Here is a 55,875-nt window from a genome sequence, read left to right on the forward strand (position 1 = left end):
GTTGAGGTCGTTGCCGAGTGCCAGCTGGTGGCCGAAGGCGAGGAAGACGGCCGCGTAGGCGAGGAGGTGGACGTAGTACCAGAACTCGTAGCTGGTACGACGGCGCACCGCCCGCGCGGAGGTGATGCCGACCGCGAAGAGGATCACCGTGCCGGCGGTGGCCTTGAGCATCTCCGGGTAGTGGAGGACGACGTCCACCGCCTCGTGGACGAGCGAGGCGTGGTCCTGGGCCGCGTACCCGCTGAGGATCAGCGCGACGTGCGCGACCAGCAGACAGACCGTGTACCGCCCGGCCATCGCATGCCACCGCGCCACCCGGTCGGAGCCGACCCGGACCTCCAGCAGCGGTACCCGGGCCATCAGACCGACGAGCACCGCACAGGAGTACCCGCACAGCAGCCCCGCTATCCGCCCCGCCCCGGTCAGCCAGCCGGCCGCGCCGACGACCGAACCGGTGTCGTACCACCACAGCCCCACCACGGCCGCCGCCCCGGCCCACAGCACGGCGAGCACGGCGCCCGCGGGGGAGCGGCGCGTGGCCACGGGCACGGCCGGGGCCGTACGCCGTTCGTCCACGGTCGTCATGAGTCGCGTCCTTTCTCCGGGTCAGGACGCCCACTGTGCAGCGCGAACTTCTGAGCGCCCTCTGAGCGGGCCCGGCTCAGCCCACTCAGAGGAAACTCAGAGCACCGGAGGTCACCTCTCGCCGCCCGCAGGAGCGATGCTGGTAAACGCGATGAACATGACCCGCTCCGGCCGCCCGGCCCTCACCCGCCCCGACGGCACCCCGCTCCGCGTCCTCGTCGTCGACGACGACCCCGACCTCGCGGAGGTGCTCACGGGTGCCCTGCGCTACGAGGGCTGGGAGGTCCGCGAGGCCGGCGACGGCGCGAGTGCGCTGGTCGCCGCCCGTGAGCTGCTGCCGGACGCGGTGGTCCTCGACGTGATGCTCCCGGACACCGACGGCTTCGCCGTGCTGCGCTCCCTGCACCAGGTCAAGCCGGACGTCTGTGTGCTCTTCCTCACGGCCCGGGACGCCGTCGAGGACCGGATCGCCGGCATCACCGCGGGCGGTGACGACTACGTGACCAAGCCCTTCAGCCTGGAGGAGGTCGTCGCCCGGCTGCGCGGACTGCTGCGCCGCGCCGGCATGGCCCGCCAGCAGGAGGACGGCCCCCGGCTGGTCGTCGGCGACCTGTCCATGGACGAGGAGGCCCGCGAGGTCACCCGGGCCGGCGAGCTGATCGAGCTCTCCCCGACCGAGTTCGAACTCCTCCGCTTCCTGATGCGCAACCCCCGCCGCGTCCTCAGCAAGGCACAGATCCTCGACCGGGTCTGGTCGTACGACTTCGGCGGCCGCGCCCATGTCGTCGAGCTGTACATCTCCTACCTGCGCAAGAAGGTGGACGCGGGCCGCGAACCCATGATCCACACGGTGCGCGGCGCGGGATACGTCCTCAAGCCGGTGACCAGGTGAATCTCCTACGACGACGCTGGCCACGGCTGCGGACCGGGCTACGGCACCTGCCCCGCCCCCGCACCCTGCGCGCCCGCCTCACCGCGGGCCTGGTCGTGCTGCTGGCGGTGAGCTGCGCGGCCGTGGGCGTCGCCGCGGTCGTCGAGCTGAACGGCTTCCTCACTGGCCGCCTCGACCAGCAGCTCCAGCAGAGCGGCCCGAGCTTTCCGCAGTCCCTCGAACACGGCAAGTACAAGCCCAGCGACCGGGACGGCGACGAGCACGGCGACACCCGCCGCCAGGCCTCCGGCACCTTCGGCGCGCGCCTCCTTAAGGGCCGGATCACCAACGCGGCCCTGATCCCGGCCAACGACGATCCGGACCTGACCGTCGGCCTCACCGCACACGACCGCGCGCTCCTGGCCGGGGTCCCGGTGGACGGCAGGGGACACACGGTCCACCTCCGGTCGATCGGCGCCTACCGGCTCATGGCCTGGACCGGCCTGGACGGCGACGTCCTGATGACCGGTCTGCCCCTGGAGCCGGTCCGGGCCACCGTGCACCGCCTGGAACTGGTCGCCGCCGCGGTCTTCGGCCTCGCCCTGGCCGTGGCCGGGGTGGCCGGCGCCTTCTGGGTCCGCTGGTCCCTGCGCCCGCTGAGCCGGGTGGCGGCGACGGCGACCAGGGTCAGCGAGCTCCCGCTCGCCAGCGGCGAGGTGGCCCTGCCGCCCCGCGCCCCCGAGACGGACCCCCGCGGCGAGGTCGGCCAGGTGGCCACCGCCTTCAACCGCATGCTGGGCCACGTCGAGGACGCCCTCACCAAACGCCACGCCAGCGAGGAACGCCTGCGCACCTTCGCGGCCGACGCCAGCCACGAACTGCGCACCCCGGTCGCCTCGGTCCGCGGCCACGCGGAACTGGCGCTGCTGCACCCCGGCCCGGTACCGCCCGAGGTCACCCGGGCCCTGGACCGCATCGCCGCCGAGTCCTCCCGCATGGGCGAGATGGTCGACGACCTCCTCCTGCTGGCCCGCCTGGACGCGGGCCGCCCCCTGGAACGCGAGCCGGTCGACCTCACCCACCTGATCCTGGACGCGGTCACGGACGCGCGGGCCGCGGGCCCCGACCACCGCTGGACCCTGGACCTCCCCGAGGACCCGGTGACGGTCCCGGGCGACACCCACCGCCTCCAACAGGTACTGGCCAACCTCCTGGCCAACGCCCGTCTGCACACCCCCGCGGGCACGAAGGTGACGGTGCTGCTGGAGCAGGAGGACGGGGCGGCGCTCCTCCGCGTCCACGACGACGGCCCCGGCATCCCGAAGGACATCCAGCCGGGCGTCTTCGAACGCTTCACGAGGGCGGAACACCGCCGCCGCCAGGACGCGACAGGGGCGGGCGCGGGCCTGGGCCTGTCGATCGTGGCGGCGGTGGTGGAGGCACACGGGGGGACGGTGACGTTGGAAAGCGCCCCAGGATCGACGACGTTCACGGTCCGGCTTGCGGCCGGTAGAGATACCTAGGGGCGCGGGGAACTGCGCGACCAGCCCAGGACGGCCCGCACCCGCCGTCACTGCGCACCTCCACGGCGAAGCAGCGATCTCAATACCGGGTAAGAGCCGTATCCCCGCTCACCGTCCCGATGGCAATGTGCGGTCCCTTCCCCGGATCCGCCCACTGCAGAATCCGCCGCATCGCATCCACCGGCACCGACACACACCCGGCCGTAGCCCCCGCCCCGTTGACATGCAGAAAGATCCCGGCCCCCCGCCCCCGCACGGGCTGCTGGTAGTTGAACCCGATCACCAGGGCATACGCATACTGCGTCGTGTACGACGCCAGCTTCTCCGACTCCGAGGCCCGGCAGTCGCCCGGCAAGGGCTCGACCCAGCGGTTGTAGGCGCCGGAGTCGTTGTCCTGGCACCACCACGAATTCGCGGTCACCGCCCGGTACTCGACGGCGGTCCCCGCCGGCGCCGCCTGGAGACCGAACCCGAACGGAAGGTCGTACAACCCCGTAGGGGTCGTGTTCGTGCCCTGTTGCCGCTTGACCCCCTCGACCAGCCCCTTCGCCCCGAAGCGGGCGTCGGCGGACCCCACCTTCACCCACGCCCCGTCCCGCCGCTCCCACCACGTGAGCGTCCCCGACGTCGAGCTCGGCGCCTCCGCCTCCGCGGTGATGAGCTGGCTGCCGCCCCCCGTGTCGGCCATCCGCACGGGCAGCGGTGACGAGTCCCCGTCCCCCGGTGCCGCACCGAGCAGGAGCAGGGACGCGGACACCAGGGTGACGACGACACGTGGACGCATGGCTCAGACGGTAGACGGGGGAAGCGGCAACGGCAGCCCGGGTAGGCCGTCCAGGCTCACCGCGATGTGGTCCTTGCGCTCGAAGTACGCGCTCAGCGAGGCGTCGTCCTCGCGCGCGAAGCGCTTCCCGTGCAGCTCGCGGTCGGCCTCGTACGCCATGTAGGGGACCGCGTATCCGCAGCTGTCCCGGATGAGTTCGGCGTGGACGACGATGACGGCGCGCAGGCCGTGCTGGGCCAGGTCGATGTCGGGGAAACGGGTGAGGAGTTCCTTGAAGCGGGGGTCGTCCCGGAAGACCGCCTCGCCGCGCCCGTGCACCCGCACGATGTTCGGCGGGCCCTGGAACGCGCACCACATCAGGGTGATGCGGCCGTTCTCCCGCAGATGGGCGATGGTCTCGGCGTTGGAGCCGGCGAAGTCCAGATACGCCAGGGTGAGTTCGTCGAGGACCACGAAGGAGCCCTTGAGGCCCTTGGGGGAGAGGTTGACCGTGCCGTCGCCCGCGAGCGGGGCGGTGGCGGTGAAGAACAGGGGCTGTTCCTCGATGAACGTGCGGAGCCTGCCGTCGATGCGCTCATAGGTCTTTCCCATACCTCGGGATTATCGACGCGGCTACTTCGCTTGTCTAAGTAATTGCCGTGGGAAGTTTCGGGTTCCGGACAGGCTCCACTGTGGCCGCCCCGGCCGGCGCTGAACACGGGGCGGCCACAGCTGCCTGTCACGTCACTTGGTGAGCGTGCAGGCGGCCAGGGAGTCGAGGCCGGTCGGCTTGGTCGACGTACGGCCGATCGCGATGGCGATCCGGTCGATCGTCGACTTCCGCTTGTCCGCCAGCGGGCCGAGGATCGCGTTCTGCACGAAGTTCGGGCCGCCCTGGCCGACCGTGGTCTGGAGCCGGTTGTTGGCCTCGTCGATCTGGGTCTGCAGCAGGGTGAGGTTGCGGGTGACCTCGGCCTGCGCGGACGCGGGGATCGCCGGGAGCTGCGAGGCGACGTCGGGGCAGGTGATCGTGCCCACCGCGCTGTTGGTGGTGCCCGTGCCGGTGCTGCCGGTCGACTGCTGCTGGGTCGCCGCCGTGCTCGGCGTGGCCGAGGCCGCGGTCGAGCCCGTCGCCGTACCGCTGCCCGTGTTCGTGCTGGTCCCGCTCGCGTTCAGGGTGCACGGCGCGAGCGCGTCCAGGCCGGTCGGCTTGGCGGCCGTACGGCCGATCGCCGTCGCGATCCGGTTGACGGTGGCGACGCGCTTGTCCTTCAGGGGGCCGAGGATCGCGTTGTTGACGAAGTTCGGTCCGCCCTGGCCCACCGTGTCGACCAGCCGCTTGTTGGCCTCCTGGATCTGCGTCTGGAGCAGAGTGAGGTTGCGGGTGACCTCGGCCTGAGCGGACGCGGGGATCGCCGGCAGCTTGGAGGCGACGTCCGGGCAGGTGATCGTGCCGGGACTGGAGAGGGTGCGGGCGTTCGTGGTGTCGCTGCTCTTGTCCGGGGTCCCGGCGAGGGCCGAACCGGCGATGACCGCCCCGGACAGCACCACCGCGGCAGCGCCGCCGATGAGCGCGACGCGACGCTTGTTGTACTTCGGAAGAGCCCTGGACATACGGATGCCTCACTTGGGTCAGAGGTGGGTTTACAAACGCGGCGCCTGCGTTCAGGCATGGGTACGGGAAAGCGATTTCGTTTGTTCAAACCTCTTTCACATCTCTTCCGCTCTCTTCCGCGGGAGGTCCCGGGGAGGGCTGGATTGACGAATCATGCAGAGCTCTGCATACTCATGCATAGCAAGCGGATGTACGTGAGGAGGGACCCATGACCGAGCGCGTCGTACTCGCCTACTCGGGCGGACTGGACACCTCCGTCGCCATCGGCTGGATCGCCGAGGAGACGGGCGCCGAGGTCATCGCCGTCGCGGTGGACGTCGGCCAGGGCGGTGAGGACCTGGACGTCATCCGCAAGCGCGCCCTCGCCTGCGGTGCGGTCGAGGCCGAGGTCGCCGACGCCAGGGACGAGTTCGCCGAGGAGTACTGTCTCCCGGCGATCAGGGCCAACGCCCTCTACATGGACCGCTACCCGCTGGTCTCCGCCCTCTCCCGGCCGACGATCGTCAAGCACCTGGTCGCCGCCGCCCGCAAGCACGGCGCCGGCACGGTCGCCCACGGCTGCACCGGCAAGGGCAACGACCAGGTCCGCTTCGAGGCCGGCATCGTCGCCCTCGCCCCCGACCTCACCTGCATCGCCCCGGTCCGCGACTACGCGATGACCCGGGACAAGGCCATCGCCTTCTGCGAGGCGAAGAACCTCCCGATCGCGACCACCAAGAAGTCCCCGTACTCCATCGACCAGAACGTCTTCGGCCGCGCCGTCGAGACCGGCTTCCTGGAAGACATCTGGAACGGCCCGATCGAGGACATCTACGAGTACACGCAGAACCCGGCCACCCCGCGCGAGGCCGACGAGGTGATCGTCACCTTCGAGCAGGGCGCCCCGGTCGCGATCGACGGCAGGCCCGTCACCGTCCTCCAGGCGATCCAGGAGCTCAACGAGCGCGCCGGCGCCCAGGGCGTCGGCCGGATCGACATGGTCGAGGACCGCCTGGTGGGCATCAAGTCCCGCGAGGTGTACGAGGCGCCGGGCGCGATCGCGCTCATCACGGCCCACCAGGAACTGGAGAACGTCACCGTCGAGCGCGAACTCGCCCGCTACAAGCGGCAGGTGGAGCAGCGCTGGGGCGAACTCGTCTACGACGGCCAGTGGTTCTCCCCGCTCAAGCGCGCCCTGGACGGCTTCGTCAACGAGGCGAACCAGCATGTCACCGGCGACATCCGGATGACCCTGCACGGCGGCCGCGCGGTCGTCACCGGCCGCCGCTCCGGGTCCTCCCTCTACGACTTCAACCTCGCCACGTACGACACCGGCGACACCTTCGACCAGGCGGCGGCCAAGGGCTTCATCGACCTCTACAGCCTGTCGTCGAAGATCGCCGCCAAGCGTGACCTCGCGTAACCAGTAGCGTGACCACCGCCTCCCCGTTCATGGCCGGGGAGGCGGTGCCACATCCGTATCTCTCTAGGAGCGACGCAAGTGAGCAGCAACAGCGGTGACGTACGGCTCTGGGGCGGACGTTTCGCCGACGGTCCCGCCGAGGCCCTGGCGAAACTGTCCGCGTCCGTCCACTTCGACTGGCGGCTCGCGCCCTACGACATCGCCGGTTCGCGTGCCCACGCGCGCGTGCTGCACAAGGCGGGCCTGCTCACCGAGGACGAACTCCAGCGCATGATCGCCGGTCTCGACCAGCTGGAGGCCGACGTCGCCGACGGCTCCTTCGTCGGCACGATCGCCGACGAGGACGTCCACACCGCCCTGGAGCGCGGCCTCCTGGAGCGCCTCGGCCCCGACCTCGGCGGCAAGCTGCGGGCCGGCCGCTCCCGCAACGACCAGGTCGCGACCCTCTTCCGGATGTACCTCCGCGACCACGCCCGCACCATCGGCGGCCTGATCGCCGACCTCCAGGACGCCCTGATCGGCCTCGCGGAGGCCCACCCGGGCGTGGCGATGCCCGGCCGCACCCACCTCCAGCACGCCCAGCCGGTCCTCTTCGCCCATCACGTCCTGGCCCACGTCCAGTCCCTGTCCCGGGACGCGGAGCGGCTGCGCCAGTGGGACGACCGCACGGCCGTCTCCCCGTACGGCTCCGGCGCGCTCGCCGGCTCCTCCCTGGGCCTGGACCCGGAGGCGGTGGCGGCCGACCTCGGCTTCGAGCACGGCAGCGTCGGCAACTCCATCGACGGCACGGCCTCCCGCGACTTCGTGGCGGAGTTCGCCTTCATCACGGCGATGATCGGCGTGAACCTCTCCCGGATCGCCGAGGAGATCATCATCTGGAACACGAAGGAGTTCTCCTTCGTGACCCTGCACGACGCGTTCTCCACGGGCTCGTCGATCATGCCCCAGAAGAAGAACCCGGACATCGCGGAGCTGGCGCGCGGCAAGTCGGGACGCCTGATCGGCAACCTCACCGGTCTCATGGCCACCCTGAAGGCCCTGCCCCTCGCCTACAACCGCGACCTCCAGGAGGACAAGGAGCCGGTCTTCGACTCCTGCGACCAGCTGGAGGTGTTGCTCCCCGCGTTCACCGGGATGATGGCCACCCTCACGGTCAACCGCGACCGCATGGAGGAACTGGCCCCGGCCGGCTTCTCCCTGGCCACCGACATCGCCGAGTGGCTGGTCAAGCAGGGCGTGCCCTTCCGGGTCGCCCACGAGGTCGCCGGCGAGTGCGTCAAGGCGGCGGAGGCCGAGAACAAGGAACTCGACGAACTGACGGACGACCAGTTCGGGAAGATCTCCGCCCACCTGACCCCCGAGGTCCGCTCGGTCCTCAACGTCCCGGGGGCGCTGGCTTCGCGTGATGGCCGAGGCGGCACGGCTCCCAGCGCGGTCGCGATCCAGCTGACGGAGGTCAAGGCGAACGTGGCGCAGCAGCACGAGTGGGCAGAAGCCAAGAAGCAGGCCTGAGGGAAGCGCCCCGTCAGGGGCGCGGGGCGTAGTCGATATGCGGCTCCGCCGCGTGGGCGCGAGAAACCACGACGCACCCGCACCCGCCGACGCACCGAACCCCCCGAGCTGAACGCCGAACCGAAGGTCATCGCGGGTTACGTTGGTCAACAGCCCGACGCAGCCGACCGAAACGGACCCCGCGATGCCCTTCGCCCGACTGGCAACAGCAACGACCCCGACCTGCCACATCGGCCTCGGCCTCGCCGCAGTCGGCCGCCCCGGCTACATCAACCTCAACCGCGACGAGGACCTCGGAGAGAACCGCACCGTAGAAGCCCTCCGCACCCGCACCCACGAACTCCTCGACGCCGCCTACGCCCAGGGCGTCCGCTACTTCGACGTGGCCCGCTCCTACGGCCGCTCCGAGGAGTTCCTCGCCGACTGGCTCACCGCCCACCCCGGCATCGACGACGTGGTCGTCGGCAGCAAGTGGGGCTACACCTACACCGCCGACTGGACCACGGACGCCGAGAAGCACGAGGTCAAGGACCACAGCGTCCGGACCTACGACCGCCAGCGCGCCGAGACCGCCGAACTCCTCGGCGACCGCCTCGACCTCTACCAGATCCACTCGGTGACCCCGGACAGCCCCGCCCTCACCGACAGGGAACTCCACGCCAAGCTGGCGGAAGCCGCCGCCCAAGGCCTCACCGTCGGGTTCTCCACCAGCGGCCCGGCCCAGGCCGACGCGATCCGCGCCGCCCTCGCCGTCACGGTCGGCGGCGAGCCCCTCTTCCGTACCGTCCAGTCGACGTACAACGCCCTGGAGACCTCGGCCGGCCCCGCCCTCGCCGAGGCGCACGACGCCGGACTGACGGTGATCGTGAAGGAGGGCATGGCCAACGGCCGCCTGGCCGCCCCGCACGCCCCCGACGCCCTAAAGGCCGTGGCCGAGCAGACCGGCCTCGGCTGCGACGCCGTCGCCCTCGCGGTCGTACTGCGTCAGCCCTGGGCCGGAGTCGTCCTCTCCGGCGCGGCGACCCTCACCCAGCTCGCCTCCAACCTGCACGCGGCCGCGGTCGACCTCGAAACGGACCAGCTGACCCGCCTGGCCACGCTCGCCGAGGACCCGCACGTCTACTGGGAGCGCCGCGGCAGCCTGCCCTGGCACTGACCCGAAAACACGGCTGACCTGCGCCGACTGAGTCATGCATGCCTATGGTGAGACAATTGTGTCTCACATGGGCTACTCTTGTCTCATGGCCCTCGATCGTGACCATGTCCTGCGCAGTGCAGCCGCCCTGCTGACCCGTAAATCGACCGCGACCATGGACGAGGTCGCCAAGGCCGCCGGGATCAGCCGCGCCACCCTGCACCGGCACTTCGCCGGGCGGGACGCGCTCGTGCGCGCGCTGGAGGCGCTCGGCATCGAGGAGTGCGAGGCGGCCCTGGACGCGGCCCGCCTGGACGAGGGCCCGGCGGCCGACGCCGTGCACCGCCTGGTCCGCGAGATCGAACCGGCCGCCGCCCTGCTGGCCTTCCTCTACACCGAGAACCAGCTGTTCGAGGGTGAGGGACAGAACCAGGGCTGGGCCCGGATCGACGACCGCATCGCGACCCTCTTCAGACGTGGCCAGCGAAGCGGCGAGTTCCGTATCGACCTCACGCCCGCCTGGCTCACCGAAGCGCTGTACGGCCTGCTGGCCTCCGCCGCCTGGGCGGTCTCCGAAGGCCGCGTCGCCCCCAAGGACTTCACCCACATGATCGTCGAGCTGTTGCTCGGCGGCGCACGACGAAGAGAGGAATCATGACCAGCACCGTGCGGCCGACGCGGATCACGGAGACGGAAGAGGAGCGCCCGGGCCGCTGGCTCGCGCTCGCCGTCCTCGTGCTCGCCGTGCTGCTGGTAGCCGTGGACGCGACCGTCCTCGGCCTCGCGACCCCCTACATCAGCGAAGACCTCAACCCCTCCGGCACCCAGCTGCTCTGGATCGGCGACGTCTACTCGTTCGTCATCGCCGGTCTGCTCGTGTCCATGGGCAGCCTCGGCGACCGCATCGGCCGCAAGCGGATCCTGCTCGGCGGCGCGACGGCGTTCGGTGCGATATCCGTCCTGAACGCCTATGCGACGACCCCGGGGATGATGATCGCGGCCCGCGCCCTGCTGGGCGTCGCGGGCGCGACCCTGATGCCCGCCACCCTCGCCCTGATCCGCAACCTCTTCCACGACCCGCGCGAGCGCAGCCTCGCCGTCGGCATCTGGGGCGCCGCCGCCTCCGCCGGTACGGCCGTCGGCCCGATCGTGGGCGGCTTCCTGCTCGAACACTTCTGGTGGGGTTCGGTCTTCCTCATCAACCTGCCGGTGATGGCGGTCCTGGTCCTCGTCGGCATCAGGACGCTCCCCGAGTCCCGCAACCCCGACCCCGGCCCCTGGGACCTGATCAGCGTCGTGCTCTCGCTGGTCGGCATGATCGCGGTCGTGTACGCGGTGAAGGAGGCCGCTACCCACGGTCTCACCGGAGTGACCGCGGGCGCCGCCCTCCTCGGCGCCGCCGCCCTCTACGGCTTCGTCCATCGCCAGCTCACCATGCCCAAGCCCCTGTTGGACATGCGGCTGTTCCGCGGGCGCGGCTTCAGCGGTGCGGTCCTCGCCGACCTGCTCACCGTGCTCGGCATGTCGGGCCTGGTGTTCTTCCTCTCCCAGTACCTGCAACTGGTCCAGGGCAGGCGCCCGTTCGAGGCCGGTCTGGCCGAACTCCCCGCGGCGGTCGGCGCGGTGGCGGCGGGCCTGGTGGCCGGCCGGGCCGCCCGCCGCTACTCGGTACGGCTGGTGGTCTCCGGCGGCCTGGCGGCCGTCGGCGTGGCCCTCGCGGTGCTGACCACCCTCTCCCGGTCCACCGGCTACCCGATCCTCGGCGCCGCCCTCCTGGTGGTCGGCATCGGCGCGGGCTTCTCCTTCACGGTCACGGCGGACGTCATCCTCTCCAGCGTCCCCAAGGACCAGGCGGGCGCCGCCTCGGCGGTCTCCGAGACGGCGTACGAACTGGGCGCGGCCCTGGGCATCGCCCTGCTGGGGTCGATCGTGATGGGCGTCTACCGGGACTTCGCGGGCCCGACGGGCACCCCGGCCGCCGCCCGCGAGTCCCTCGGGGCGGCGGTGGAGGCGTCGAAGACCATGCCGGCCCATACGGCGACGGAGATGCTGACAGCGGCCCGCGACTCCTTCACCCACGGCCTGCACCTGGCATCGGGCGCGGGCGCGGCAGTCCTCCTGGCAACGGCGGCGGCAGCCTGGTTCCTGCTACGGAATCAACGGCTGGAGAGCGCCCCGTAAGGGGCGCGGGGCCGTATCCGATATGCGGCTACCGCCGCGTGGGCGCGACCAGCCCCCACCCACCCGCGCCCGGCGAACGACCGAAGTCCCCCGAACCTCACTTCTTGTAACCGAGCACCGTCATCATCCCGCTCTCCGAGTGGTACTGGTTGTGACAGTGCAGCATCCACAACCCGGGGTTGTCCGCATCGAAGTCGAGCACCAGCTTCCGGTGCGGCAGCACGATCGTCGTGTCCTTGCGCGCCCCCGCCGAGCTGATCCCGGTGACGGAGAACGTGTGCCCGTGCAGATGCATCGGATGCCACATGTCCGTCGCGTTGACGAGCGTCAGCCGTACCCGCTCACCGGCCCGCACGGCATGCCGCTGCCGCACGTCGTACGCCTTGTGGTCGAACCCCCAGTTGTACCGCTGCATCGTGCCCGTGATCCTGATCAGCAGGTCGCGGTCGGGCACCCGGTCGTCCATGGCGACGGAGTCGGCCGGCAGCAGGCGGCGCGCCGGGACGCACTCACGGTCCAGTTCGGCGGGGCGGACATCCGGCGCCGGAAGGTTTCTTCCCTTGTCGGTGCGGAGAATCGCGAGCGCCTTGCCCGGCTTGCCCTCGGCGAGTGCGACCAGGGGGAAGACGCCGTCCTTGACGGTGACGAGGACGTCGTAGCGCTCGGCCATGCCGATCAGCAGGGCGTCCGTCCGCTGGTGCTTCACGGGATAGCCGTCGGTGTGGGTGATGGTCATGGCGTGGCCGCCGAGCGCGACCCGGAAGGCCGTTTCGGAGCCCGCGTTGATGATGCGGATCCGGACCCGGTCGCCGGGCTTGCAGCGGAAGACGGAGGGGTCGGTGCGCAGGCGCCCGTTGGCCAGGTAGTGCGGGTAGGCGACGTTGCCGCCCTCGCCGTGGAGCATGGCGCTGTGGGAGTTCCGCAGCACCCGGTCGGGACCCGTCGACTTGGACTTGGACGTGGACTTGGACGTGGACTTGGACGGCGACGCGGACGCATGCGCGTGCGCCGACCCGCGGGGGCTCGGGCTGTCGCGGCCGGGGCCCATGCCCATGCCCATTCCCATGGATCCGCCCGGCTTGAGCTGGGCGATCACCTGGTCGGGGGTGGAGCCGTCGATGCCGTCGACCCAGTCGTCCAGGACGACGATCCACTCCTTGTCGTAGGCGAGGGGCTCGCGCGGGTCGTCGACGATGAACGGCGCGTACAGGGCGCGGTCGGGCTGCATGCCGACGTGGGAGTGGAGCAGATACGTGCCGGGGTGCTTGGCCACGAAGCGGTAGATGAAGTCCGTCCCCGCCTCGATGGGCGCCTGGGTCAGGTCCGGAGCGCCGTCCATGTCGTTGCGCAGGCGCACCCCGTGGGCATGCAGTGTGGTCTTCTCGGCCAGATGGTTGGCCAGGGTCAGGCTGAGGACGTCACCGGCGGTGACACGCACCAGCGGACCCGGGACCGACTCGTTGTACGCCCAGCTGTGGACGGACTTCCCGCCCAGATCCAGCATGCTCTCGGCGGCCGTGAACCTGACCATCCGGACGGGCCCTGCCCCGCGCTTCCGCTCGGCCGCCAGCACCTCCGGGTCCGACGGGTTGACGTACCCCTTGGGCCCCTGGGGCACGAACGCTCCGGTGCCGGCCATGTGTTGCGGGCCGGAGCGGGGTTCGGAGCCGGAGTCGGAACATGACGCGAGGAGCCCCGCGCCTGCGACAGCGAACGGAGCACGGAGCAGGGTACGCCGAGAAGGTTTCTGCATGTCTGAATAAGACATGCTGTGTGACCATATGGCCGGTAAATACGAAGGAATGACCGAAGTGTCGGGCCAGATTCAACCGGCAGGCGGACGGCGGACGGACGGCGGACGAAGGTCAGGCGGACGGCAGACAGAGGGGCACGGACCGTCGGTCCGTGCCCCTCCGCCGAAAGAGTGTCAGACGCCCTCGGTCGTCAGGCGGCCTTCGCCTTCGTGGCGTACATGTCCACGTACTCCTGCCCCGACAGCCGCATGACCTCGGCCATCACCGAGTCCGTCACGGCCCGCAGCACATAGCGGTCCCGGTCCATCCCCTCGTACCGCGAGAACTCCATGGCCTCGCCGAACCGGACGGTGACCCGGCCCGGCCGCGGCAGGCCCGAGCCGCCCGGCTGCAGCTTGTCGGTGCCGATCATCGCGAACGGCACCACCGGCGCGCCGGTCATCAGCGTCAGCCGCGCGATACCGGTACGGCCCCGGTACAGCCGGCCGTCGGGGGAGCGGGTGCCCTCCGGGTAGATCCCGAAGACCCGGCCCTCGTCCAGGACCCGCTTGCCGGTCATCAGCGCGGCGACACCGCCGCTCGCGCCGTCCCGGTCCACCGGGATCATGCCGACGCCGGTGAAGAACCAGGCCATCAGCCGGCCCTTGAGACCCTTCCCGGTGACGTACTCGTCCTTGCCGATGAAGAACACCTGCCGCTTGCTGACCAGCGGCAGGATCATCGAGTCGATGAAGGTCAGATGGTTGCCGGCGAGGATGACCGGACCGTCCCCCGGGATGTGCTCCACGCCTTCCACCCGGGGGCGGAACATCAGGCGCATGATCGGTCCGAGCACTGCCTTGATGAGCGCGAAGCGGGACAACGGGTCCTCCGATGTCGAGGGGCGGGATGAGTCTGTGCAGGTGAGGACATTACTCGCGGCTGTGTGGGAAGCGCACATCGGGTACGGCCGGTTCACCGAGGTCTTACGTACTGTTGACGCTGGTTTACCTGCGGTGGCGTTCAGGAGACGGGCCGTAACCAGTTCGCGACGATGTGACGGAAGTCGCCGACGGACCGTCATGGGTCGCCGTGCATCAGCCATACGGCGTCACCCGACCGTTGGGTCGGTGGTCTCCCTTCGGTCACATCCGGACCCCTACGATCAGCCGGCATCGAAGGGCGAAGGTCAGGAGAGCGCTCATGGACACCCACGACTCGAACGAGCGGACGCAGGTGAACGGCACGACCGGACGGCGCGCGCTGCTCGGTGCCGCGGTCCTCGGCGCCGGCGGCGCGGTCCTCGGACTGCCCGGCACCGCCCGTGCGGCCGAGGCCAGACAGGCCGGCTACGGCAACGGCGGCCTGAAGAGCCTGCCGAAACCGGCGATCATCGGCCACCGGGGCGCCAGCGGCTACCGCCCGGAGCACACCTTCGGCTCCTACAACCTGGCCCTCGACCTCGGCGCCGACATCGTCGAGGCCGGCGACCTGGTCCCCACCAAGGACGGCCACCTGGTCTGCCGCCACGAGCCGGAGATCGGCGGCACCACGAACGTCGCCGACCACCCCGAGTTCGCCGACCGCAAGACCACCAAGACGCTGGACGGCGTCCCCACCACCGGCTGGTTCACCGAGGACTTCACGCTCGCCGAGCTGAAGACGCTCCGCGCGATCGAGCGCATCCCGGCCAACCGCCCGCACAACACGCTCTACAACGGCCGCTGGGAGATCCCCACCTTCGAGGAAGTCCTCAAGTGGCAGGACGAGCAGACCCGCAAGCGCGGCAAGCAGGTCTGGATCTACCCCGAGACCAAGCACCCCACCTACTTCCGCAAGCTGGGCCTCGGCCTTGAGGAGCGGGTCGCCAAGCTGCTGCGCAAGTACGGCAAGGACAAGCGGAACTCGCCGGTCATCCTGCAGTCCTTCGAGCCCACCAGCATCCAGCGACTGAACACGCTGGTCGACAACCCGCTGGTGGTCCTGCTCTCCGGTGCGACCACCCGGCCCTACGACTTCGTCGCTACGGGCGACCCGCGCACCGTCGCCGACCTGATCACCCCCAAGGGGCTCCGTGAGATCGCCGGCTACGCGCAGGGCATCGGCCCGACCCTGGACCTGATCATCCCGAAGGACGCGAACGGCAACTTCACCACGCCCAGCACGCTGGTCGCGGACGCGCACAAGGTGGGCCTGATCCTGCACCCCTACACCATGCGCAACGAGAACCCCTTCCTGCCGCCGGCCTTCCGCAAGGGCACCGGCGTGGACGCCTACGGCGATGTCTTCAGCGTTTTCAAGACATACTTCGCGACCGGTATCGACGGTGTCTTCTCGGACAACGCCGACACCGCCGTCCTGGCCCGCGCCGACTTCGTCAACGGCTGAGCCCCCGCACCCCGTTCGGGGTATCTCCCGGCCGCCCCGGCAACCTGCCCCGGGGCGGCCGCGTCGTTCCGCACATGACCCACGACCTGCTGACCGCCCTGCGCCCCCTGCTCAGCGCCGAGGCCTCGGCCGAGGCGCACGCCTCGGGAAGCGACCCCGGCGACCTGGAACAGACGGTCTGGCTCCGCCTCCTGGAGCGCCTGGAGACCCACGGCCCACCACGCGCCCCCGCGGACTGGCTGCGCCGGGCCGTCCGCGCCGAGTCCCGCCGCACCCGCCGTACGACACGCCATGAGCGCCCGTACGACAGCGATCCCGCCGACCCCGGCGCCCCCACCCCCGAACAACTCGCCCTGACCGCGGCCCGCCACCGCGCCCTGCGCGACGCGGTCGCCCGCCTCCCCGGCCGCTGCCCCCGCCTCCTCCAGGCCCTGCTCTCCCCGAAGGACCCGACCTACCGGGAGATCGCCCGGGAGTTGGGTATCTCACAGGGCAGTCTGGGACCGGAACGTTCCAGATGTCTGGGATGTCTGCGCCGATTGTTGACGCCGGAGGTTGCGGCCCGCGAAGTGCGGGGATAGGAGTGGGAACAACAGGCGATCAGGTGAGCGGGAGGCGTGCGCACATGGGCATGAGCGTGACCATCTCGGTGGCGACCGAGCAGGATGCAGAGCAGATCTTCAGGCTCCAGTACCTGTGCTTCCAGAGCGAGGCGGCGCTGTACGGCAACTACCGCATCGACCCGCTCGTCCAGAGCCTCGACTCGGTCCGCCAGGAGGTCACCTCCGACTGCGTCTTCGTGGCGCGCCTCGGCGAGGAGGTCGTCGGCTCGGTCCGCGGCTCGGTCACGGAGGACGGCGCCGCCGCCATCGGCAAGCTCTGCGTCCACCCCCGCCTCCAGGGCCACGGCATCGGCGCGCGGCTGCTGCGCGCGGCGGAAGGGGCCCTGGCCGAGGAACGCGGAGCCAAGAAGTTCCGCCTGTTCACGGGCCACCGCAGCGAGGGCAACCTCCGCCTGTACCGCCGAGTCGGCTACGAGACGGTAGGCACGTCAAAGGGCGCGGACGGAGTCCCGATGATCGTCCTGGAGAAGCCGGCCAGTACGTATGCAACCACGGCTTGATGCAGCGCCCCTTTAGGGGCGCGGGGAACTGCGCGACCAGCCACAACGCACCGGCAGTCGCGCACCTTCCTCAGCCCGCGTCCCCCTTGGCGCCCTTCCGCAGCCAGTACAGGGCGGAGAGCGGCAACAGCACGGGAATGAACACGTACCCCATCCCGAAGTCCGACCACACCGTGGCGTCCGGGAACGCAGAAGGCTCGACAAGGGTCCACGTACCCACGATCAACACGCCCGCAAGCTCGGCGGCGCAGCACACCTGCGCCACCTTGCGAGCCGTCTCGCCGCCCCGCACCAACGTGTACGTGATGAACCCGTACACCACCCCCGCGACCGCCGACAGCGAGTACGCGAGCGGCGCCCGGTCGAACTCGGTCGCGATCTGGTACGCGGATCGCGACACCGCCCCGACGACCATCACCCCGTAGAACCACACAAGCAGCGTGCCCGGCCCGCTGGTCAGCCGCTTCGGCCTCTCTTCCACGGCCGTCATCTCACCCTCCCCAGATGTCATAGAGCCGCACTTCCAGCACGGCCAGCACCACGCCGCCCGCCGCGACCGTCACGGAACCCCACCGCGTGCGCTCGGCGAGCGACATGAACCCCGCGGCCGGGACGCACGCGAACGCCCCCAGCAGATAGGCGACGAAGATCGTCGTCCCCTGGTCCGGCTTCTCGCCCCGCGCCAGCAGCACGATCCCGGCCACCAGCTGGACCAGCGCCAGCACCGACACCACGGCCATCCCGATGAAGTGCCAGTCCTTCGTCGGCTGGTCCCGGTACGCGGCCCACCCGCACCACGCGGCGAGCAACAGCGCGGCGACTCCCGTCACCAGCAGCAGGGCATTGAGCATGCCGCGACCTTATTACGGCCGAAACGGCCCGATGCCGCCGCCCCTGTGCCGCCGGGACCGCCACCGTGGCGTTGGCCACAGCCCGTCGCGCCGAGGAGCCGCGCGCGGATCTCCTGGTGAAGGACCTGTCGGCCTTGTCGGTGCTGGTCGGCGGCCACACCGTCGACATCTCCGGGCACGGCTGACGCGTGTCCGCCGCTGTCCGGCATGCGGACAGCGGCGGCCTGTCAGGACCGTAGGTCTGGTTTACTGATCGCATGACCACGACGAGCGACCGCACCCCTGCGACCGAGGCGACCATGACGCCCGGTGCTCGTTGTATGTGTCGAATGTGCGCCTTCTAGAGGGCCCCCGCACCACCCAGAGCCTCGCGCCCCGAAGCGAGACCGGTGGCATGTCCGTACGACGCGACAACGCTTGTACGTGACGTAAGCCGCCCCCCCCGCGCACATGTTCTCCCCGGTTCAGCGCTCCAGCGAGAACCGTGCCGCGTCCCTGCACGAACGCATCCGTGCGCCCGGGCACACCCACGCCCGCGCACTCGACAGTGACGGAAACCCACGTGATCACCACAACGGGCCTCACCAAGGTCTACCGCTCGCGCGGCCGCGAGGTCACCGCCCTCGACGGCGTCGATCTGCACGTCCGCGAAGGCGAGGTGTACGGCGTCATCGGCCAGTCCGGCGCCGGCAAGTCCTCGCTCATCCGCTGCGTCAACCTGCTGGAACGCCCCACCGCCGGCACCGTGACGGTCGACGGACGGGACCTCACCGCCCTCGCCGGGCGCGGTCCCCGGGCCGGCCGGGAACTGCGCCAGGCGCGCAGCCGTATCGGCATGGTCTTCCAGCACTTCAACCTGCTGTCCACCCGGACCGTCCAGGACAACGTCGAGCTGCCGCTCGAGATCCTCGGCACATCGGGGAAGGAACGTTCCCGCAAGGCCCTGGAGCTGCTCGACCTCGTCGGACTCGCCGACAAGGCGAAGGCCTACCCCGCCCAGCTCTCCGGCGGCCAGAAGCAGCGCGTCGGCATCGCCCGCGCCCTGGCCGGCGACCCCAAGGTGCTGCTCTCCGACGAGGCCACCAGCGCCCTCGACCCCGAGACCACCCGCTCCATCCTCCAGCTGCTGCGCGACCTGAACCGGCAGCTGGGCCTGACCGTCCTGCTCATCACGCACGAGATGGACGTCGTCAAGACGATCTGCGACTCCGCCGCCCTCATGGAGAAGGGACGGATCGTCGAGTCCGGCACCGTCAGCGAACTGCTCGCCACCCCGGGCTCCGAGCTGGCCGCCGCGCTCTTCCCGGTCGGCGGCGAGGCCTCCGGCGCGGACCGCACGGTCCTCGACGTCACCTTCCACGGCGAGGCCGCCACCCAGCCGGTCATCTCCCAGCTCTCCCGCACCTACAACATCGACATATCGATCCTCGGCGCGGCCATCGACACCGTCGGCGGCCTCCAGATCGGCCGGATGCGCATCGAACTGCCCGGCCGCTACGAGGAGAACGTGGTGCCCATCGGCTTCCTGCGCGAACAGGGCCTGCAGATCGACGTGGTGGGCCAGGAGCCCGCGCTGGTGAAGGAAGGTGCCAAGTGAGCTGGTCCGAGATGCAGCCGCTGCTGTCCCAGGCGTGTTGGGACACCCTCTACATGGTCGGCTGGTCCACGGTGATCGCCGTCGTCGGCGGCCTCCCGCTCGGCATCCTGCTCGTCCTCACCGACCGGGGCGGCCTGCTGCAGAACGTGGTCGCCAACAAGGTCATCGGGCAGATCGTGAACGTCGCCCGCTCGATGCCGTTCATCATCCTGATGGTCGCGCTGATGACCTTCACCCGCTGGATCACCGGCACGACCATCGGCCGCGAGGCCGCCATCGTGCCGCTCGCCATCGGCGCCATCCCCTTCTTCGCCCGCCTCGTCGAGACGGCTGTCCGCGAAGTGGACGGCGGGCTGGTCGAGGCCGTGCAGTCGATGGGCGGCAACACCTGGACCGTCGTACGCAAGGTCCTCGTACCGGAGTCGCTGCCCTCCCTCATCTCCTCCACCACGACCACGATCGTCGCGCTCATCGGCTACTCCGCCATGGCCGGCACGGTCGGCGCCGGCGGCCTCGGCGACATCGCCATCCGCTACGGCTACCAGCGGTTCGAGACCGAGCTGATGTGGATCACCGTCGCGATCCTCGCCGTGGTCATCTCGGTCATCCAGTTCGCCGGCGACTACGCGGCCCGCTCCCTGCACCGCCGCGGCGGCCGGTCCGGCCCCGCGCCCAGGCTGCGCCTGCTGAAGGCCTCGACGGCCGCCACCGGCGAGACCGGCTGAGCCTCCCGGCGCCCCACAGATTTCCCCGCACCACCAATCGCGGGGTCGCTCCACCCATAAGGAAAGGCACTTTTCGTGCGTAACACCGCCAAGCTCACCACCGCCGTCCTCGCCGCCGGAGCCCTCACCTTCGGGCTCACCGCCTGCGGCTCGGGCAAGGACTCCGGCTCCGGCTCCTCCGACTACAGCGGACCGCTGGTCGTCGCCGCGAGCCCGACCCCGCACGCCGAGATCCTGGACTTCGTCAAGAAGAACCTGGCCACGAAGGCCGGACTCGATCTCGAGGTCAAGGAGTTCACCGACTACATCACGCCCAACACGGCGACCGAGGACGGCTCGGTGGACGCCAACTACTTCCAGAACAAGCCGTACCTCGACGACTTCAACACGAAGCGCGGCACCCACATCGTGCCCGTCGTCACGGTGCACCTGGAGCCGCTCGGCCTCTACTCCCACAAGGTCAAGAGCGTCGACGCGCTGAAGAGCGGTGCGACCGTCGCCGTCCCGAACGACGCCGTGAACGAGGCGCGGGCCCTCAAGCTGCTCGCCGCCAACGGACTCATCACCCTCAAGGACGGCGCCGGCAGCGAGGCGACCCCGCAGGACATCGCCAAGAACCCGAAGAACCTCCAGTTCAAGGAGGTCGAGGCGGCCCAGACCGCGCGTTCCCTGGACGACGTGGACGCCGCGGTGATCAACGGCAACTACGCCATCTCGGCCGGTATCAAGCCCGCCAAGGACGCCCTCGTCCTGGAGTCCGCGAAGAACAGCCCGTACGGCAACTTCCTCGCGGTGAAGAAGGGCAACGAGAAGGACCCGCGGGTGAAGAAGCTCGCGAAGCTCCTCACGTCGCCCGAGGTCAAGAAGTTCATCGAGGACAAGTACCAGGGCTCGGTCATCCCGTCCTTCTGACCTTCCCGCCGACCTTCCCGCCGTCGGCACGTATACGGCGTATCGCCACGCACGGGGTCCACTCGCTCACCGGGGGTGGACCCCGTCGTGCGGTTCGGTGGTTTCATGCTGCATGCTGGGCAGTTCGCAGGCCCCGAAGGTTTGGGCCTGAAGGATTTACGAAGGCTACGGAGCGGCGCATGACTGGCACCTTCCCCAACATCTCCATCAGCACGGAGCGGTTGGTGCTGCGTCCCCTCGACGAGGACGACGTGCCCGCACTGGCCGAGATGATGAACGACGAGCAGGTCGGGGCCTGGACGTCCGTGCCGCAGCCCTACACCGAGAGGGACGCCCGCGCCTGGATCACCGGGACCGCCCCCGCCGAGCGCGCCGAGGGCCGTGGCATCGTCCTAGCCGTCACCGAGTTCCTCACCCAGCGCCTTGTCGGAATGGTGCATCTGCGGAACACCGATTGGCGTGTCCGCGCCAGCGAGATCACGTACATCGTCGCCCCCTGGGCCCGCGGTGAGGGCTACGCCACCGAGGCGGCCCTCGCCACCGCGCAGTGGCTGTTCCACGATCAGAAGTTCGAGCGGATGGAACTGCGCACCGCCGCCGACAACACCGCCTCCCAGCAGGTGGCCCAGAAGATCGGGTGCATCAGCGAGGGCGTGCTCCGCAACGCCTGGATAGCCCGGACCCGGACGGAGAACGGGCGGTGGGCCGATGTGCGCACCGACGTCATCGTCTGGAGCCTGCTGCCGGAGGACCTCGCCGGAGTCAGCGAACAACTGGCCGACACCGGTGGTTTCACGTCCCTCAACGACTGGAACTGACACCTGGGGGCCCGATGCGGGACCGACCGCCGACACGACGGCGGAACCTTCCACCAGGTAACCTCACGGAGCCCGACCTGCGTAAACCCCCTGGAGACCGACGACTATGGCCGACCGCGTCACAGTGATCGGCTGGGACGGCTCGCCGCTGACCGCCGCGGCACGCTCCGCCCTGGGCGCCGCCACCCTCGTCGCGGGCGCGGCCCACCATCTGGCCCTGCCCGAGGTGCCGCCCGGCGCCGAACGCATCCGCCTCGGCAGCGTCGCCCTCGCCGCCCGCCGGATCGCCGGCCATCGCGGCACCGCCGTGGTGCTCGCCGACGGCGACCCCGGCTTCTTCGGCGTCGTACGGACCCTGCGCGCGCCCGAGTTCGGCCTGGAGGTCGAGGTCGTGCCCGCCGTCTCCTCCGTCGCCGCCGCCTTCGCCCGCGCCGGAATGCCCTGGGACGACGCACAGGTGGTCGTCGCACACCGGCGCACCCTGCGACGCGCGGTGAATGTGTGCCGAGCCCATACCAAGGTCGCCGTCCTCACCTCGCCCGGCGCCGGACCCGCCGAACTCGGGCTGCTCATGGAGGGCGTCCACCGCACCTTCGTCATCTGCGAGGAACTCGGCACCGAACGCGAGCAGGTCTCCGTCGTCACCTCGGACAAGGCCGCCGACCACAGCTGGCGCGACCCCAACGTCGTCATCGTCATCGGCGGCCCGGCCGGACCGGTGGGGGCCGGCGAGGGCGGCGGCTGGATCGCCGGGCGGGATCCGGCCACCGGACCGCGTGGCTGGGTGCAGCCCGACAGGGAGTACGGCGAGGGAGCCGCCCTCGGCGAAGGGGAAACGGATCTGCTCCGGGCCGCCCAACTCGCCCGCCTCGGACCCCGGGTGGGGGACCTCGTCTGGGACATCGGCTGCGGCAGCGGGGCGTTCGCCACCGAGGCCGCGCGCGCCGGGGCCGCCGTCATCGCCGTCGACCGGGACCTGGCGGCCTGCGTGCGCAGCGAGTCGGCCGCCCGCAGGTTCGGGGTCCAGCTCCAGATCGTGCACGGCAGCGCGCCCCATGTGCTGGAGAACCTGCCCGAGCCGGATGTCGTCCGGGTCGGCGGCGGGGGAGCGGCGGTGGTCTCCGCGGTCGCCGACCGCCGGCCGCAGCGCATCGTCGCGCACGCCGCCACCCGGGACGCGGCCGAACTCATCGGCCGCGATCTGACCGAGCACGGATACGACGTCGAGTGCGCCCTGCTGCAGTCCGTCGAACTCGACACCAGGGCCTGGACGGAGACCGAGCGGAACGTCGCGTTCCTGCTCAGTGGCGTCCTTCCTGAGCGTGCCCCGTGATCCTGTTGTCATACTGCGCGCGGTAGGCTGGCCGATCGCTGCACTACGCCGGTGGCCCGGAAATTCGTTCGTCAATGTCCGGAAAACACGCCCCTTTTGGGGCGGGTGTGGTACGGCAGAACCGGGGACGCGCAACGTGGCGCAGTCCACAGCGGGCTGTCGCGGATCACGCTGTCGCGACGGTCGAACGGCCGGGACAATGCCACTGAATGGCTTTGTCGCCTTTTCCGGCGGGTCGTTCGTGCCGCTGGGCACGGACGCTCGTTCTTCACTGCGGGACGGTCGGTGCGCCGCCCCGGGTGAGCTGGTCGTAGAAGGCACTAACCGATGGGCGAGGGGTACGCATGACGGACACCGGCCAGGTCCCGGGCGAGGGACTGCCGGAGAGCGCAGGCATGGTGGAACAGCCGGGCGTTCCCGCGCACGGCGCGTACACCTACCTCTCCGAGTCGCCCGCCGAGGACGAAGACCTGTTGCTGCCCGGCGCCCAGGGCGCCTGGGGCAACGAAGTGCCGCCGCCGGCCCCGGAACCGGTCGTCGAGACCGTCCACGAGCCCGGTCCGCACGAGACGGCGGGCCGCGACAGCGGCTCGGTCGACCTCACCGGTGTCCGCCTGCCCACCTCGGTGCCGGCGTCCCCGATCCTCTCCGTGCCGCACGACCCGGCGGCCGCCCCGGCCCCGCGCCGTCCGCTGCACCTCGGCCCGCCGATCCCCGACACCTCCGCCAGCCCGGTCCGCTCCCTCGCCGACCGCGGCCCGGCCGGTGCGCCGGTACGGCAGCCGGGCCCGCCGACGGCCGGCCCCGAATACCTCGACGTCCAGCCGCCGCGCGAGGGCGTCCCGCAGCCCGCCGCGCCCTGGGGCGCGCCCCAGACCGTCCCGCAGACCGCCCCTCAGGCTGCTCCGGTGGCACAGGTGAGCGCACAGGCCCCGGCTGCCGAAACGGTTGTTCCGGCACCGGAGGCGGTTGCTTCCGCTGTGCCCGTCGCCCCCGGCGCGCCCGCCGGTGCGGCTGTTCCCGCGCCGGAGCCCGCGGTGTTCCAGCAGACCTGGACTCCCGACCCGTCCGGCGCCGCGCAGGCGGCCGTCGCCCGGCTCACCACGGAGGCGGCCGTCCCGGCCGCCGTGGGCGTCGCGGTGGGGCAGCAGGCGGCGGTGGGGATCGCCGACGCGGCGGTCCCCGGAGGGTGGCCGGCGGCCCCGTACGGTCCGGAGGCCGTGGCCGTCCAGCCGGTCGACGGGGGCGTTCCGGTGCCCGTGGCCGAGCCGGTGGCGCCGCAGGCCGTCGAGGCGGCTGCGGTCGTGGAAGGCGCTCAGGGGCCGGTGATGGGCGCGGGGCACGAGGCGGCGCCGGTCGCGGAGGTTCCGCAGGCCGTCGAGGTCCCGCAGACCGTGGACGTTCCGCAGGCGCCGGACGCGGGGCAGGTGCCCGGTGCCGGTGGGGTTCCCGAGGCGAGCCCGGCCGAGGCGGTCGTGGCGGCGCAGGCCGTTGCGCAGGCGGCCGAGGCCGGTCCGCTCGCCGAGACGGCCGCCCTGCTCGGCGAGACGGTCGCCGAGGCCGTGCAGCCCGTGCCGCCGGTCGCGCCGGAGCCGCAGGTCGCGGAGCCCGTCGTACCCGAGCAGGCGGCGGAGCCCGTCGCGCCCGAGCCCGTCCCGGTGCCGGAGGCTGTCGTGCCCGAGCCCGTTCCCGCGCCCGGGACTCTCGTGCCCGAGCCCGTCCCCGCCCCCGAAGCCGTCGTGGCCGAGCCCGGTCAGCCGGAGGCCGGCGCGCCGCCCGTGCCCGTGCAGGCGACGGAGACCGTCGTCGAAGAACCCGCCCCGCCGGCCCCTGTCGCCGAGGTCCCGCAGCAGCCGGAGCCCGTCATTCCCGTTGCCCGGGCGGCCGGGGAACCCGAGCCGCTCGCCCCCGCCCCGGAGGCGGCAGGGGCCGAGGCCCCCGCGGCAGCCGTCGTACCCCCTGTCGAGGCGCAGCCCGCCCCGCCGGTCGAGGTGCCCCTCGCCGGCCCCCAGACGCAGGACACCCCGCCCGAGGAGGCTCCGGCGGCCCCGGAACCCCTGGCCGCGGCCGTCCCGACGGAGCCGGCGCCGGACCAGCCGCTGGGTGAGTTCGTCGCCGTCGACGGCCAGGTGCCGACCACCCCGCACCTCGCCCCGACCCCGCCGCACCCGCTGGTCCTCCCCGCGCAGGACCAGGGCGAGTCGGCGCCGGAGCAGACCGCGACGGTCCCCGCGCCCCGCGAGGCCGAGCCCGGTCCCGTGCCGGAGCCCCACCCCGATGTCGTACAGCAGGCGGCGGACCTGGAGACCAGGGCCGCCGAGCAGGAAGAGAGCACGGCCCCCGTGGCAGAAGCACGACAGTCCACCGGCCCGGCCGCGCCCGCCTACGACGACGCCGAGCGCGAGGCCGTCCTCAAGGTCATGCGCGAACGCCGTGACATCCGCAACGGCTTCCGCAGCGACCCCATCCCGCACGAGGTGCTGCTGCGCGTCCTGGAGGCCGCCCACACCGCGCCCTCCGTCGGCCACTCCCAGCCCTGGGACTTCGTCGTCATTCGCTCGGCCGACACCCGCCGCACGATGCACGAACTGGCCATGCGCCAGCGTGACGCCTACGCCAAGTCCCTTCCCAAGGGCCGCGCGAAGCAGTTCAAGGAACTGAAGATCGAGGCCATCCTCGACACCCCGGTGAACATCGTCGTCACCGCCGACCCCACCCGCGGCGGCCGCCACACCCTCGGCCGGCACACCCAGCCGCAGATGGCGCCCTACTCAGCCGCGCTCGCCGTCGAGAACCTCTGGCTCGCCGCCCGCGCCGAGGGCCTCGGCGTCGGCTGGGTCAGCTTCTTCGACGAGCGCGAGATGGTCCGCGCGCTGGGACTGCCCGAGCACCTCGAAGTCATCGCCTACCTGTGCGTGGGGTACGTCGACGAGTTCCCGGACGAGCCCGAGCTGATGCAGGCCGGCTGGTCCAAGCGCCGCCCGCTGTCCTGGGTCGTCCACGAGGAGACGTACGGCCGTCGCGCACTGCCCGGCGAGGACCCGCACGACCTGCTCGCCGAGACTGTCGCCAGTGTCCGCCCGCTGGACGCCAAGGCGCTCGGCGAGGCCTGGGAGCGGCAGAAGCGGATGACCAAGCCGGCCGGCGCGCTCGGCATGCTGGAGATCATCTCCGCCCAGCTCTCCGGGCTGTCCCGGCAGTGCCCGCCGCCGATCCCGGAGCCCGCGGCCGTCGCGATCTTCGCCGGTGACCACGGGGTGCACGCCCAGGGCGTCACCCCCTGGCCGCAGGAGGTCACCGCCCAGATGGTGGCCAACTTCCTCGGCGGGGGAGCGGTCTGCAACGCGTTCGCGTCCCAGGTGGGCGCCGAGGTCTGTGTGGTCGACGTCGGTGTGGCGTCCGAGCTCCCGGCCACCCCGGGTCTCCTCCCGCGCAAGGTCCGGGCCGGCACGTCCGACATGACGACCGGCCCCGCGATGACCCGCGAGGAGGCCAAGCAGGCCATCGAGGTCGGCATCGAGACCGCGCGTGACCTGGTGGCGGCCGGCAACAAGGCGCTGCTGACGGGCGAGATGGGCATCGCGAACACCACCGCGTCCGCCGCCCTCATCTCCGTGTTCACCGGCGCCGACCCCGCCGAGGTCACCGGCCGCGGCACCGGCATCAACGACGAGACCCTCGCCCGCAAGACCGAGGTCGTCCGCCGCGCCCTGGAACTCCACCAGCCGGACCCGGCCGACCCGATCGGCGTCCTGGCGGCGGTCGGCGGCTTCGAACACGCGGCGATGGTGGGCCTGTTGCTGGGCGGCGCGTCGTTGCGTACGCCGGTGATCCTGGACGGCGTCAGCGCCGGTGCCGCCGCCCTGGTGGCCCGGGCGATCGCCCCCGAGGTCCTCGCCGCCTGCATCGCCGGCCACCGCAGCGCGGAACCGGGCCACGTCGCAGCCCTCAACAAGCTGGGCCTGCGCCCCCTGGTCGACCTCGACCTCCGCCTGGGCGAGGGCACGGGCGCACTGCTGGCGCTGCCGCTGGTGCAGAGCACGGCGCGCGCCATGCACGAGGTGGCCACGTTCGACTCGGCGGGCGTGACGGAGAAGTAGGGGGAGCCGCCGAGAAGCCGAGGGCCCTGGAACGACCGGTTCCGGGCGCCCGGCGCGGCGGGCGCGGCGGGCGCGTGGTGGTGTGCCGCGGGTCGGCGGTGCCGGGTTCCCTGCCGACCGACCGTGGTTGTGCCCACAGCCGTGCACCCGGCCCGCAACGCCCAGCCACCGGACACCTGACCCGCCATATCGCCCCGCAGCTTAAAATCTGCACGTCAGGGCTATAGCAACGCCTCGGAGGAGCCGCACCTCATGGCCGAACACCCCGCCTACCCCGTAGGCCTCCGCCTCACCGGCCGCAAGGTGGTCGTCCTCGGCGCCGGCCAGGTGGCCCAGCGCCGCCTCCCCGCGCTCATCGCGGCAGGCGCCGGCATCACCGTCGTATCCCCTGAGGCGACCCCGTCGGTCGAAGCCATGGCAGACGCGGGTGAGATCACCTGGGAACGCAGGCCCTACGCCGACGGCGACCTCGCCGAAGCCTGGTACGCCCTCATCGCCACCAGCGACCCCGACGCCAACACCGCCGCCTCCGCCGAAGCGGAGCGCCACCGCGTCTGGTGCGTGCGCTCCGACGACGCCGACCAGGCCACCGCCTGGACCCCGGCGACCGGCCACAGCGAGGGCGTCACGGTCGCGGTCCTCACCACGGACGCGAGGGGCCGCGACCCGCGCCACACCGCCGCCATCCGGGACGCGGTCGTGGAGGGCCTGCGCGACGGCACCCTCGTCGCCCCGCACCACCGCACCCGCACCCCCGGCGTCGCGCTGGTCGGCGGCGGTCCCGGCGACCCCGACCTGATCACGGTCCGCGGCCGCCGCCTGCTCGCCGAGGCCGACGTCGTCATCGCCGACCGCCTCGGCCCCCGCGACCTCCTCGCCGAACTCCCGCCGCACGTCGAGGTGATCGACGCGGCGAAGATCCCGTACGGCCGCTACATGGCCCAGGAGGCCATCAACAACGCCCTGATCGAGCATGCGAAACAGGGCAAGTCGGTCGTACGGCTCAAGGGCGGCGACCCCTATGTCTTCGGCCGGGGCATGGAGGAGGTCCAGGCGCTCGCCGAGGCCGGGATCCCCTGCACGGTCGTCCCCGGTATCTCCAGCTCGATCTCCGTGCCGTCCGCCGCCGGTATCCCGGTCACCCACCGGGGCGTGGCGCACGAGTTCACGGTGGTCAGCGGCCACGTGGCCCCCGACGACGAGCGTTCGCTGGCCGACTGGCCGTCCCTCGCGAAGCTCACCGGAACCCTCGTCGTCCTCATGGGCGTCGACAAGATCGGGAAGATCGCCGAGACCCTGGTCGCGCACGGCAAGTCCCCGGACACGCCCGTCGCGCTGGTCCAGGAGGGCACGACGGCCGCGCAGCGCCGCGTCGACGCGACCCTCGCCACCGTGGCGGAGGTCGTCCGCGCGGAGGAAGTGAAGCCCCCGGCGGTCATCGTCATCGGCGAGGTCGTGAACGTCGGCCCGCGGACGGTTGCCTGAAAGGGCACGCCTGCCTGAAAGGGCACTGACGTAACCCCGGGTAACACAACCCGTTCCAGACCATTGGCACCCCACCCAGGACAAGGCAGTATCACCCTGTGGCCGATCTCATCACCGTTGAGGATCCCGACGACCCGCGCCTCCGTGACTACACGGGCCTGACCGACGTCGAGTTGCGCCGCAAGCGCGAACCGGCCGAGGGCCTGTTCATCGCCGAGGGCGAGAAGGTCATCCGCAGGGCGAAGGACGCGGGCTACGAGATGCGTTCGATGCTGCTGTCCGCCAAATGGGTCGACGTCATGCGCGATGTCATCGACGAGCTCCCGGCCCCCGTGTACGCGGTCAGCCCGGAGCTCGCCGAGAAGGTCACCGGCTACCACGTGCACCGCGGCGCGCTCGCCTCCATGCAGCGCAAACCGCTGCCGACGGCGACCGAACTGCTGCGCACCGCCCGCCGGGTGGTCGTCATGGAGTCGGTCAACGACCACACCAACATCGGCGCGATCTTCCGCTCGGCGGCGGCCCTCGGCATGGACGCGATCCTGCTGTCCCCCGACTGCGCCGACCCGCTCTACCGCCGCAGCGTGAAGGTCTCGATGGGCGCGGTCTTCTCCGTGCCGTACGCCCGTCTCGACACCTGGCCCAAGGGGCTCGACTCGGTCCGCGAGGCCGGGTTCACGCTGCTCGCCCTCACCCCGGACGAGAAGGCCCGCAGTCTCGACGAGGCCGCCCCGCACCGGATGGACCGGGTCGCCCTGATGCTCGGCGCGGAGGGCGACGGCCTCTCCACGCAGGCCCTGGTCGCCGCCGACGAATGGGTCCGGATCCCGATGTCCCACGGCGTCGACTCCCTCAACGTGGGCGCGGCGGCCGCGGTCGCCTTCTACGCGGTGACCGCGGGCCGCCCCGAGGCGTAGGACCTCGCTACTCCCGGAGGGCCACGGCCTTCGCCGACGGTACGACACCTCCGGGCACGCCCAGCCCGTGCGCCGGGCCGGAACAGCCCTGGGCCAGCGCGATCCCCAGGGCCACCAGCAGGGTCACCACGACGAACACGAACAGCCGCTGCCGCAGCAGCCGCGGATTGGCCGGCCGCCGCCCGGTGCCGGTGGGGCGTGGCGCCGGACGCCCGGTACCACTGCGCGGCGCGGGCCGGCCACCGGTACCGGGGCGGGTGCCGTTGCCGCGGGGGGCGGGCGTGGGACGCGTGCCGCCCGGCCGTGACGGCACACCGCCGTTGACGCGCGGGCCGCTGCCGCCCCGCGAGGGGGCGTTCCCCCGCACCGGCGTCCCCTGCGTCCGCCGCTGGGTGCGCTGCTGCTCGGGGTAGGTCTCGGTGAGCCGCCCGGTGGGCCGGTCCGCCTCCGCGGCCCGCGGCGCCGGCGGCCGTACGTCGGCCAGGCCCTGCGCCTCACGCGCGGCGATCTCCTTCAGCCGGAGCGAGAGCTGCAGCGTGCTCGGCCGTTCCTCCGGGTCCTTCGCCAGACAGGCCCGCACCAGCGGCGCGAGCGCGTCCGGTACGCCGTCCAGGTGCGGCTCCTCGTGGACCACGCGGTAGAGCATCACCTCGGAACTGCCGTGCCCGAAGGGCGAGTCACCGGTCGAGGCGTAGGCGAGGGTCGCGCCGAGCGAGAACACGTCCGTGGCCGGGCTGACGGCCGCCCCGCGCACCTGCTCGGGCGCCAGGAACCCGGGGGAGCCGACCGCCGTACCGACGTGGGTGAGCGTGGAGGCCCCGGTGGCCCAGGCGATGCCGAAGTCGATGATCCGCGGCCCCTTCGGGGACAGCAGGATGTTGGACGGCTTGAGATCCCGGTGGACGACCCCGGCCTCGTGCACGGCGACCAGGCCCTCGGACAGCGCCGCCCCGACCGACGCCGCCTCGGCCGCGCCCAGCGGCCCTTCGTCGGCGACCTTGTCGTGCAGCGAGGGTCCGGGCACGTACTGGGTGGCGAACCACGGCCGTTCGGCGTCCAGATCCGCCGCGACCAGCCTTGCCGTGCAACCGCCCCTGATCCGCCGGGCCGCCGAGACCTCACGGGCGAAACGCGACCGGAACTCCTGGTCCTCCGCCAGATCGGGCCGGATCACCTTCAGCGCGACCCGCTGCCCCTTCTTGTCGGAGCCGAGGTAGACCACGCCCATCCCACCGGCGCCGAGTCTTCTGTGAAGCCTGAACGAGCCGACGACGCGCGGGTCCTCGCGCCTCAGGCGCATCATCGCCATGTTCATCCCCGCTGCCCGGTCCGTTTGACGTGGCACAGCTTACGTTTACCGGGCCGCCCGTGCGCAGAGGCCGCGCCCTCTCGGTCCGATGGATTGTCAGTGCCGGGTGCGAGACTTGAGGAGTGGTCAGGAAGGCGCCGGAATCGGTGCCTTTGAGCACCCGAATGCTCCAACAAGCCGTCACAGAAGGGGGATTGAAGCTGTGAAGGGTGACCGCGTGGAGATAGTCGTCGACGCCGGCGACACGACCCGCACCTACGAGGTGGTGGCGAGCAGGGCGGGCCGCCGGGTGGAGACGGCGGTACGGCGAGGGGTGGTGGAAGTGAGCGAAGTCACGCGGTGGGGGTCCCCCCACGCCCTTTAGGCAGTGGGGGAGGTTCGGTCGTCCGTACGGCCCGCTTCATGGCGACCCGGGTCCTGGCCCTCGTCGAGCAGCCGGTGCCCCGCGAGGACAGCTCGGAAAAACCGGGAAGGACCGGGCACCCCCTCCGGGAAGACCCCGAGAGGTAGGAGAAGGCGTAGGACCCGGTCTCCACCCAGGGGAGTAGACCGCAGGTCATGGCTCATCCTCCGGGAGGCCCGCGAATCGGTACGAGGGCATGACGCCCGCCAGGGCCCGCGCGCCTAGATTTGAGGTCAAGCGGCGGGTGCAGCACTCGTCCCCCGAGGTCAGACACCCGCCGCTGCCAACGACAAATGAGAACGGTCAGGAGAGGGACCATGGCCCTTACGGCACAGCGGACACACACCACCCGCCCCCGCCGGCAGGGCCGTCGCCACCCGCTGGTGGCGACGCTCATGGCCCTTCCCCTGGCGGTCCTGCTCCTCGTCGTCTTCGACGGCTGGGAGACAGTGGCCACACAGGCGTCGTCCGTGGGAGTGATGCTGGGGCGCTGAGCGGCGACCCCAGGCCCGGAAGAGCGGTCCGGGCGGGGACATCCACCCATGAAACCCCGTGGGGACGGGGGTGCGGCGGACGGCACAAATGCCGGCGCAGCTGGGGAGCTGCGCCGGCATTGCTTTTTTGCTCAGACCGAAGCGCGCTTACGACGTCACGTTGTCGTAGGCGCAGTCGACCAGTGCGTCGCCCTCCTCGTAGACGTGGCCGTAGAAGAGGCAGACGTAGAAATCGATCGACTCCCCTTCAGGGAACAGGTCGGCCGTGACGCTCGGGCACTTGCCGTTGTCCAAGGAGTCTTTGACGTAGAAGTACGAGTCGTCTCCGAAGGCCATCGCGATGACGCCCATCCCGTCGTCCGCGTTGTCGCAGACGGCTATCTCCTCATCGGTCGCGGACCCGCCGGGATCGGTCCACCACTTCCCGCTGCCGGCGCCGTTCGTGGTGTCCATCCACGGGCTGTCGGCCTGTGCGGTGGAGACGGAGCCGAACGCTGTGGCGGCGGCTATGGCGGCGATCACGGACGTTCTTCGAATCCAACGCTTGACCTTGTGCACAACGCCTCCCCTTACCGTTGCCTGCCCTGCCTCACGGCTTCCGGGCCTTCGTCTCACGATGAGACAGCGCGGATCCGACGGGGGAGGACCGGATGTGCCAGCGGGGGGCGCTACGCGCCATCGAGCCGTGGTGGCCCCCGGCGAAGCGCGTGAGCACGGTCCGGTCGTCGGGCTCGCTCGCCGCGCAGGCGTACTCGTCCGCCGGTCCGGACTGCCGTCATCCTCGATTCGATCACGCCGTACAGGGGGTCCGGGTGACCGCGGCTTCTGCACGGGGCGCCGTGCCCGGGCCGTTGGCCCCCGGCTTCCGGTTCCCGGCCTCTCGGCTTCCGGTCCTCGGCTTCCGGTTCCCGGCCTCTCGGCTTCCGGTCCTCGGCTTCCGGTCCCCGGCCTCTCGGCTTCCGGCCCCCGGCTTCCGGTCCCCGGCCTCTCGGCTCGCGGTCCCCGGCCTCTCGGCTCCCGGCCTCTCGGCTTCCGGTCCCCGGCTTCCGGTTCCCGGCCTCTCGGCTCCCGGTCCCCGGTCCCCGGCCTCCCTCGGTCCCCGGTCCCCCGGTCCCCCGGTCCGCGGGCCTCCCGGTTCCCGGCCCCCCGGCCAACGCGGACCGCGGCCAAGCTCACCGACGTACGCTCGGCGCAGCGCACCGCACACCCCGGGGGACCCTTGACGACCGCTGACGTACTGCCCCAGTTGACCGCCAAGGTCACAGCCGCCGCCCACCCGCAGTCGGCGTCCCCCTGCGTCTGCGGCACCACCACCCTCGCCGACCGTCCCGACACCACGGTCCTCCGCCACGCGGCCACCGTCGCCAAGGCCCACGCCCCCGGTACCGACCCCACCGCACTGGCCCTCCGGCTGGACACCGCGGCCGACCTCCCCGAGGTCTTCCTCGCGCCCCTCGGCCCGGCCACCCTCGTCGGCTCCCGGCCGGTCACCTTCTGGCCTTACGGCCGACCCGTGGACCCCGACGACCCCGCCGCCGCTCCCTGGGAAGCCGCCGCCGCCCTCCTCGCCCGCCTCCACCGCACCCCACCCGCGCCCGCCACACCCCCGATGCGGGGCCCCGCCAAGGCCGCCCACGCGATGGCCCGCCTCCGCGGGACACTCGCGGCCGAGGGCCCGCACCCCGCCGCCCCGCCCGTCCTCCGCGCCTGGTCCGCCCTGCCCGCCTGGGCCCGCGCCGAGGCCCCGATGCCCGGCACGCCCACCCTCTGTCACGGCGACCTGCACCTCGGCCAGCTGGTCCGGCATCCCGCGCCGGACGGCGCCTGGCGGCTCATCGACGTCGACGATCTCGGCGTCGGCGTCCCCGCCTGGGACCTCGCCCGCCCCGCCTCCTGGTTCGCCTGCGGCCTCCTCCCGCCCGACGAGTGGACCCGCTTCCTCACCGCCTACCGCGCGGCCGGCGGCCCGGCCGTACCGGAGGACGGCGACCCCTGGCCCGCCCTGGACGTCCCGGCCCGCGCCCTCACCGTCCAGACCGCCGCGCGCTACCTCGCGAAGGCGCTCGCGGCGGACCGCCCCCTGGACGAGGTCGAGCAGTCCCTGATCGACACTTGTGCCCGGATGGCCCCGGAATGATCCTGTAGCGCTCTCGAAGGACCTCGGCTCACGCCCGGTTGGGGCGCGCGTTCCCGAAGTAGGGTGCAACCGACCGGGGTCGGACGGAGTCTGTCCTGGGGAAACGCGAAGCAGTATCGACCGGCGAGGAGTTGAGCCGACCATGCATTGTCCGAAGTGCCATGCGCCGATGCACACCTACAACCGCAGTGGCGTCCAGATCGAGCAGTGCAGCGGCTGCCGGGGCATCTTCCTCGACTACGGCGAGCTGGAGGCGCTGACCCAGATGGAGGCCCAGTGGGCGAAGCCCGTCCCGCCGGCCCCGCAGGCGTACCCGGCCCCGCCCGCGCCGGCCTGGGGTGCCCCGCACCACGGCGGTCACCACGGCGGGCACGGCCACCACGGCGGTCACCACAACAAGGGCTGGGCCCACATGCTCTTCTCCAGCTGAGCGGCGCACGAAGAAGCCCCGGCCGTTCGAGACGGCCGGGGCTTCTTCAGCGTGTGGACGATACTGGGATTGAACCAGTGACCTCTTCCGTGTCAGGGAAGCGCTCTCCCGCTGAGCTAATCGTCCTCGGGACCGCGATCCGAAGATCACGGGCAATGCGTGCGCGATACTGGGATTGAACCAGTGACCTCTTCCGTGTCAGGGAAGCGCTCTCCCGCTGAGCTAATCGCGCGGGGCAGATCCGGGGCCTTCCGGCCAAGATCCAGTGGACGATACTGGGATTGAACCAGTGACCTCTTCCGTGTCAGGGAAGCGCTCTCCCGCTGAGCTAATCGTCCTTGGAGGTGGAGACGGGATTTGAACCCGTGTAGACGGCTTTGCAGGCCGTTGCCTCGCCTCTCGGCCACTCCACCAGGAGTGTAGGGGATCGGGAAGACCCCTGTTCCTGCGAGCGGACGACGAGGCTCGAACTCGCGACCTCAACCTTGGCAAGGTTGCGCTCTACCAACTGAGCTACGTCCGCTTGTCGTTTCGGTCCGCTCTCGCGTCCCGGCGACGTGTTGAACTCTAGCGGATTCCCCGGCCAGCACAAAAACGCGTTTGCGCAGCGTGCTGCGCCTGACCCGGCGGACGACGTGGTCAGGGCCCCCTCGGCGACATGCCCGGGTCATCCCCAGGACACCCGCCATAGACTCGACGACGTGCTCCGTCTCCCTCCTCTCGCCCGCTTCGGCGGCCGTGTCGCCACCGGTCTCCTGGATGTCACCAGCGATCCCGCGGCTCTCGACTCCACCGGTTTCTGGGCCGTCTGCGCGGACTTCGAGGGGCGGCTGACCTGCGCCCGCTTCGGCGACGTACGGGAGGAGCCGGTGCCCGCGCCGGTGCCGGGGGAGTGGCACGGCCCGGCCGCCGGTGACTGGACGTCGTCCCTCGACCGCGCCGCGTACACGGCGGGCGTGGAGCGGATCCGCACGTACATCGCGGCCGGCGAGGTGTACCAGGCCAACCTCTGCCGTGTGCTGTCCGCGCCGGTCGCCCCGGACGCCGACGTGGACGCCCTGACCGCGCTACTGGCCCGAGGCAACCCGGCGCCGTATGCCGGAACGATTCGCCTGCCCGGGCACGGCGTGGAGATAGCCACCGCCTCGCCCGAGCTGTTCCTGCGCCGGACGGGACGGACCGTCGAGAGCGGTCCCATCAAGGGCACCGGCCGCACCGAGGCGGACCTCCTGGAGAAGGACTACGCCGAGAACGTGATGATCGTGGACCTGGTCCGCAACGACATCGGGCGCGTCTGCGCCACCGGCACGGTGACCGTCCCCGACCTGTGCGCCGTGGAGAAGCACCCGGGGCTCGTCCACCTGGTCTCCACGGTCCGCGGTGAGCTCCGCGCGGACGCCGGCTGGCCCGAGCTGCTCGCCGCCGCCTTCCCGCCCGGCTCGGTCACCGGCGCGCCGAAGTCCAGCGCGCTGCGGATCATCGAGGCCCTGGAAAGCGCGCCGCGCGGTCCGTACTGCGGCGGCGTCGGCTGGGTCGACGCGGACCGGGGTGTCGGCGAGCTGGCGGTCGGGATCCGTACCTTCTGGATCGACCGGGACGCGGGCGTCCTGCGGTTCGGGACCGGGGCCGGGATCACCTGGGGTTCCGACCCGGAGGGTGAATGGCGGGAGACCGAGCTGAAGGCGGCCCGGCTGCTCGCGGTAGCGTCGGGCACGTACGACGTGAACGAAGGGGGTCTCAGGTGAGGATCTGGCTGGACGGCGGGCTGCAGGACGCCGAGTCCGCGCGCGTCTCCGTCTTCGACCACGGGCTGACCGTGGGGGACGGCATCTTCGAGACGGTGAAGGCGGCCGACGGCAGGCCCTTCGCGCTCACCCGGCATCTCGACCGGCTGACCCGCTCGGCGCGGGGCCTCGGCCTGCCCGACCCCGACCACGACGAGGTGCGCCGGGCCTGCGAGGCGGTCCTCGCGGCCAACCCGATGCCGCTGGGCCGGCTGCGCATCACCTACACCGGCGGCCACGGCCCCCTCGGCTCCGACCGCGGCGAACACGGCCCCACCCTGGTCGTCGCCCTCGGCGAGACCAGCCGCCGTGCCGACTCCACCGCCGTGATCACGGTCCCCTGGACCCGCAACGAGCGGGGCGCTGTCACCGGCCTGAAGACGACGTCGTACGCCGAGAACGTCGTCGCCCTGGCCCGGGCCCGCGAACACGGCGCCTCCGAGGCCCTGTTCGCCAACACCGTCGGGCAGCTCTGCGAGGGCACCGGGTCCAATGTCTTCGTCGTCCTCGACGGCGAGATCCACACCCCGCCGGTCGCCTCCGGCTGCCTGGCCGGCATCACCCGCGCCCTGACCGTCGAGTGGACCGGCGCCAAGGAGACCGACCTGCCCCTAGATGTCCTGGAGCGGGCCGACGAGGTCTTCCTCACCTCCACCCTGCGCGACGTCCAGGCCGTGCACCGGGTCGACGACCGTGAACTCCCCGGCGCCCCGGGCCCGGTGACGGCCAAGGCGATGCGGATCTTCGACGAGCGGTCGGGCGAGGACCTGGACCCGTAGGGGGCGCGGGGAAATTGGGCTGCTGTGCGGCCTCTCCCCGGGTAGAACTCCTCTGATGACCACGACCCTGCGGCCCACCGAGCCGCTCCAGCGAGGTGCGGACGGGGCGCTGTCCCGCCGCTTCCAGGTGTGCGTGAACAGCAGACCCGTCGGCACCCTCCACCTCGGCACCTCGCCGAGTCTCGGCGCCCGGGTGGCCCGCATCAACGATCTGCGCGTCGAGGAGCCGGACCGCCGCCGGGGCCGGGGCACGGTGGCCGCGCTCGCCGCGGAGGAGGTGGCGCGCGGCTGGGGCTGCCGGCAGATCGAGGTGTACGTGCCCGCCGCCGCGGAGCCGGCGCTCCGTCTCGCCGAGGCACTCGGCTACGTCCTGCGCAACCGGGGCATGTCGAAGCGGCTCGGCGACACCCCGCCCGGCCTGCCGGCGGGCAGCCGGGGCCGTGGCATGACCGAGGCCGAGTACGAGGCGTGGCTCGCGTACGAGACCGATCACTACGCGCGCGGGTGGATCGGCCTGGGCGTGCCCGAGGCCGAGGCGTACGAGAACTCCAGGATCGGCCACGAGAAGCTGCTGCCGCGGGGACTCGCCACGGAGGGCATGCGGTTCAGCGTCCTCGAACACGAAGGCACACGTGTCGGCACCCTGTGGGTGGCCTTCCGGGAGGACCAGGCCTGGGTGTACGACGTCGAGACCGACGCCGCCCACCGCGGGCACGGGCACGGCCGCACGCTCATGCTGCTGGCGGAGAACCAGGTGATCGCCGTCGGCGGACACGTCCTCGGCCTCAACGTCTTCGCCGGCAACACCCCGGCCGAGCGGCTCTACGCATCGCTCGGCTACGCCACCGTGACGTCCACCCTGTACAAGGATCTGATCTGAGGTCCGGTCAGCCCTGCTCGGCCAGCAGCCGGTCCGCGATCTCCGCCACACGCTCGCGCAGCCCCTCCTGGCTCTTGCCGCCGTCGAGGCGCTCGCCGCCGATGACATAGGTCGGGGTGCCGGTCACGCCGATGGCCTTGCCCTCGGCCTGGTCGGCGTCGACGATCAGGATGTGCCGGCCGTCGACCAGCGCGGTGTCGAACTCCTCGGCGTCCAGGCCCAGTTCACGGGCCACCTCGACCAGGAAGGGCTCGCCCGCGCGGTCCAGTTCCTCGACCCGGCCGAGCACCGCCTCCACGTACTCCCAGCCCTTCCCCTGCTCCAGCGCCTCCTCGGCGGCCTGCGCGGCGGCGAAGGCGTGCTTGTGCTTCTCCAGCGGGAAGTGCCGCAGCCGCAGCTCCAGCCGGTCGCCGTACCGGGCGCGCAGGGCACGGAGGTCGTCCAGGGCGCTGCGGCAGTCGGGGCACTGGAGTTCGCACCAGACGTCGAGGACCGGGGCGTCGGCGCGCGCGGGGGAGTCGTTCATGGCGGCCAGTCTTCCAGGCCGGGCTCCGTCGACCCAATCGGGACGGCGGGCGGTGACCGGTGGCCGGGTGGCTGCGTCGCTCGTCCCTGGGGTGGAGACGACCCGGAGAGGACCCCGAGATGCCCCTGATTGTCGGGCTGAGGCATGGATCGTGCGGGCCTGGCGGTGCACGATGGAAGGGGCGCAGCGCATGCGCGCCTGTCGCCCCGCCCGCCCGACCGCGCCCGCCAGGAGGACCGGATGATCGCCGAGACAGTCTGCTCCGCCGTGTCCGCGGCCGGCCTGGGCATCGCCGTGGTCACCGCTTACCGCAAGCGCTATCTGGCAGCGGCCCGGATCGCCGCCTACTCACTCGTGCCCGTCGGCCTGGTCATGACGGGAGTGGTGGGCTGGCTCGCCGACACCGCGTTCAGCCCCACCGCCTGGGCGGGCTTCGGCGTGCTCGGCGCGGCCTGGGCGCTGTTCGCCACCACCCGAGCCGTGGAGCGCCGGCGCGGCGGCACCCGTGCCGAGCGCAAGGCGGCCGCCCGCAGTGCGCGCAACGACGCGGTCGCCCCGACCGCCTCGGCACCGTCGCTGGGCCCCGCCACCCGCCCGGCGACCCGCCCCGCGGCGGCGCCCCGGAGCACCGGCTCGGGCGACGACTTCAGCGATATCGAGGCCATCCTCAAGAAGCACGGAATATGACACTCCGCGGCGGTCGGCACGGCGCGGGAGCGGCACGGGGGACGGCGTTCCCGCCGCACCCGGCCCGGCACTGGTCAGCCCGGTCACGGGCACATGCATATGACAGTCACATGAAGCATTGAAACGACACAGTGCGTCCGCGGCGCGCACGGAAGCGTTCAGGGGGTGACCGGAAGCGAACCGGACATCACGGAATTCGGCGAACTCCCGCCCATTCCGGGTGTGTTGATCGCGCAGAGGGTGCTCGCTGGGTCATCATCGCCGCGAGATGCTGGACACGAAACAGAGCGAGGCCGCGCCGTCGAAGGACGAGCCCCGCGGGTGCCTCTTCGCCCTTTCCCAGCCACCGCTGATGATCTTCCTAGCGGTGATCGGGTGTCTGCTCCTCATGGCTGCGCTGCACGACCTGCTGTGGCTATGAGCCGTACCCGCCCGTCCCGGCGCCACCCGCCGGGAGGGGCGTCGGCATCGACCCGTCTTCCGCGTTCCCCCGCGGGTTCCCGTGCGCGGGGCTCCCGCCTCTCGGGCATCGGCCCGGGGGTCAGCCCGCGGCCTCCTTGCGGCGTGCCCGGTACGCGGCGACATGCAGACGGTTTCCGCAGGTCCGGCTGTCGCAGTAGCGGCGCGAGCGGTTGCGCGAGAGGTCGACGAAGGCGCGTCGGCAGTCCGGGGCCTCACAACGCCGCAGCCGCTCCTGCTCCCCGGCGACGACGAAGAACGCGAGCGCCATCCCGCCGTCGGCGGCGAGGTGGTCGGCCACCGAGGCGCCGGGCGCGAAGTAGTGCACATGCCAGTCGTAGCCGTCGTGGTCGGTGAGCCGGGGGGTGGTGCCCGCGGCCGCGACCAGTTCGTTGATCATCCCCGCGGCGGCCCGGGCGTCCGGGCTGGCGAAGACTCCCGAGAACCGTCCGCGGATCTTGCGCACCGCCGACAGATCGAACTCCGACAGCACGCCCACATCGCTGATGTCGTGCGTTCGTACGAAATTCTGGAGGGCCGCGACATCGGACAGTCCGTCCAGCGCTGTGTCGTCCTCCGGCGCGGTGTTCACCAGATCCACCACGATGTCGAGGGAACGCCGGGTGTCGTGGGTGATCAGCACGTTTCGCTCCCTGGCCTGGGGGTCGGGCGGGCGCCCGCCGATGGTGGCCGATGGTAGCGACATCCGGGCGCGCCGTACCGTGCCCCGCCCCACTCGTGGCTGTCCTGTAGAACGATCACCGCCCGGCGAAGGTTCCCGCCGGCGCAGGGCACGCCGACGCCGCCCCGTGACCGATCACGGTGGCGGCGCCGATGCTGCCGTATGCGGTTGTCTAGGCCCGAGCCGTCTCCCCGAGTGGACGGCGCCGGGCGGCTTGCAGGGGCCGCGCCCTAGCTCTCCGCCAGAATGTGCGAGAGCTCCTGGTCGAGATCGAAGTGCCGGTGTTCCGTGCCGGGCGGCACGGCGGCGTCAGTTCGCTTCAGGAAGGACTCCAGGGCCCGCGCGGGGGCTTCTAGCAGCGCTTCCCCTTCCGGGGAGCTCAGGGCGATGCACACGACGCCCTGTCCGTGACTGCGGGACGGCCAGACGCGGACGTCTCCGGTGCCGGTGGGGCGGTGCAGTCCCTCGGCGAGGAGGTCGCGGGCGAACACCCACTCGACGGTTTCCTCGGCTCCGGTGTGGAAGGTGGCGTGCACGGCGTAGGGGTCGGCCGTGTCGTACCGCAGGCCTGCGGGGACAGGCAGGGAGGACTCGCTCGACACAACGAGGCGCAGGTGCAGCTCGCAGCTGACCGTGGTGTTCATAAGCGCCAGGGCCTTTCGCTCAGTGTGCGCTCGGGGATTCGCACGTCGGCGAAATCGACATGCCACCTACGGTGCCGTTGTAAACCCCTCTGCGTGTTTTGCGTGTCTTTACGTAACTCTTCCGGCCGAGAACCACTACGAGAGCTACGTCCATTCCGGTGACCGGAATCGCTCGGGTAGGGTTTGGTCGTATGAATACGGGGAGTAACGAACCGGGCGAGGTTGCCGTGGCCTCGGACGGGAGCGAGGTGGACGGGACGACGACGGACGGGGCACGCGACGAGCGGGGGCTCGGATCGCGGGCGCCCGGGTTCATCAAGGCGCGCCGGGCACTGCACCTGAGCTGGCAGGTCGGGGTTTTCGTGGTCGGCCTGGCGGTGGTGGTCGTGGGCATCGTCCTGCTGCCGTTGCCCGGGCCGGGCTGGGTGGTCATCTTCGGCGGCATGGCGATCTGGGCGACCGAGTTCGTCTGGGCCCAGCTGGTGCTCCGCTGGACGAAACGCAAGGTCACGGAGGCGGCACAGAAGGCACTCGACCCGAAGGTGCGCCGCCGCAACATCACGCTGACGACGATCGGCCTGGTGGTCGTGGCCGGTCTGGTCGGGGTCTACCTCTCCAAGTTCGGCATAGTGATGCCCTGGAAGATCGAGGAGTGACCCGGGCGCGTGCCATGGGCCCCCGGCGACTGGTCGGGGGCACCCCCTGACATGGGGTAATGTTCTTCCTGCGTCCGGGCGATTAGCTCAGTGGGAGAGCGCTTCGTTCACACCGAAGAGGTCACTGGTTCGAACCCAGTATCGCCCACCCGGAACTGCGGCCCACCTGCGAGAAGGCAGGTGGGCCGCAGTCGTTGAGGGGCCCGGGCGGACGGTCGGCGAGGGCAATGCGCCGGCTGCCTCGTGCGGTGCGCGCGTCGGGCCCGGCGAAGGCTGTTTCGGGCCGACGGCCGCCGTAGATGCGGCGGAGGGCGTGGGGCGGCCTGAGGGGTGCGGTACGGCTCGTCGGCAGTGTGCCGGAGTCTGGGCGGCCGGGTCGGTTCTGCGGGCTCGTCCGTCGAGGCGGGGGCGAACACGCTCGGTACCTGGCCCGTCGCTGCCTGCCCCGGAGTACGCCCTGCACACTGAGGGTCGGCGGCTCCGCGTGAGCCCACCTCGCCCCCCGACGCGCATTCCGGACAGCCCGGCCGACCTCGGATCACTCGCCGAAGCCGACCGACCCGTGACCGGTCCGCCGGGGCCGCGACACGCGTCCTGTGCGTGGTCCGATCCCGACAGGCCGGTCTCCGGCGGCCCGGCCGTATGGGTGGGCCCTGCTCCACCGGGGTGATCCCGGGGCGCGTGATCGCGGCGGCCCGAACGGCCCGGGACGCCGCAAGCGGGCAAGCCGCCTGTCCGGCGATCGAGTTGAGCCGCCCGCGTTGCGTGTCTTCCGGTGAGCGGCCGCCAATTCGCGCTCCCCGGCAAGCCACTTCACGTTCGGCCACCCGACCGTGCGCCCCTCACCTGCGGCGTCACCCACCCCGAGGCCGCCACGCTCTCGTTGCTCCGCTCCGCTCCGCGGCCCCGCTCACAAGAAATTCCTGTCCGAATCATTGACGCCTCACCGGGCCCTCCGTAACTTGTGCCAGCAAGCGCTTACTTGAAACGATTCATGCAGCCAGCGGCGACGCGGCGGGGAGGGGCCCGACTGTGGGAACCAGCAGGAATGTGGAGAGGCGGACCATCCTGAAGGCGGCCGGTGCCTCGGCGGCCGTGCTCGGGCTGGGGGCGACGACGGCGTGCGGCGGTGACAGCGGCTCCGGGAACGGAACGGTGACGATCCGTTACTCGTGGTGGGGTGCCGAGGAGCGTGCGCAGAAGATCAACCAGACCATCTCCCTCTTCGAGAAGAAGTACCCGAAGATCAAGGTCAAGACCGACTTCCAGACGTATCAATCGTTCTGGGAGAAGTTCCAGACCCAGGCCGCCGGTGGAAATCCGCCGGACGTTTTCCAAAATGCCGTCACCTTTCTTCGGAAGTACGACAAGCGAGGAATTCTTCTCGACCTCAAGTCGCAGGTTCAGGCGGGCAATCTGAGCCTGGATCACTTCCGGGCCGGAGTGACGAAGGTCGGCGAGGTCGACGGCAAGCAGCTGGGAATTCCCGTCGGTTCCAACACCATGGCGCTGGTCATCGACAAGAAGGTCTTCGAGAAGGCCGGCGTCGAGCCGCACACGGGCTGGACCTGGGACGACTACTTCAAGGCCCTGAAGACCATCCATGACAAGACGAAGGTGCCGGGGGACACCGGCTACTTCGCGATCATGTACCTCTACGACCTCTACCTCCGCCAGAACGGCAAGGCGTTCTACACGTCGGACGGGCTCGGCTTCGACAAGGCCGACCTGACGGAGTGGTGGACCGACGGCTACAACCGCGTCAAGGCCGGCATCGTCACCGACCCGAAGGTCGTGGCGCAGGATCAGCCCAAGTCCTCCCTCTCCGCCGGACACGGCGCCTCGGAGTTCACCTGGGACAACTTCACGGTCCGCTACTCCTCCGAGGGCAGCAGCACCTACGGCCTCGCCCCGATCCCGACCATGGACGGCAAGCACACCGGCCAGTACCTCGCCTCGCTGATGCTCAGCGCCTCCGCCCGCACGGCCCACCCCAAGGAGGTCGCGCAGTTCATCGACTTCATGGTCCACGACCCTGAGGTCGGCAAGATCATGGGCTACGACCGGGGCATCCTGGCGAGCACCGAGCAGTACGCGGCGTTCAAGCCGACCGACCCGGTGAACAAGGAGATCGCGCAGTACGAAAACGACACCGCCAAGGCCGGTGTCCTCGGCACGATCACCCCGCACCCCTCCGGGGCCGACACCATCGAGGCCGCCTTCCTGCGCATCGGTGGTGACCTCGGACAGGGCAAGACGAAGGTCGCGGACGCGGTGAAGCAGTTCTTCACCGAGTCCGAGGCCGCCTTCCAGGCCTGATGGGACATGCCGTGACGCTCGTCAAGGACTCGCTGCCCACCGCCCGAAAGACGCGCTCGGCCGCCTCCGCCACCGCGGGGCGGCCGGGCCGCCGGCGTGAGAACCTCGCCGGCTACCTGTTCATGTCCCCCTGGATCGCGGGCTTCCTGCTGCTGACCGCGGGCCCGATGGTCGCCTCGCTGTACTTCGCGTTCACCGACTACAACCTCTTCAACACCCCGAAGTGGGTCGGGTTCGACAACTTCACCAAGATGTTCGACGACCCCCGCTGGCAGAAGTCGGTGGAGGTGACCGCGAAGTACGTGGTCATCGGCACCCCGCTGAAGCTGCTGCTCGCCCTCGGGGTGGCGATGCTCCTCGCCCAGAGCCGTCGCGGCCAGGCCTTCTACCGGGCCGCCTTCTACGCCCCCTCGCTGATCGGCGCGAGCGTCTCGGTCGGTTTCGTCTGGCGGTCCCTGTTCTCCGACGGCGCGATCGTGGACCGTACCCAGTCCTTCTTCGGCTGGCACGTCGGCGGCTGGGTCGGCAACGCCGACTGGGTGCTGTACAGCCTGGTCGCGCTGACGGTGTGGCAGTTCGGCGCGCCCATGGTCATCTTCCTGGCGGGCCTGAAGCAGGTACCGAAGGAGCTGTACGAGGCCGCCGAGATGGACGGCGCGGGACCCTTCCGGAAGTTCTGGAACATCACCCTGCCGATGATTTCCCCGGTGCTGTTCTTCAACGTGCTCCTGGAGACCATCCACTCCTTCCAGATCTTCGCCTCGGCGTACGTCGTCTCCAACACCTACTGCGGCCCGGCCGACGCCACGCTCGTCTACACCTGCTACCTCTACCAGCGAGGCTTCCAGAACGCGCAGATGGGCTTCGCCTCCGCCATGGCCTGGATGCTGCTGCTGGCGGTGGCCCTGGTGACGGCCGTTCTCTTCTGGTCCCAGAAGAAGTGGGTGTACTACGAGGAGGGCGCCCGATGAGCGCGATCACCACCAAGGTCACGGAGACGGTGGGCCGCAGGCGGGCCGGGTCCCTCGCCTGGCACCTCGGCGCCCTGCTGATCCTGGCCGTCATCCTCTACCCGGTCGTCTGGGTGATCGGCGCCTCGTTCAAGCCGAGCAAGGACATCATCAACAGCCTCCAGCTGTTCCCGTCCCACCCGATCGTGTCCAACTTCAAGGGCCTCGCCGACGGCATAGCGGACATCAGCATCTGGACCTTCTTCCAGAACTCCCTCTTCTACGCCGGCGGAGCCGTCGTCGGGGTGCTGATCTCCTGCTCGCTCACCGCCTACGCCTTCGCCCGTATCCGGTTTGCGGGCCGCAACCTGCTCTTCTCCCTGATGATCGGCACGCTCCTGCTGCCGTACCACGTGCTGCTGATCCCGCAGTACGTGATGTTCCAGAAACTGGGCTGGATCAACACCTACGCCCCGCTGCTGATCGGCAAGTACCTCGCCACCGAGGCCTTCTTCGTCTTCCTGATGGTGCAGTTCATGCGCAACCTGCCCCGGGAACTGGACGAGGCGGCCCGGCTCGACGGCTGCGGGCACTTCCGCATCTACTGGTCGATCGTGCTGCCGCTGTGCCGGCCCGCCCTCATCACCAGCGCGATCTTCACCTTCATCAACGCCTGGAACGACTTCATGGGCCCGCTGATCTACCTCAACGAGCCCGGCAAGTACACCGTCTCCCTAGGGCTGATGATGTTCCGCGACTCCGACGGCGTGGCCGCCAACTACGGCGGGATGATCGCCATGTCCCTGGTCGCGCTGCTGCCCGTGCTGCTGTTCTTCCTCGCCTTCCAGCGCTATCTGATCGACGGAATGGCGACCTCCGGACTGAAGGGCTGATGACGTCGTGGCCGACGTGCGCACCAAGCCGTCCGTCTTCACGGAGAAGTTCGGCGTCTTCGCCGAGTGTCTGCTCACCGGGGTGTGGATCGCCGTCGCCTCGCTGGGCGTGGTGACCTACCCGGCCGCCTTCGCCGCCGGTGCCCGGCATCTGCGCCGCCGTACCGGCCATGTGGCCGGCGGCTGGCGGGAGTTCGTCGCGGACTTCCGGGTCGCGGTGCGCGGCGGCTGGGCCGTCGGGCTCGCCGGCTGGGGCGCGGTCGCGGTCGCCTGGGTGGACGTCCGGGCCGTGCGCGCCGGGCTGCCGGGCGGGCCGCTCGTCGGGGCCGTCGGATTGTTCGCGGTGATCGGTCTCGCGGTCGCGGGTCTCCGCGCGGCGGCCGTCTGGGCGCCCGGCGACCGCTGGCGCACCCTGCTCGCGGCGGCGGGCCGCCGTACCGTCCTCGACCCCGGCGGGTCCTTCCTGCTCGTCGGGGGAGCGGTCCTCGTGGTCTGCTCCGCCCTGCTCATCGCGCCGCTGGCGGTGCCCGTGCTGGGCGCCGTCGCGGCGGCGGCCGTCGCCGTGGAGGAGCGCCGGCGCCGCCGCTGACCAGCCTTCCATCAGGGGCGGTGCCACCGGCGCCGTACCTCTCTCTGTCATGCCCCTGACCACCCTGCACCCGCACGGAAAGGAAAGGCGGAAACATGTCTCCCATCCCCCGTAGGTCCCTTCTCAAGGCGGCCGCCGTCGCCGGCGCCGCCGCCCAGTTCAGCTGGGCGCTGGGGACGAAGGACGCCCAGGCCGCGCCCAGAGCCGGGGCCGCCGACGCGGACCCGGTGACCCTGGACTGGCTGGAGGACGGCGGCCTCGGTGCCGCGCCCGGCTCGACCGCCGGTGTGCCCTGGCCGATGGGCACGTTCCAGGAGGACCAGACCTTCGCGCTGACGGACGCCGACGGCAAGGACGTGCCCGTCCAGTCCTGGCCGATCGCCTACTGGCCGGACGGCTCCCTCAAGTGGACCGCCCACGCGGTGAGTTCGGGCAGCGGCAAGCTCACGCTCGCGGCGGGCGACGCGGCCGCGCCCGGCAAGAAGGTCACCGTCTCCACGGGCGGCGGGACCATCGACGTCTCCACCGGAGTGATCGCCGCGAAGATCGGCAAGAACGGCTCGACGCTGATCAAGTCCGTCACCCGGGGCTCCACCGAGATCGCCAGGAACGGCCGGCTGGTCCTCATCCGCCAGCCCGAGGTCGAGGACGAGGACCAGGGCACGGTCAAGACCGAGCGATTCGACGGCGCCATCGACTCCGTCACCGTCGAACAGGACGGCCCGGTCCGCGCGGTCGTCCGTATCGACGGCAAGCACCGCAAGGGAAGCCGCAGTTGGCTGCCGTTCTCGATCCGCCTCTACTTCTACGCGGGCGCCGACTCCTTCCGCATGGTCCACACGATCACGTACGACGGTACGCAGGAGCCGGGCAAGGCGAGCGGCGACTTCATCCGCGGGCTCGGCGTCCGCTTCACCGTGCCGATGCGCGACGAGGCGTACGACCGGCACATCCGCATCGGCGGCGAGGGAACAGGCCTGCTGCGGGAGGCCGTTCAGGGCATCACCGGCCTGCGCCGCGACCCGGGCGCGGCCGTCCAGGCGGCCCAGTACGCCGGCCAGAAGCTGCCCGACCCGGCCACCTGGGACCAGCGGGTCACCACCCGCCTCCAGTACATCCCGCACTGGGGCGACTACACCCTCGCCCAGCTCTCCGCCGACGGCTTCACCCTGCGCAAGCGCACGAAGAAGGGGTACGGCTGGATCGCGGCCGGCGGCGGGAAGCGGGCCTCCGGGTTCGGTTACGTCGGCGGGGCGAGCGGCGGACTCTCCTTCGGGCTGCGGGACTTCTGGGAGAAGTTCCCGGCCCAGCTCGACATCCGCGACGCGCACACCGACGCGGCCGAGGTCACCCTCTGGCTCTGGTCGCCCGAGGCCCAGCCGATGGACCTGCGCTTCTACCACGACGGCATGGGCCAGGACACCTACGCCGAACAGCTCGAAGGCCTCAACATCACCTACGAGGACTACGAGCCCGAGTTCGGCACCCCCTACGGCATCGCCCGCACCTCGGAGCTGTTGTTCTGGGCCAACGAGACGACACCGACCCCGGAGGTGCTCGCCGACCAGGTCGACGCGGTCCGGGTGCTCCCGCAACTCACCGCCCCGCCCCAGCAGTTGATCAAGGCCAAGGTCTTCGGCCCGGGCCTGTTCTCCGAGCCCGACCGCTCCACCGCCGCCAAGGCGAAGATCGAGGACCACCTCGACTTCCTCTTCACCTACTACAAGGACCAGGTGGAGCAACGCCGTTGGTACGGCTTCTGGGACTACGGCGACTTCATGCACACCTACGACACCGTGCGCCACCAGTGGCGGTACGACGTCGGCGGCTACGCCTGGGACAACTCCGAGCTCTCGCCGGACCTCTGGCTCTGGTACGCGTACCTGAGAAGCGGGCGCTCCGACATCTTCCGGTTCGCCGAGGCGCTGACCCGGCACACCGGCGAGGTCGACGTCTACCACATCGGCCAGTGGGCGGGCCTCGGCACCCGGCACGGCGTGCAGCACTTCGCGGACAGCGCCAAGCAGCAGCGCATCTCCAACACCACCTACCGGCGCTTCTACTACTTCCTCACCGCCGACGAACGCGTCGGCGACCTCATGGCCGCCAACGTCGACTCCGACGAGACCTTCCTCGTCCTCGACCCGCTGCGCAAGGTCCGCACCGACCCCTACACCCCCGACCGGCACGCCCTCTCCATCGGCTTCGGCACCGACTGGAGCGGCCTGGTCTCGGCCTGGCTCACCGAGAGGGAACGCAAGGGCCCCAAGTGGGAGAAGGCCAAGGCCCGCGTCCTGTCGACGATGGAGGGCATCGCCGCCCAGCCCAACGGGTTCGTCCAGGGCAGCGGCCTGTACGACCTCGACACCGGCAAGTTCGCCACCGCGGCCACCCCGGTCGTCTCGGTCTCCCACCTCTCCGCGGTCTTCGGCCTCAACGAACTCTGCGCCGAACTCATCTACCTGGTCGACATGCCGAAGTTCAACGAGGTCTACTTCGACTACTGCCGCTACTTCAACGCCACCAAGGCCGAACAGGCGGCACGCTACGGCACCAACTTCGGCACCCTGCTGCTCTTCCAGGGCCACTCGCGCCTCGACGCGTACGCCGCCGTACAGACCGGCGACGCCACGCTCGCCACGCGCGCGTGGACGAAGTTCTACAGCTCCGACGGCTATATGGAGTCCTCGCCCTGGAAGACCGAGCCGCTGTCCGGCCCGGTCACCCTCGTCGCGGGCAGCGAGGCGAGCTGGGTGTCCTCCAACGACACCGCGCTGTACGGGCTCGCCGCCATCGAGAACCTCGCCCTGCTGGGCGACAAGATGCCCTCCTAGCAGGTGGGCGGGGGAGCGCCGTCGCACGGGCGGCGGCGCTCGCATCCCCGAGTGTGGTTCAGGTCACTTCGTACGGCATGAGTACGCGTACTCAGATGCGGCGCACGGGCAGACTCCGCCCATGGACTGGACCCACTACCGCTTCCTCAGCCTGTGGCCGCTGCCCCACGGAACCACGGCCGTCTACCGGGCCCTCGAACGGGTCGAGGAGTACCCGGACTGGTGGCCCCAGGTGCGTTCGGTGAGCCGCCTGAACGACACCACCGGCGTCATCACCATCCGCTCGGTCCTGCCGTACGACATGACCTTCACCGCGCGCGAGACCCGGAGCGATCCGGCGGCCGGCGTGCTGGAGGTCGCGATGACCGGCGACATCGAGGGCTGGGCCCGCTGGACGGTCACCGCCGACGGCACCGGCACACTCGCCCGCTACGAGCAGGTCGTGGACGTCAACAAGCCGCTGCTGCGGCGACTGGCCGTCCCCGGACGGCCGTTCTTCCGCGTCAACCACCGGCTGATGATGCGGGCGGGGCGGCGCGGACTGCTCGGGCACCTGCAAGCGGTTTGAACGAAACGCGCCGGTCCCTGTATTGTTCACTGCGTTCCCGGGCGATTAGCTCAGTGGGAGAGCGCTTCGTTCACACCGAAGAGGTCACTGGTTCGAACCCAGTATCGCCCACCACCGGGAAGGCCGGTCCGCCTGTGCGGACCGGCCTTTTGCGTGCACGGCCGAATGGTGGACGCGACGCCCTGCGCGCGCCTGCCTGCGGGGCGGCGGCGGCCGGTGGTCCCTAGGCTGTCCCCGCCACGGAAGGGCGGTGCCATGGACAGTGAGTCCCGGATCAGGGCCGCGATCGAGGAGCACTGGCGGGCGTCGGAACGCGGGGACATCGAAGCCGAGCACGCCGTGTACGCCGTGGACGCGATCCTGGACTACCCGCAGTCGGGCGAGCGTTTCCGGGGGCGCGAGGCGATCGCGGCGCAACGCGGCGGGCACCCGGCCGACCGGCACTTCACCGTCCAGCGGATCACCGGCCACGCCAACGTCTGGGTGAGTGAATGCGTCATCACCTACGACGGTGTGCCGTCGTACTCGGTGAGCGTCATGGAGTTCACCGGCCGGCACGTGGCGCACGAGACGCAGTACTTCGCCGGCCCGTTCGACCCACCGGCGTGGCGGGCCGCGCTCGCGGAGCCGATGCCGGGACGGACCGTCACGGGAACCTGACGTCGGCCGCGGTGTCCGTGGTGCGGAAGCGCGCCCGATAGGCCCCCGGCGTGATGCCGAGGTTGCGCGTGAAGGCCCGGCGCAGCGACTCCGGTGAGCCGAAGCCGGTGCGCCGGGCCACCGTGGCCATGGGGTCGTCGCCGCCTTCCAGCATCGCCTGTGCGGCTTCCATACGGACCTGCTCGACATAGCGGGCCGGGGTCGTGGTCATCTCGTCGTGGAACAGGCGCGTCATATGACGGGTGCTCACACCCGCCCGGCGCGCCATGGTCGCGAGAGTGTGCGGGGCGGACGGATCTTCGGCGACCGCGTCCAGGACCCTGCGCAGCATCTCCTGTCTCGCGCGCGGGGCGTGCGTGCGGACACTGAACTGGGACTGGCCGCCCGGCCGCTGCATGAACACGACCATGTCCTTGGCCACGGCCCGGGCGACGTCGGCGCCGAGCTGCTCCTCGACCAGGGCCAGCGACAGATCGATGCCCGAGCTGACGCCCGCGGAGGTCATGATGTGGCCGTCCCGCACGAACAGGGCGTCCGCCTCCACGGTCACCCGCGGATACCGCAGGGCGAGCTGGTCGGCGAAGCGCCAGTGCGTGGTCGCCCTGCGTCCGTCGAGCAGCCCGGCCGCGGCGAGGAGGAAGGCGCCGGTACAGATGGACGCGGTACGGCGGCTGTGCGCGTCGAGTGTCCTCACGGCGTCCAGCAGGGCGTCGTCCTTGACGAGGGACGGCCACTCGGGTCCGCCGGGTATGACGGCCACGTCGCTGCCCTCCGTCAGCTGCGCCGCGGCCAGGCCGACGCTCAGTCCGGTGCCGGCCGCGGTGACCACGTCGGCGCCGTCCGGGGAGACCGTGCGCACGCGGTAACACCCGCCGAATTCGTTGGCCGACGCGAACACCTCGATCGGGCCGGTGACGTCGAGCAGGCGTACGCCGGGGAAGACCAGCACGGTCACCAGCAGCGGTTTCCTGCCTGACTGCGTGTCCCGCATCGTGCGCCTCCTGGCCGGACGGACCCGCCCGATCCTACCCTTTATGAGTTTGATTATCGAACCCACTCGGTGCCCGGCGCCTCGATGTCCTGGTGTGAGGGAGTCATGGCGCGAGCTGCTCTGTGGCGGGATGCGTGCTCCGCCATAGCTTCGGAAGCGGCAACGGGCCGACGGTCCCGGCTGCGCCCCGTGAGCTGCCGGGTGCGGACCGGCCGGTCGGCCGACCACCGCCGCCGGTCCCGGGCGGTGACGCATCCGACACGAGACAGAGAAGGCACTCCACGCCGTGGCACCCCACTCCAGTACCGGCCGGGCGGTCCCGTCCCAGGCCGGCCCCGCTCCGAGACGTTCCGTGCATGCCCGTGACCGGCCGCGGGGGCCGCTCGCCCCCGGCTGGTTCGCGGCCGTCATGGGCACGGGGATCGTCGCCGCTGCGGCGGCCACCCTGCCGCGCGGCTTCCCCGGGCTCGACGCGGCCGCCACGGTGGTCTGGGCGGGGGCCGCGCTGCTGCTGATCGTGCTGACCGCCCGTTACCTCGGGCAGCGGACGCTGCGCGCGCATGCCGTCGATCCGGTGACGGCCCAGTTCTTCGGGGCACCGCCGATGGCACTGCTCACCGTCGGGGCGGGCACGCTGCTGCTCGGCCGGCGGCTGATCGGGGAGCGTGCGGCGCTGGATGCGGACTGGGCGCTGTGGTCCGTCGGTACGGTGCTGGGTCTCGCCGCTGCCTGCACGGTTCCGTATCTGATGGTCACCAGGCACCGGTACACGCCCGACGCGGCGTTCGGCGGCTGGCTGCTGCCGGTGGTGCCGCCGATGGTCTCCGCCGCCACGGGCGCGCTGCTCGTCCCGCGGGCGTCGGCCGGGCAGCCGCGCCTGGCCATGCTGCTGGGCTGCTACGCGATGCTCGGGCTCGGGCTGGTCGCGGTCCTGCTGGTGCTGGCCATCGTGTACAGCCGCCTGGTGCATCACGACGTGCCCGGCGGCGCGGTGGTGCCCACGGTGTGGATCGGCGTGGGGGCGCTGGACCAGGCGGTGACGGCGCTGGGCGCGCTGGCCACGGCGGCGCCGAGCGCGCTGCCCGCCCCGTATGCGCGCGGGAGTGCGGTCGCGGCGCTCCTGTGCGGGCTGGGGCTGTGGGGCTTCGCCCTGCTGTGGCTGGTGCTCGCCACGGCGCTGACCGTGCGGGAGATCCGCCGGGGGCTGCCGTTCGCGCCCACCTGGTGGTCCTTCATCTTCCCCCTCGGCGCCGCCGTCACCGGCACGAGTGCCCTCGCCGCCCGTACCGGCTCACAGCTGTTCGTATGGAGCGCCGTCGTCCTGTACGCGCTGCTCGTCACCGCCTGGGCGGTGGTCGCCTGGCACTCCCTGCGTCACGTCGCCGGCCGGCCGGAGGGGCCGGGGTGAGAAGGACATGATCGACCGCGATCCGTCGGACACCGCACGGTCTGTCGCTCCACGACCACCTCGTCCTCGGTGCCCTCGCCGAGGCCCGGGGCCGGCCGGTGCCCGTGGCCCGGCTGACGGAGTTCCTCCGGGAGTCGGGGAACCGGATGTCCGCCCTCCTGAAGAGGCTGCAGGCGGCCGGACTGATCGAACGCGAGCGCCGCGCCGGAGACCGCAGGACGGTCGAGGTCACCCTGACCGACGCGGGACGCGCCAGGTTCGCCGACGCCGAGAGGACCGCGCACGCGCGGCTGCGCCGGCATCTCGTGCCGTGACCGGACGCCGTGACCGGGCGGAGAGGCGGGGCGCCTGTGCCGGCGCCCCGTCTCTCAAGCCGCCGTCGGCAGTTCCGGCCGCAGGGGCCAGTCCTGGTTCACCGTCTCCGGTGTGCCGCTGCGGTTGAACCACGCCTGCAGGCCACGGGCCTGCGCCGCGTGCCACGTCGTCTGCAACGTGTGCAGCTCCGCGGGGGTCAGACGCTCCAGGCGTGCCGCGAAACGGCGCCCCAGGGACCGTACGACCTCCAGGGACGCGAGCGCGTCCGCGCCGGCGTCGTGCGCGCCCTCCAGGGTGACCTCGTAGTGCGCGCACAGGTCGGTCAGGGTGCGGCGGCCCTTGCGGTAACGGTCGAGGTGTTTGTCCAGGACCCGGGGGTCGAGGACGAGCAGGGGGCTCGCCTCGAACCAGTGGTCCAGCGGGGACGCCCGGTGCCGCCGCAACTCGCGGTCCAGGAGCGTCAGATCGAACGGCGCGTTCATCACCACCAGCGGGCGGTGCATCGCCGCGTGCTCGGCCAGTTCCTCGGCTATCTCGTACATCACGGGCGCCGGCCAACGGCCGTTGCGCTGCAGGTGTTCGTCCGTCAGCCCGTGCACCGCCGTCGCCGCTTCCGGCACCGGCACGCCGGGGTTCACCAGCCAGCGGGTCACCCGGGGCCGGGTGCCCGGGGCGTCCTGGACGACGACCGCGGCAGACACGATGCGGTCGGTCTCCACGTCCACGCCCGTGGTCTCCGTGTCGAAGGCCGCAAGGGGCCCCTCGTACCAGCACGTCATGCCAATACAACTCCTCGTTCACCCACGGCAGGTGACGTTCCGTCTTCTGCCCGTTTGGTGATACCCGGCCTGTTTGCGACGTACGCCGGAAGGACACAACAGGAGTGCGGGTCTTTGCAGTTCAGCGGCCCGCCACGGGGAAACTCTTTGGCTGGGAAGGCTGTTGGTCATGGCGATAGCGCAGCCCGAACGGGGCGGGCTGCTGCCCGAACGTACGGGCCCCCATCGCGGCACACTCGCCACCACCGCCTGCATGGAGACACTGCAGGTGGGATATCTGCACGCCGTCGCGGCGGCGGCCGGCTGCTCACTGTCGCAGCCATTCCCGGACAACGGCATCGACTGGCACGTCAGCCATGGCTCGCCCGGACACACCGTCGACGACGAGGTGACCATAAAGGTGCAGCTCAAGTGCACGTACCAGATAGCACCGAACCCGCCGGGACGTTTCTTCTCCTTCACGCTGGACAACGACCACCTGCGCAAGCTCGCCCGCACACCGGTGTCGGTGCACAAGATCCTGGTGGTGATGCTGGTACCGCGCTCCCAGGACGACTGGCTGCGCGCCAGCCACGACCGGCTCGATCTGCGCCACTGCTGCTACTGGGTCAACCTGGCAGGGCACCCGATCACCGGCCGGCACCGGACCACCGTGCGGGTTCCGACCGCGCGCATCTTCGACGACCGGGCGCTCTGCGAGATCATGACGCGGGTCGGGACGGGAGGCAGACCATGAGGCACCGTCCGTACGAGGAGCAGCTGCGGGAGGTCCGGCCGCATCCCGACGACTCCCATCGGCCCCACTGGAACCATCCCCCCGAGCCCGCCGAGGTCGACCCGGCCGTGCTCGGCGCCCTGCTGCGCCGGCACGGCTGGCAGCGGCGCGGCGGAGCCCCGGGGCGGTACGGCCGCTGGACCCCACCCGGGCCGGGCAACACCGGCACCAGCCTGCTGGTACCCGAGAGCCGCGCCTTCCCGGACAGTGACGACCTGCTCGGGGAGGCGCTCACCGCTCTCGTGCGCAGCGGTACGCCCGCCGCCCGCGAGGTGCTGGTGGGGCTCGCCGTGCCCAGTGACGAGATCCGCTGGTGGCGGGACGTCCCGAGCGGACCCGCCGACGCCGCGTCCTGGACCGCCGAGGAGCAGCTGCGCACCGCGGCCCGGGGGACCCTGCTCGCCGGCGCGCTCGCCACACGCGCGCGTGCCGGTTACTACGGCGCCCGGCACAAGCGCGCGGCCGCCGCGATGCTGGAGAACGTGCTCGTCGGCTCGGCGGAGGGCGGGCGGGGGCTGGCCGCCTTCGTGCCGGTCGGCACCGGCAGGCCGCTCGCCGTACGCCTCCACCAGGCCCTGTACGCCGCCCGCGAGGCCATCGACTACCAGCGGGCCACCGGCGGCATGGACGCCTTCGACGGAGCCGTCGAGGCGGGTGTGAGCCGTGAGCTGACCGACGCCCTCGTCATGCTCGTGCGCGGGACCGAGGGCGCGCGCATCTCCGTCGACTGGGCGCCCGGCGCCGGGGTCCCCGACGACTGCGCGGCCACCTCCGAGCCCGTCGAGTTCTCACCCGGCGACCTGCCCGTGCTGCGCGAGGCCGGCGCCCGCTATCTGCGCGAGGAACCCTCCGTCGCGGTCCGTGTCACCGGGACCGTGGTCCGGATGCGCCGCTCCGATCCGCGCGGCGAGGGCGCGGTACGGCTGCGGGTGATCGCCGGCGCCGAGGTGCCGTACGTCCGGGTCACCCTCGACGAGGAGGACTACCGGATCGCCGGGCAGGCCCACCTCGTGGGGCTCCCGGTGCGGGTGCACGGGCGGCTGGAGAGCCGGGGCGGCTTCCGCCGGCTGTCCGGCGCCACCGGGGTCGTACCGGTGCAGGTGGACGAGGCCGACCGGGACCGGCTGCTGAAGTCCCTCCAGGAGAACCTCGACTTCTTCGAGGAGGCGTGCACCGGGGACGACTGCGACTGACCGCGGACGGTCCCTCACAAAGAGCGACCGTTTCGCAGTCGGCGGGGCCGGGTCGGTACGATCCGGTATTGCGCGCGCTCCTGGTATGGCGCCGCATCCACCTTCAGTCAGGAGAGACCGGTGTCAGACGTCCGTGTGATCATCCAACGCGATTCCGAGCGG

General features: G+C 71.3%; 54 protein-coding genes, 7 tRNA genes and 2 pseudogenes (2 of these 63 only partly in view). 43 read left to right on the plus strand and 20 right to left on the minus strand.

Features of this window, described 5'->3' with window-relative positions:
• Positions 1-585, minus strand: partial view of a ferric reductase-like transmembrane domain-containing protein gene (locus AB0D85_RS11830; protein WP_362317420.1) — the beginning only. The gene continues 771 nt to the left of window position 1, outside the view; the window shows 585 of its 1,356 coding nt (coding positions 1-585); its start codon is at positions 583-585; its stop codon lies off the left edge, out of view.
• A gap of 151 nt (positions 586-736) precedes the next feature.
• On the opposite strand from AB0D85_RS11830, the gene AB0D85_RS11835 reads away from it, so the two are divergent.
• Together AB0D85_RS11835 and AB0D85_RS11840 are read left to right on the plus strand one after the other, a co-directional pair.
• The gene (locus AB0D85_RS11835; RefSeq protein ID WP_362318002.1) at positions 737-1,477 is read left to right on the plus strand and encodes a response regulator transcription factor; all 741 of its coding nucleotides are present in this window, start codon (positions 737-739) and stop codon (positions 1,475-1,477) included.
• A complete protein-coding gene (locus AB0D85_RS11840; RefSeq protein WP_362317423.1) occupies positions 1,474-2,979 on the plus strand; it encodes a HAMP domain-containing sensor histidine kinase in 1,506 nt (501 codons plus the stop codon). Before AB0D85_RS11835 ends, AB0D85_RS11840 begins: the two co-directional genes overlap by 4 nt.
• Before the next feature lie 79 nt (positions 2,980-3,058).
• Here the strand turns inward: AB0D85_RS11840 and AB0D85_RS11845 are convergent, their stop codons facing one another.
• The 3 genes from AB0D85_RS11845 to AB0D85_RS11855 all read right to left on the minus strand — a co-directional run bounded on the left by AB0D85_RS11845 (position 3,059) and on the right by AB0D85_RS11855 (position 5,356).
• Positions 3,059-3,763 carry a L,D-transpeptidase family protein gene (locus AB0D85_RS11845; RefSeq protein WP_362317426.1) on the minus strand — a complete coding sequence of 235 codons (705 nt, stop codon included), beginning with the start codon at positions 3,761-3,763 and terminating at the stop codon, positions 3,059-3,061.
• A gap of 3 nt (positions 3,764-3,766) precedes the next feature.
• Complete coding sequence (locus AB0D85_RS11850) at positions 3,767-4,354, minus strand: pyridoxamine 5'-phosphate oxidase family protein (RefSeq protein WP_362317429.1); 588 nt, start codon at positions 4,352-4,354, stop codon at positions 3,767-3,769.
• 132 nt (positions 4,355-4,486) lie between these two features.
• Positions 4,487-5,356, minus strand: coding sequence for a hypothetical protein (locus AB0D85_RS11855; protein WP_362317432.1), 870 nt, complete (start codon positions 5,354-5,356; stop codon positions 4,487-4,489).
• 209 nt (positions 5,357-5,565) lie between these two features.
• Here AB0D85_RS11855 and AB0D85_RS11860 point away from each other — a divergent pair, with 209 nt between their 5' ends.
• The 5 genes from AB0D85_RS11860 to AB0D85_RS11880 all read left to right on the plus strand — a co-directional run bounded on the left by AB0D85_RS11860 (position 5,566) and on the right by AB0D85_RS11880 (position 11,587).
• Positions 5,566-6,759 (plus strand): argininosuccinate synthase, encoded by a 1,194-nt coding sequence (locus tag AB0D85_RS11860; RefSeq protein ID WP_362317435.1) that lies wholly within the window; start codon positions 5,566-5,568, stop codon positions 6,757-6,759.
• 78 nt (positions 6,760-6,837) lie between these two features.
• Positions 6,838-8,271, plus strand: coding sequence for an argininosuccinate lyase (gene argH, locus AB0D85_RS11865; RefSeq protein ID WP_362317438.1), 1,434 nt, complete (start codon positions 6,838-6,840; stop codon positions 8,269-8,271).
• Between the two features lie 184 nt (positions 8,272-8,455).
• A complete protein-coding gene (locus tag AB0D85_RS11870; RefSeq protein ID WP_362317441.1) occupies positions 8,456-9,427 on the plus strand; it encodes an aldo/keto reductase in 972 nt (323 codons plus the stop codon).
• An 85-nt stretch (positions 9,428-9,512) separates the two neighbouring features.
• The gene (locus tag AB0D85_RS11875; protein ID WP_362317444.1) at positions 9,513-10,064 is read left to right on the plus strand and encodes a helix-turn-helix domain-containing protein; all 552 of its coding nucleotides are present in this window, start codon (positions 9,513-9,515) and stop codon (positions 10,062-10,064) included.
• A complete protein-coding gene (locus AB0D85_RS11880) occupies positions 10,061-11,587 on the plus strand; it encodes an MFS transporter (RefSeq protein ID WP_362317447.1) in 1,527 nt (508 codons plus the stop codon). Before AB0D85_RS11875 ends, AB0D85_RS11880 begins: the two co-directional genes overlap by 4 nt.
• 97 nt (positions 11,588-11,684) lie before the next feature.
• On the opposite strand, the gene AB0D85_RS11885 is transcribed toward AB0D85_RS11880, so the two are convergent.
• Both AB0D85_RS11885 and AB0D85_RS11890 read right to left on the minus strand, forming a co-directional pair.
• Positions 11,685-13,340: a multicopper oxidase family protein gene (locus AB0D85_RS11885; RefSeq protein ID WP_362317449.1), complete on the minus strand. Its 1,656-nt coding sequence runs from the start codon at positions 13,338-13,340 to the stop codon at positions 11,685-11,687.
• Positions 13,341-13,531: 191 nt separating this feature from the next.
• On the minus strand, positions 13,532-14,203 hold the full coding sequence (locus AB0D85_RS11890) for a lysophospholipid acyltransferase family protein (protein ID WP_362317452.1): 672 nt from the start codon (positions 14,201-14,203) through the stop codon (positions 13,532-13,534).
• A gap of 320 nt (positions 14,204-14,523) precedes the next feature.
• On the opposite strand from AB0D85_RS11890, the gene AB0D85_RS11895 reads away from it, so the two are divergent.
• From AB0D85_RS11895 to AB0D85_RS11905, 3 genes are all read left to right on the plus strand, one after another.
• Entirely contained in the window at positions 14,524-15,708 is a 1,185-nt protein-coding gene (locus AB0D85_RS11895) for a glycerophosphodiester phosphodiesterase (RefSeq protein ID WP_362317454.1), read from the plus strand.
• A 74-nt stretch (positions 15,709-15,782) separates the two neighbouring features.
• Positions 15,783-16,289 (plus strand): sigma-70 family RNA polymerase sigma factor, encoded by a 507-nt coding sequence (locus tag AB0D85_RS11900; RefSeq protein ID WP_362317457.1) that lies wholly within the window; start codon positions 15,783-15,785, stop codon positions 16,287-16,289.
• 44 nt (positions 16,290-16,333) lie between these two features.
• On the plus strand, positions 16,334-16,831 hold the full coding sequence (locus AB0D85_RS11905) for a GNAT family N-acetyltransferase (RefSeq protein WP_362317460.1): 498 nt from the start codon (positions 16,334-16,336) through the stop codon (positions 16,829-16,831).
• A 70-nt stretch (positions 16,832-16,901) separates the two neighbouring features.
• On the opposite strand, the gene AB0D85_RS11910 is transcribed toward AB0D85_RS11905, so the two are convergent.
• Positions 16,902-17,321 (minus strand): hypothetical protein, encoded by a 420-nt coding sequence (locus AB0D85_RS11910; protein ID WP_362317463.1) that lies wholly within the window; start codon positions 17,319-17,321, stop codon positions 16,902-16,904.
• Position 17,322: 1 nt separating this feature from the next.
• Positions 17,323-17,682, minus strand: coding sequence for a hypothetical protein (locus tag AB0D85_RS11915; protein ID WP_123978457.1), 360 nt, complete (start codon positions 17,680-17,682; stop codon positions 17,323-17,325).
• Between the two features lie 47 nt (positions 17,683-17,729).
• Between AB0D85_RS11915 and AB0D85_RS11920 the strand changes: the two are divergent.
• From AB0D85_RS11920 to AB0D85_RS11960, 9 genes and pseudogenes are all read left to right on the plus strand, one after another.
• Positions 17,730-17,867, plus strand: a pseudogene (locus AB0D85_RS11920) (HAD family hydrolase); the annotation flags it as partial.
• A 377-nt stretch (positions 17,868-18,244) separates the two neighbouring features.
• Positions 18,245-19,279, plus strand: a complete 1,035-nt coding sequence (locus AB0D85_RS11925; protein WP_362317467.1) for an ATP-binding cassette domain-containing protein — start codon at positions 18,245-18,247, stop codon at positions 19,277-19,279.
• Positions 19,276-20,004, plus strand: a complete 729-nt coding sequence (locus AB0D85_RS11930; protein ID WP_362317470.1) for a methionine ABC transporter permease — start codon at positions 19,276-19,278, stop codon at positions 20,002-20,004. The genes AB0D85_RS11925 and AB0D85_RS11930 overlap by 4 nt, the downstream gene beginning before the upstream one ends.
• Positions 20,005-20,079: 75 nt before the next feature.
• Positions 20,080-20,916 (plus strand): MetQ/NlpA family ABC transporter substrate-binding protein, encoded by an 837-nt coding sequence (locus AB0D85_RS11935; RefSeq protein WP_362317472.1) that lies wholly within the window; start codon positions 20,080-20,082, stop codon positions 20,914-20,916.
• 179 nt (positions 20,917-21,095) lie between these two features.
• Positions 21,096-21,734, plus strand: coding sequence for a GNAT family N-acetyltransferase (locus AB0D85_RS11940; RefSeq protein WP_362317475.1), 639 nt, complete (start codon positions 21,096-21,098; stop codon positions 21,732-21,734).
• A gap of 106 nt (positions 21,735-21,840) precedes the next feature.
• On the plus strand, positions 21,841-23,067 hold the full coding sequence (cbiE, locus tag AB0D85_RS11945; protein WP_362317478.1) for a precorrin-6y C5,15-methyltransferase (decarboxylating) subunit CbiE: 1,227 nt from the start codon (positions 21,841-21,843) through the stop codon (positions 23,065-23,067).
• Between the two features lie 344 nt (positions 23,068-23,411).
• Entirely contained in the window at positions 23,412-27,167 is a 3,756-nt protein-coding gene (gene cobT / locus AB0D85_RS11950) for a nicotinate-nucleotide--dimethylbenzimidazole phosphoribosyltransferase (protein ID WP_362317481.1), read from the plus strand.
• A 252-nt stretch (positions 27,168-27,419) separates the two neighbouring features.
• Positions 27,420-28,652 carry a uroporphyrinogen-III C-methyltransferase gene (gene cobA, locus AB0D85_RS11955; protein WP_362317483.1) on the plus strand — a complete coding sequence of 411 codons (1,233 nt, stop codon included), beginning with the start codon at positions 27,420-27,422 and terminating at the stop codon, positions 28,650-28,652.
• A gap of 98 nt (positions 28,653-28,750) precedes the next feature.
• A complete protein-coding gene (locus AB0D85_RS11960; RefSeq protein WP_362317486.1) occupies positions 28,751-29,569 on the plus strand; it encodes an RNA methyltransferase in 819 nt (272 codons plus the stop codon).
• A 7-nt stretch (positions 29,570-29,576) separates the two neighbouring features.
• Here AB0D85_RS11960 and AB0D85_RS11965 read toward each other — a convergent pair whose 3' ends face one another.
• The gene (locus AB0D85_RS11965; protein ID WP_362318005.1) at positions 29,577-30,884 is read right to left on the minus strand and encodes a protein kinase; all 1,308 of its coding nucleotides are present in this window, start codon (positions 30,882-30,884) and stop codon (positions 29,577-29,579) included.
• A 196-nt stretch (positions 30,885-31,080) separates the two neighbouring features.
• Between AB0D85_RS11965 and AB0D85_RS11970 the strand changes: the two are divergent.
• Positions 31,081-31,388, plus strand: a pseudogene (locus AB0D85_RS11970) (hypothetical protein).
• A 210-nt stretch (positions 31,389-31,598) separates the two neighbouring features.
• Entirely contained in the window at positions 31,599-31,775 is a 177-nt protein-coding gene (locus AB0D85_RS11975) for a hypothetical protein (protein WP_123978469.1), read from the plus strand.
• 147 nt (positions 31,776-31,922) lie between these two features.
• Here the strand turns inward: AB0D85_RS11975 and AB0D85_RS11980 are convergent, their stop codons facing one another.
• Positions 31,923-32,297, minus strand: a complete 375-nt coding sequence (locus AB0D85_RS11980) for a hypothetical protein (protein WP_362317489.1) — start codon at positions 32,295-32,297, stop codon at positions 31,923-31,925.
• Positions 32,298-32,994: 697 nt separating this feature from the next.
• On the opposite strand from AB0D85_RS11980, the gene AB0D85_RS11985 reads away from it, so the two are divergent.
• Both AB0D85_RS11985 and AB0D85_RS11990 read left to right on the plus strand, forming a co-directional pair.
• Positions 32,995-33,912 carry a phosphotransferase gene (locus tag AB0D85_RS11985; RefSeq protein ID WP_362317492.1) on the plus strand — a complete coding sequence of 306 codons (918 nt, stop codon included), beginning with the start codon at positions 32,995-32,997 and terminating at the stop codon, positions 33,910-33,912.
• A gap of 142 nt (positions 33,913-34,054) precedes the next feature.
• The gene (locus AB0D85_RS11990; RefSeq protein WP_362317495.1) at positions 34,055-34,342 is read left to right on the plus strand and encodes a zf-TFIIB domain-containing protein; all 288 of its coding nucleotides are present in this window, start codon (positions 34,055-34,057) and stop codon (positions 34,340-34,342) included.
• A 54-nt stretch (positions 34,343-34,396) separates the two neighbouring features.
• Here the strand turns inward: AB0D85_RS11990 and AB0D85_RS11995 are convergent.
• The 5 genes from AB0D85_RS11995 to AB0D85_RS12015 form a co-directional block, all read right to left on the minus strand.
• Positions 34,397-34,468, minus strand: a tRNA-Val gene (locus AB0D85_RS11995).
• 34 nt (positions 34,469-34,502) lie between these two features.
• Positions 34,503-34,574: transfer RNA gene (locus AB0D85_RS12000), tRNA-Val, on the minus strand.
• Positions 34,575-34,608: 34 nt separating this feature from the next.
• Positions 34,609-34,680: transfer RNA gene (locus AB0D85_RS12005), tRNA-Val, on the minus strand.
• Position 34,681: 1 nt separating this feature from the next.
• A tRNA-Cys gene (locus AB0D85_RS12010) sits at positions 34,682-34,755 on the minus strand.
• 37 nt (positions 34,756-34,792) lie between these two features.
• A tRNA-Gly gene (locus AB0D85_RS12015) sits at positions 34,793-34,865 on the minus strand.
• 178 nt (positions 34,866-35,043) lie between these two features.
• Here AB0D85_RS12015 and AB0D85_RS12020 point away from each other — a divergent pair.
• The 3 genes from AB0D85_RS12020 to AB0D85_RS12030 are packed head-to-tail and all read left to right on the plus strand — an operon-like array spanning position 35,044 to position 37,785.
• Positions 35,044-36,087 (plus strand): chorismate-binding protein, encoded by a 1,044-nt coding sequence (locus AB0D85_RS12020; RefSeq protein WP_362317497.1) that lies wholly within the window; start codon positions 35,044-35,046, stop codon positions 36,085-36,087.
• Entirely contained in the window at positions 36,084-36,905 is an 822-nt protein-coding gene (locus AB0D85_RS12025) for an aminodeoxychorismate lyase (RefSeq protein ID WP_362317500.1), read from the plus strand. The genes AB0D85_RS12020 and AB0D85_RS12025 overlap by 4 nt, the downstream gene beginning before the upstream one ends.
• Positions 36,906-36,960: 55 nt before the next feature.
• A complete protein-coding gene (locus tag AB0D85_RS12030) occupies positions 36,961-37,785 on the plus strand; it encodes a GNAT family N-acetyltransferase (RefSeq protein WP_362317502.1) in 825 nt (274 codons plus the stop codon).
• 7 nt (positions 37,786-37,792) lie between these two features.
• Here AB0D85_RS12030 and AB0D85_RS12035 read toward each other — a convergent pair whose 3' ends face one another.
• Entirely contained in the window at positions 37,793-38,311 is a 519-nt protein-coding gene (locus AB0D85_RS12035) for a DsbA family protein (protein ID WP_362317504.1), read from the minus strand.
• Between the two features lie 240 nt (positions 38,312-38,551).
• Between AB0D85_RS12035 and AB0D85_RS12040 the strand changes: the two genes are divergently transcribed.
• Both AB0D85_RS12040 and AB0D85_RS12045 read left to right on the plus strand, forming a co-directional pair.
• Complete coding sequence (locus AB0D85_RS12040) at positions 38,552-38,998, plus strand: hypothetical protein (protein ID WP_362317506.1); 447 nt, start codon at positions 38,552-38,554, stop codon at positions 38,996-38,998.
• Between the two features lie 268 nt (positions 38,999-39,266).
• Positions 39,267-39,419 carry a hypothetical protein gene (locus tag AB0D85_RS12045; RefSeq protein ID WP_234531635.1) on the plus strand — a complete coding sequence of 51 codons (153 nt, stop codon included), beginning with the start codon at positions 39,267-39,269 and terminating at the stop codon, positions 39,417-39,419.
• Positions 39,420-39,539: 120 nt separating this feature from the next.
• Here AB0D85_RS12045 and AB0D85_RS12050 read toward each other — a convergent pair whose 3' ends face one another.
• Both AB0D85_RS12050 and AB0D85_RS12055 read right to left on the minus strand, forming a co-directional pair.
• Complete coding sequence (locus AB0D85_RS12050; protein WP_362317510.1) at positions 39,540-40,100, minus strand: CGNR zinc finger domain-containing protein; 561 nt, start codon at positions 40,098-40,100, stop codon at positions 39,540-39,542.
• A gap of 269 nt (positions 40,101-40,369) precedes the next feature.
• Positions 40,370-40,783 (minus strand): SsgA family sporulation/cell division regulator, encoded by a 414-nt coding sequence (locus AB0D85_RS12055; RefSeq protein ID WP_004002642.1) that lies wholly within the window; start codon positions 40,781-40,783, stop codon positions 40,370-40,372.
• Between the two features lie 191 nt (positions 40,784-40,974).
• Here AB0D85_RS12055 and AB0D85_RS12060 point away from each other — a divergent pair, with 191 nt between their 5' ends.
• From AB0D85_RS12060 to AB0D85_RS12105, 10 genes are all read left to right on the plus strand, one after another.
• Entirely contained in the window at positions 40,975-41,439 is a 465-nt protein-coding gene (locus AB0D85_RS12060) for a TIGR02611 family protein (protein ID WP_362317513.1), read from the plus strand.
• Positions 41,440-41,515: 76 nt separating this feature from the next.
• Positions 41,516-41,587: transfer RNA gene (locus AB0D85_RS12065), tRNA-Val, on the plus strand.
• Between the two features lie 884 nt (positions 41,588-42,471).
• A complete protein-coding gene (locus tag AB0D85_RS12070) occupies positions 42,472-43,758 on the plus strand; it encodes a substrate-binding domain-containing protein (RefSeq protein WP_362317516.1) in 1,287 nt (428 codons plus the stop codon).
• A complete protein-coding gene (locus tag AB0D85_RS12075; RefSeq protein WP_362317519.1) occupies positions 43,758-44,729 on the plus strand; it encodes a sugar ABC transporter permease in 972 nt (323 codons plus the stop codon). The genes AB0D85_RS12070 and AB0D85_RS12075 overlap by 1 nt, the downstream gene beginning before the upstream one ends.
• Complete coding sequence (locus AB0D85_RS12080; protein ID WP_362317522.1) at positions 44,726-45,601, plus strand: carbohydrate ABC transporter permease; 876 nt, start codon at positions 44,726-44,728, stop codon at positions 45,599-45,601. Before AB0D85_RS12075 ends, AB0D85_RS12080 begins: the two co-directional genes overlap by 4 nt.
• Positions 45,602-45,608: 7 nt before the next feature.
• Positions 45,609-46,190 carry a hypothetical protein gene (locus AB0D85_RS12085; RefSeq protein WP_362317525.1) on the plus strand — a complete coding sequence of 194 codons (582 nt, stop codon included), beginning with the start codon at positions 45,609-45,611 and terminating at the stop codon, positions 46,188-46,190.
• Positions 46,191-46,285: 95 nt separating this feature from the next.
• Positions 46,286-49,024 carry a Tat pathway signal sequence domain protein gene (locus AB0D85_RS12090; RefSeq protein ID WP_362317528.1) on the plus strand — a complete coding sequence of 913 codons (2,739 nt, stop codon included), beginning with the start codon at positions 46,286-46,288 and terminating at the stop codon, positions 49,022-49,024.
• 121 nt (positions 49,025-49,145) lie between these two features.
• Positions 49,146-49,592, plus strand: a complete 447-nt coding sequence (locus AB0D85_RS12095; protein ID WP_362317531.1) for an SRPBCC family protein — start codon at positions 49,146-49,148, stop codon at positions 49,590-49,592.
• Between the two features lie 39 nt (positions 49,593-49,631).
• Positions 49,632-49,706 (plus strand) — tRNA-Val (locus AB0D85_RS12100).
• A gap of 141 nt (positions 49,707-49,847) precedes the next feature.
• Entirely contained in the window at positions 49,848-50,252 is a 405-nt protein-coding gene (locus AB0D85_RS12105; protein WP_362317534.1) for a nuclear transport factor 2 family protein, read from the plus strand.
• Here AB0D85_RS12105 and AB0D85_RS12110 read toward each other — a convergent pair.
• A complete protein-coding gene (locus AB0D85_RS12110) occupies positions 50,239-51,243 on the minus strand; it encodes a DJ-1/PfpI family protein (RefSeq protein ID WP_362317536.1) in 1,005 nt (334 codons plus the stop codon). The two genes, AB0D85_RS12105 and AB0D85_RS12110, sit on opposite strands and share 14 nt — an antisense overlap.
• Positions 51,244-51,595: 352 nt before the next feature.
• On the opposite strand from AB0D85_RS12110, the gene AB0D85_RS12115 reads away from it, so the two are divergent.
• A complete protein-coding gene (locus AB0D85_RS12115; protein ID WP_362317539.1) occupies positions 51,596-52,651 on the plus strand; it encodes a TDT family transporter in 1,056 nt (351 codons plus the stop codon).
• A gap of 41 nt (positions 52,652-52,692) precedes the next feature.
• The gene (locus tag AB0D85_RS12120; RefSeq protein WP_362318008.1) at positions 52,693-52,965 is read left to right on the plus strand and encodes a MarR family transcriptional regulator; all 273 of its coding nucleotides are present in this window, start codon (positions 52,693-52,695) and stop codon (positions 52,963-52,965) included.
• A gap of 54 nt (positions 52,966-53,019) precedes the next feature.
• Here the strand turns inward: AB0D85_RS12120 and AB0D85_RS12125 are convergent, their stop codons facing one another.
• Positions 53,020-53,745 (minus strand): 3'-5' exonuclease, encoded by a 726-nt coding sequence (locus tag AB0D85_RS12125; protein WP_362317542.1) that lies wholly within the window; start codon positions 53,743-53,745, stop codon positions 53,020-53,022.
• Positions 53,746-53,914: 169 nt separating this feature from the next.
• On the opposite strand from AB0D85_RS12125, the gene AB0D85_RS12130 reads away from it, so the two are divergent.
• From AB0D85_RS12130 to thrS, 3 genes are all read left to right on the plus strand, one after another.
• The gene (locus tag AB0D85_RS12130; RefSeq protein ID WP_352366764.1) at positions 53,915-54,481 is read left to right on the plus strand and encodes a DUF4365 domain-containing protein; all 567 of its coding nucleotides are present in this window, start codon (positions 53,915-53,917) and stop codon (positions 54,479-54,481) included.
• Positions 54,478-55,713, plus strand: coding sequence for a hypothetical protein (locus AB0D85_RS12135; RefSeq protein ID WP_362317546.1), 1,236 nt, complete (start codon positions 54,478-54,480; stop codon positions 55,711-55,713). Before AB0D85_RS12130 ends, AB0D85_RS12135 begins: the two co-directional genes overlap by 4 nt.
• A gap of 120 nt (positions 55,714-55,833) precedes the next feature.
• Positions 55,834-55,875, plus strand: the beginning of a protein-coding gene (gene thrS / locus AB0D85_RS12140; RefSeq protein ID WP_362317549.1) for a threonine--tRNA ligase. The gene runs 1,935 nt beyond the window's last position; only the first 42 of its 1,977 coding nucleotides appear in the window; the start codon lies at positions 55,834-55,836; its stop codon lies off the right edge, out of view.

The sequence above is a fragment of the Streptomyces sp. NPDC048277 genome (assembly GCF_040652235.1).
Classification (GTDB): Bacteria; Actinomycetota; Actinomycetes; order Streptomycetales; family Streptomycetaceae; genus Streptomyces.

Bases quoted from the DNA above. Each gene is read 5' to 3' on its own strand.
- AB0D85_RS11870 (WP_362317441.1), top strand. From the start codon at position 8,456: ATGCCCTTCGCCCGACTGGCAACAGCAACGACCCCGACCTGCCACATC.
- cobT (WP_362317481.1), top strand. From the start codon at position 23,412: ATGACGGACACCGGCCAGGTCCCGGGCGAGGGACTGCCGGAGAGCGCA.
- AB0D85_RS11915 (WP_123978457.1), bottom strand. From the start codon at position 17,682: ATGCTCAATGCCCTGCTGCTGGTGACGGGAGTCGCCGCGCTGTTGCTC.
- AB0D85_RS12130 (WP_352366764.1), top strand. From the start codon at position 53,915: ATGGCGATAGCGCAGCCCGAACGGGGCGGGCTGCTGCCCGAACGTACG.
- AB0D85_RS11855 (WP_362317432.1), bottom strand. From the start codon at position 5,356: ATGTCCAGGGCTCTTCCGAAGTACAACAAGCGTCGCGTCGCGCTCATC.
- AB0D85_RS11860 (WP_362317435.1), top strand. From the start codon at position 5,566: ATGACCGAGCGCGTCGTACTCGCCTACTCGGGCGGACTGGACACCTCC.
- AB0D85_RS12045 (WP_234531635.1), top strand. From the start codon at position 39,267: ATGCTGGACACGAAACAGAGCGAGGCCGCGCCGTCGAAGGACGAGCCC.
- cobA (WP_362317483.1), top strand. From the start codon at position 27,420: ATGGCCGAACACCCCGCCTACCCCGTAGGCCTCCGCCTCACCGGCCGC.
- AB0D85_RS11835 (WP_362318002.1), top strand. From the start codon at position 737: ATGAACATGACCCGCTCCGGCCGCCCGGCCCTCACCCGCCCCGACGGC.
- AB0D85_RS12080 (WP_362317522.1), top strand. From the start codon at position 44,726: ATGAGCGCGATCACCACCAAGGTCACGGAGACGGTGGGCCGCAGGCGG.
- AB0D85_RS12095 (WP_362317531.1), top strand. From the start codon at position 49,146: ATGGACTGGACCCACTACCGCTTCCTCAGCCTGTGGCCGCTGCCCCAC.
- AB0D85_RS11850 (WP_362317429.1), bottom strand. From the start codon at position 4,354: ATGGGAAAGACCTATGAGCGCATCGACGGCAGGCTCCGCACGTTCATC.
- cbiE (WP_362317478.1), top strand. From the start codon at position 21,841: ATGGCCGACCGCGTCACAGTGATCGGCTGGGACGGCTCGCCGCTGACC.
- AB0D85_RS11845 (WP_362317426.1), bottom strand. From the start codon at position 3,763: ATGCGTCCACGTGTCGTCGTCACCCTGGTGTCCGCGTCCCTGCTCCTG.
- AB0D85_RS11910 (WP_362317463.1), bottom strand. From the start codon at position 17,321: ATGACGGCCGTGGAAGAGAGGCCGAAGCGGCTGACCAGCGGGCCGGGC.
- AB0D85_RS12135 (WP_362317546.1), top strand. From the start codon at position 54,478: ATGAGGCACCGTCCGTACGAGGAGCAGCTGCGGGAGGTCCGGCCGCAT.
- AB0D85_RS11880 (WP_362317447.1), top strand. From the start codon at position 10,061: ATGACCAGCACCGTGCGGCCGACGCGGATCACGGAGACGGAAGAGGAG.
- AB0D85_RS12110 (WP_362317536.1), bottom strand. From the start codon at position 51,243: ATGCGGGACACGCAGTCAGGCAGGAAACCGCTGCTGGTGACCGTGCTG.
- AB0D85_RS12075 (WP_362317519.1), top strand. From the start codon at position 43,758: ATGGGACATGCCGTGACGCTCGTCAAGGACTCGCTGCCCACCGCCCGA.
- AB0D85_RS11940 (WP_362317475.1), top strand. From the start codon at position 21,096: ATGACTGGCACCTTCCCCAACATCTCCATCAGCACGGAGCGGTTGGTG.
- AB0D85_RS11885 (WP_362317449.1), bottom strand. From the start codon at position 13,340: ATGCAGAAACCTTCTCGGCGTACCCTGCTCCGTGCTCCGTTCGCTGTC.
- AB0D85_RS11900 (WP_362317457.1), top strand. From the start codon at position 15,783: ATGACCCACGACCTGCTGACCGCCCTGCGCCCCCTGCTCAGCGCCGAG.
- AB0D85_RS11905 (WP_362317460.1), top strand. From the start codon at position 16,334: ATGGGCATGAGCGTGACCATCTCGGTGGCGACCGAGCAGGATGCAGAG.
- AB0D85_RS11990 (WP_362317495.1), top strand. From the start codon at position 34,055: ATGCATTGTCCGAAGTGCCATGCGCCGATGCACACCTACAACCGCAGT.
- AB0D85_RS12060 (WP_362317513.1), top strand. From the start codon at position 40,975: ATGAATACGGGGAGTAACGAACCGGGCGAGGTTGCCGTGGCCTCGGAC.
- AB0D85_RS12030 (WP_362317502.1), top strand. From the start codon at position 36,961: ATGACCACGACCCTGCGGCCCACCGAGCCGCTCCAGCGAGGTGCGGAC.
- AB0D85_RS11965 (WP_362318005.1), bottom strand. From the start codon at position 30,884: ATGAACATGGCGATGATGCGCCTGAGGCGCGAGGACCCGCGCGTCGTC.
- AB0D85_RS12035 (WP_362317504.1), bottom strand. From the start codon at position 38,311: ATGAACGACTCCCCCGCGCGCGCCGACGCCCCGGTCCTCGACGTCTGG.
- AB0D85_RS12055 (WP_004002642.1), bottom strand. From the start codon at position 40,783: ATGAACACCACGGTCAGCTGCGAGCTGCACCTGCGCCTCGTTGTGTCG.
- AB0D85_RS12090 (WP_362317528.1), top strand. From the start codon at position 46,286: ATGTCTCCCATCCCCCGTAGGTCCCTTCTCAAGGCGGCCGCCGTCGCC.
- AB0D85_RS11895 (WP_362317454.1), top strand. From the start codon at position 14,524: ATGGACACCCACGACTCGAACGAGCGGACGCAGGTGAACGGCACGACC.
- AB0D85_RS12040 (WP_362317506.1), top strand. From the start codon at position 38,552: ATGATCGCCGAGACAGTCTGCTCCGCCGTGTCCGCGGCCGGCCTGGGC.
- AB0D85_RS12105 (WP_362317534.1), top strand. From the start codon at position 49,848: ATGGACAGTGAGTCCCGGATCAGGGCCGCGATCGAGGAGCACTGGCGG.
- AB0D85_RS11875 (WP_362317444.1), top strand. From the start codon at position 9,513: ATGGCCCTCGATCGTGACCATGTCCTGCGCAGTGCAGCCGCCCTGCTG.
- AB0D85_RS12125 (WP_362317542.1), bottom strand. From the start codon at position 53,745: ATGACGTGCTGGTACGAGGGGCCCCTTGCGGCCTTCGACACGGAGACC.
- AB0D85_RS11975 (WP_123978469.1), top strand. From the start codon at position 31,599: ATGGCCCTTACGGCACAGCGGACACACACCACCCGCCCCCGCCGGCAG.